Here is a 55,052-nt window from a genome sequence, read left to right as displayed (position 1 = left end):
GGACCGCGCCCTTCTCGCTCGCGCTGGTCTTCGGCGTCGCGGCGCTCGCGGCCTTCCTCGGGGACGTCGCGCTGTACTGGCTCGGGCGGCGCGGCATGCGGTCGAAGAACGGTTCCCGCTGGCTGGAGAACCTCCGCGGCCGCGCCCCCGAGGACCGGCTCGCCCAGGCGCAGGAGAAGCTGAACGAGCACGGGATCGCGGTGCTCACCCTCTCCCGGCTGGTCCCGGCGGGGCGCATTCCGGTGATGCTCGCCTGCCTGCTGGCCCGTATGCCGCTGCGGGAGTTCGCCCGCGGCGACGCCCCGGCCTGCCTCGCCTGGACCGCCACGTACCAGCTGATCGGCATCGTCGGCGGCTCGCTGTTCCCGAAGCCGTGGGAGGGCGTGGTGGCGGCGATCGTACTGACGGTCGTGATCAGCACGGCACCCGGCCTGTGGCGCCGGATGCGCAGGGCCGCCACCTCATGAGCCCCGGTGGGGCGGCTCAGTGCAGTACCCGTGACGCCCCCACCGGCAGGTCCCACAGGTCGTCGCGGGCCCGTCCCGCCTTCTCCCAGGCCGTCCGCACCCGGGACAGCGGTTCCAGGACCGGCTCCGCCGACAGCACGAACGTGGCCCAGTGCATGGGCGCCATCCGCCGTGCGCCCAGGTCGAGCGTCGCGCGGACCGCCTCCTCCGGGTCGCAGTGGACGTCGCTGAGCCACCAGCGCGGGTCGTACGCGCCGATCGGCATGAGGGCCAGGTCGATCCCCGGATAGCGCTGCCCGATCCGCTCGAACCAGTGCCCGTACCCGGTGTCGCCCGCGAAGTAGACCCGCTGCCCGTCGGGCGCCGTCAGCACCCAGCCGCCCCACAGCGAGCGGCACGTGTCGGTCAGGGTGCGCTTGGACCAGTGGTGGGCGGGCACGAAGTCGAACCGGACACCTCTGACCTCGGCGGCCTCCCACCAGTCCAGCTCGGTGACGCACGTGAACCGCCGGCGGCGGAACCACGCGGCGAGCCCGGCCGGTACGAGCACCGGGGTGTCGCGCGGGAGGCGGCGCAGCGTCGGAGCGTCGAGGTGGTCGTAGTGGTTGTGGCTGATGACGACCGCGTCGACGCGCGGCAGGGCGCCCCAGTCGATGCCGACGGGCGTGATCCGCGCGGGAGTTCCGAGGATGCGCCGCGACCAGACGGGGTCGGTCAGGACCGTCAGCCCGCCGATCCGCACCACCCAACTGGCGTGGCCCGCCCAGGAGACGGCGACCGTGCGCGCGTCGACCCGCGGCAGCGGGCCCGGCTCGTACGGCAGCCGGGGGATGTCCTTCAGACCCTCGGGCCCGGGCCGCACCGCGCCCTCGCGGGCGAAGCGGGCCATGGCCTTCAGGCCGGGCAGCGGAGTGGTCAGCCGGTCCGTGAAGGAGCGCGGCCAGATACGGCGCTCACCGAGCGGGCGGGGCGCCGCGAGCGGCGGCGCCACCAGCGGCGCGGGGTCCTGGCTCAGCAGGGGCGTGGACGCGGGCGCACCGGTGTCCCGGTGTGCCGCAACGGTGCTCGTGGTCGACTCGGACTGCTGCGTCATCGAGGAGGCTCCCATCGCTGAGCGTCGTCGCGGAGATCGGCGAAGACCGATCCCACATGGGTCAACGCGCGTTGTACGTGTGGCAGTTCCAGCGGCTCCGGTGAGGTGAGGCACTGCGCCCCTTCCGCGGCGCTCGCGCCGAGGAGGGGTCCGGTGGACAGACGGACGCGGAGCGCCGCCAGGTCGTCCCCGAAGCGGTGGCCGCCCGGCGCGGGCATGCCGAGCCGGGCGGTGAGGAGGTCCTCGAGTTCCTGCGCGTCACCGACGCCGCGCGCGTCGAGCGCGGAGCGAAGCGGCTCCAGGTCGGCGTAGAGGTGGCGGCCGGCCTGCGGGGGCAGGACGAGCGCGCCCGCGGCGACGACGGCCCGGCGCGCGGCGTCGGCCACGCGCGCGTGGAGCGCGTTGCCGGCGGTGAGGCGCTGGGTGACGTCGGCGGGCTCGTCGAGGGCGTACGCGGCCGCTGCGGCGACCGGGTCGGCGATCCGGGCGCCGAGCGCGGTGAGCACGTCCAGGGCGCGGGCGCGCAGTCCGGCGCCGTCGGGGGTGGCCGGGAAGCGGGCGACGGCCGCGGGCCAGCCGGGCGGCAGGAAGGGCCCGGCGAGGTCGGTGACGACGGTGACCCGGTCCGGCAGCATCTCGGCGGGGCTGAGCAGCACGGTGTCGTGCGGCCGGTGCACGGTGTCGCGCCAGGTCTCGTCGCTGACCAGGTGCAACCCCTCCCCGGCGGCGGCCTCGACGGTCTCGTGCACGAGTTCGGGCGGGGCGACGGTGGCGGTGGGGTCGTCGGCGACGGCGAGCACGAGGAGGCGGGGGTCGCCGCCCTCGGCGCGGATCCTGCGGACGGTCTCCAGGAGGGCGTACGGGTCGGGGACGCCGCCGCACTCCATGGGTGTCGGCACATGGAACACGGACCGCCCCAGCGCCCGGACCTGGGGCGCCCACCAGGCCGGGCAGGGCCGTGGGACGAGGACGTCGCCACCGAGCGCGGCCGTGACGGCGACGAAGATCGCGGGGGCGCCGGGGGCGGCGGCGACGTCGTCGGGCTCGGCGGGCAGTCCGCGCCGCGCGAAGTAGCCGCAGGCGGCGTCGAGGAGGGCGGGTAGACGGGAGGGGCCGGAGCCGTCGCGGTCGGCGGCCTCGGCGAGCGCCGCGGACAGGCCCGGCAGGAGGGGCAGCCCCTGCTCGGGGAAGGGCGGTCCGTAACGGACGGGGCCGTGCCCCTCCGGATCCGTCCGCCGCATGCGTGCCTCCGCGCAGTCCCTGGTGCCGACGCCGGTCCCCCGTGTTCCGGCTCGCTGCACGCCCTCGACCCGTGGCCGCCGCCCGCTGTCGTACTCCTGTTCCTCTACGGTGTCGAAGACGCCCTCGGGCTCTGAGTACCCCGGGTTCGGGCCGGTCATGGGCGTCCGGCCGGGTTGCCCGGATCACAGGGTCAGGCGTCGGGATCACGGGTGCGGGTTCAGGCGTGGCCGGAGCGTCCGCGTCCCCAGAGCCGGTGGACCGCGGCACCGAGGGCGCCCGCGATCAGGAGGCCGCCGGCGGCCAGGGTGGGCACGGAGTCGGTGAAGGCGCCGCCTTCCCCGGCGTGCACGCCGTGCTGGGCGCCGACGGGAGGCTGTGCCGCGCTCTGCTTCCCCTGGTCGCCCTGCTGCTTGTCCGTGGCTTGCTTGCCCTGGCTGTCCCCCTGCTGCTTGTCCTGCCCATCGCTCTGCTGCTTGCCCTGCCCATCGCTCTGCTGCTTGCCCTGCCCATCGCTCTGCTGCTTGCCCTGCCCATCGCTCTGCTGCTTGCCCTGCCCATCGCTCTGCTGCTTGCCCTGGCTGTCGCCTTGCTGCTTACCGGACCCCTGGGACTGGCCGTCGCCCTGTTGCTTGCTCTGACCGTCCCCCTGCTGCTTGGACTGGCCGTCACTCTGCTTGCCCTGGCCCTCGCCCTGCTTGCCCTGACCGTCGCCCTGTTGCTTGCTCTGACCGTCGCCCTGCTGCTTCCCGGACCCCTGGGACTGCCCGTCCCCCTGCTGTTTCCCCTGACCCTCCCCTTGCTGCCTGGACTGCCCGTCCCCCTGCTGCTTGTCCTGGCCCTCCCCTTGCTGTCTCCCGGACCCCTGGGACTGCCCGTCCCCCTGCTGTTTCCCCTGGCCCTCCCCTTGCTGTCTCCCGGACCCCTGGGACTGCCCGTCCCCCTGCTGCTTGTCCTGGCCCTCCCCTTGCTGCTTGCCCTGACCCTCCCCCTGCTGCTTACCGGACCCCTGGGACTGCCCGTCCCCCTGCTGCTTGCCCTGACCCTCCCCTTGCTGCTTGGACTGCCCCTCCTCCTGCTGCTTCCCCGACTGCTGCGTCTGCCCCTCCTCCTGCTGCTTGTCGCTCGGCGGGGCGTCACCGTCGTGGTGGTGGTGGTGGTGGCCGTGGCCCTCCCCGTACACGGTGAACGAGACGGTCCACGGCCTTTCACGGCCGCCCCGGCCCCCCGGGCACCGTCCGTCGACGCCCCACGACGCCTCGCGGCCGGCCAGGTCGGCGACGACGTTCACGCTCCCGCCGACCGGGACGCGGGCGGTGCCGCGGTAGCGGACGCCACCCCGGCGCTCGGTCCAGTCATCGTCGTCGTCGCGGTCGACCCGGTGCAGCCGCACCCTGCCGCCCTCGAAGGCCTGGGAGGCGCCCTCGATGGCGTCGGGCAGGCCGGCGCCGACCGCGTCGCAGGACACCGAGACGGTGACCGTGTCTCCGGGCGCGACGGAGCGCGGGGTGACGTCGGCGGACGAATCGGCGGACGCGTTCGGGGCGACGGCGCCCAGGGCGGCACCGGCCACAGCGGCGGCGGACAGGACTCGGGCAGTGCAGCGCATGGGGCGGGCTCCTTCGGCCGGGTCCCTCCATGACAGCCCGGCCGGCCGCGGCCCGCGCGCGGCCGTGCCCCATTCGCGCGACCGGCACCGCCGTGCGGGTGACGGGCAGGCCGCGCACGGAGGGGTCAGCCGGCCAGCGAAAGCAGCTCCCGCTCCAGGCCGCGGCCCCGCTTGTCCACGACGCCGGCGGCGACATCGGCGAGTTTGCGGTTGGCGCCCTGGGAGATGCGGCGCAGTACCTGGAAGGCCGCCTCGGCGTCGCAGCCCAGGACGTGCATCACGATCCCGCACGCCTGGTCGACGACGGGCCGGGAGCGCAGGGCGGCGCCGAGCTGGTCGAGTTCCGTGAGGGCGGCACGGTAGGAGCGGTCGCGCGCCAGACAGCCCACGGCGAGGTCGCCGAGCACCCGGGCGGGGCCGTGCGGGGCGCCCTTCAGGGCCCCGGACCGGAAGCTGTAGAGGCTGAGCGTGACGACCAGCCCCGACCGCCGGAACGGGATCGTGACGCTGGACCGTACGCCGGCGTCGAGGGCGAGCGCGCGGTACTCCGGCCAGCGCTCCTCGCGCAGCAGGTCGAAGGCCTCGACGGGCTCGCCCGACTCCAGGGCCTCGACGATCGGCCCGTCGCCGCTGCGGAGCTGGACGGTGACGAGCGGGGCGAGATCGGGATGGGTGACGGCGGCGGACCGGTCCGTGCCGCCCTCGACACCGCCTTCCACGACCGTGGTGCTGGCGCCGCAGCAGCCGGGGGTGCACCGGGCCACCTGTTCGACGAGGTCCGACAGCCGGCGCCCCGGGAGGGCGGACTCCGGGGATTCGGCCGCCAGGCGGTAACCCCCCGGGTGGTGATCGAGTTGTCCGGTCTCCGGCATTCTTCACCTCCTCCTCGGGCGGCTGCCCGCTCACCCCGGTGAAAAACGGCGTCCGTGACGACGTGGCCGGTTCCGTGCGCGCGTCCTCGGGAAGCAGTCCGTACGGGTTAGGTTCGTCGCATGGCGCAGACGGACGAATTCGGTGAAGAGCTGGCGGATTTCGTCCGCCGGGTGGCGGAACTCAAGGCGGCCCGTGCCATACCCGCGGACGACCTGCCCTCGGTGCTCGACGCGGCGATCTTCGAACTCGACCATGTGGCAGGTCGGTTGTGGCCGTGGTACCAGCGGCTGTCCACGGGCGCCGGGGCCGCCCCGGCCGGTTCCGGTGAGCGCCAGGAGCAGCAGCTGCTGAAGACCCTCTTCCAGCGGCTTCCGGTGCCGGTCGCGCTGGTGGACCGCGAGACGGTGGTGCGGCGGCTGAACTTCGCGGCCATCTCCTTCACCGGGGCCCGCGCGGGCTATGCGACGGGCCGCCCGCTGACCGGGCTTCTGGCGCACGCCGACCGGGCCGCGTTCCGTTCGCAGACGGCCGCGGTGGCACGCGGCGAGGGCGACCGCAGCATGACGGTACGTCTGCCGCAGCATCCGTCGGTGCCGGTACGGGCGACGCTGGTCGCGGTGCGGCCGAGCGGGGAGCCGCGCACGGCGGTCATGGTGGTGCTGCAGCCCGCGGACACCCGGGTGCCGGCCGGCGAGCAAACCCCGCCCGGCGGCGTCCCGGACCTCACCGAGACCACGCGGCACGCGGCGCTGATGGACCTGCTGGACGCGATGACAAGTGCCCTGCTCACCGCGCCGGCCGGGGCCGCCCTGGAGCGGGCGGCCCGGGTGCTGCACGGCCGGTTCGCGGACTGGGTGGTGGCGGACGCGGGAGACGGGCGCCTGACCCGTACGGCGGTACTGGGACCGCCCGGTGAGGACGTGGACGCGCTGGTAGCGCAGGACCCCGCCGCGTGCCCCCTCGTCGTCGAGGCGGCACGCGGCGGGTCCTCGGTCCTGCGGGTGCGGCCGGAGGACCCGGAGGCGTTCGGGCGGGACGCCTCGGGTGCCCCCGTCCTCTTCCGCGCGAACGTGACGTCCCTGCTGTGCGTTCCGCTCACCGACGGGGGCGCCGTGCGGGGGGTGCTCACGCTGTTCCGCAGCGGGGCCCGGCCGGCGTTCTCGATGGCGGAGGCGCAGGCGATGGACATGATGTCCCGTCACACTGCGCTGGCGCTGCGCGCCGTCGGTTAGACGGCGTCCCGCATCACCTGCTCGCGCAGCCGGGAGCAGCAGCGGCTGATCAGGCGGGAGACGTGCATCTGGGAGATGCCGAGCTGCTCGGCGATGCTGCTCTGGGTCATGTCGTCGAAGAAGCGCATGTACAGGATGGCGCGTTCGCGCTCCGGGAGGGCCTTGAGACGGGGCTTGACGGCCTCGCGGTCCACGACGGTGTCGAGCGCGGGGTCGGGCGAGCCGAGCGAGTCGCCCAGCGAGTACCCGTCCTCGCTGCCGGGCAGTTCGGCGTCCAGGGAGAGCGCCGTGAAGCTCTCCAGGGCCTCGAGGCCGGCCAGGACGTCCTCCTCACTCATGTTGGCGTGCTCGGCGATCTCGGCGACGGTGGGCCTGCGGCCCGAGACGGTCTGCGACAGGTCCTGGACGGCGAAGCGGACGCGGTTGCGCAGGTCCTGGACGCGGCGGGGCACGTGCAGGGTCCACATGTGGTCGCGGAAGTGCCGCTTGATCTCACCGGTGACGGTGGGGACGGCATAGCTCTCGAAGGCGTGCCCCCGCTCGGGGTCGTACCGGTCAACGGCCTTGACCAGGCCGAGGAACGCCACCTGGCGCAGGTCCTCGAAGCTCTCCCCGCGGCTGCGGAAGCGGCCCGCGAGCCGTTCGGCCATGGGCAGCCAGGCCTCGACGATCTCGTCGCGGAGCGCGTCGCGCTGGGGGCCCGGGGGGAGCGAAGCGAGCCTGCGGAAGGCCTCCGTGGTGTCGGGGGCGTCGTCGTGGGGGTGGTGCTTCACGCTAGCTCGGTTCTGCATGGTGCGTCGCAACTCCCTTGCTGGTGCCTTGCTGGGTGCCTTGGGTGGACGGTCACCGTGGGAGGGGGCGGGCGAGTGCGACAGGGCACACCGTGGCGTGATCCACCGCTCCCACGGACGTGCCTCCTGTCCGAAGCACTGAGTCGCGCCTGCCCGGGCGCATTCGCCGCAAACACCGGTCTTCAGAAAGTCTTCGGCCCGGTCTCGGCGCGCTGCGGACGACGCATCACGCGGGAGCCTGTCGCCTTCCCGGCGCCCTGGAGGCTCGCACGCCGGCGCCCCGTTCGGCTCGCAGGCGTGCCCCGCCCCCACGCCCCGACACCTCACGGGCGCCCCCGTGGCACGCGGGCTCACCGTTGGGCGGCAGGTTTTCCCCGCATCGCCCGGGTGACTCGACAGGTGCGATCCGTACGCCCCCTCTTCCCATGGGAGGTTCCCGATGGCCACCAAGGTCGCCGACCACGTCCTGGCGCGCTTGCGCGAATGGGGCGTGGAGCAAGTCTTCGGCTACCCCGGCGACGGCATCAACGGGCTGCTCGCGGCCTGGGGCCGCGCCGAGGACCGGCCCCGGTTCCTGCAGGCGCGGCACGAGGAGATGGCCGCGTTCGAGGCGGTCGGCTACGCCAAGTTCAGCGGCCGTCTCGGTGTGTGCGCGGCCACCTCGGGACCCGGCGCGATCCACCTGCTCAACGGCCTGTACGACGCCAAGCTCGACCACGTGCCCGTGCTCGCCTTGGTCGGCCAGACGCACCGCACGGCGATGGGCGGCTCCTACCAGCAGGAAGTCGACCTGCACACCCTCTTCAAGGACGTGGCCTCGGACTTCGTGGAGACCGTGATGGTCCCCGAGCAGCTGCCGAACGTCCTGGACCGCGCGATCCGCACCGCGTACGCGCGCCGCGCCCCCACGGCCCTGATCATCCCCGGTGACGTGCAGGAGCTGGACTACTCCCCGCCGACGCACGAGTTCAAGATGGTCCCCTCGAGCCTCGGCCGCAGCGCCTGGACGGCGGTCCCCTCGCAGGAGTCCCTGGAGAGGGCCGCGGAGGTCCTCAACGCCGGCGACAAGGTGGCCATCCTGATCGGCCAGGGCGCGGCCGGCGCGGTGACCGAGGTGCAGCAGATCGCCGAGCTGCTGGGCGCGGGCGTGGCGAAGGCGCTGCTCGGCAAGGACGTGCTCAGCGACGAGCTGCCGTACGTCACCGGCTCGATCGGTCTGCTGGGCACCCGCCCGTCGTACGAGCTGATGCGCGACTGCGACACCCTGCTCACCATCGGCTCCTCGTTCCCGTACACGCAGTTCATGCCGGACTTCGGCAAGGCTCGGGCCGTGCAGATCGACATCGACCCGCACATGATCGGCATGCGCTACCCGTACGAGGTGAACCTCGTCGGCGACGCCAGGGCGACCCTGCAGCGCCTGATCCCGCTGCTGGACAAGGACCGCGGCCGCGAGTGGTTCGAGACCGTGTGCGCGAACGTGTCCCGCTGGCACGAGGTCATGCAGAAGCGGGCGGAGCTGTCCGCGGACCCGATCAACCCGGAGTACGTGGCCCGCGCCCTGGACCCGATGCTGCCGCAGAACGCGATCGTCACCTCCGACTCCGGTTCGGTGGCGAACTGGTACGCACGGCACCTGACGATGCGGCCCGGTATGCGCGGGTCGCTGTCCGGGACGCTGGCGACGATGGGCAGCGGGGTCCCGTACGCGATCGGCGCGAAGTTCGCCCACCCCGACCGGCCGGTGATCGCGCTGGTCGGTGACGGCGCGATGCAGATGAACGGCCTCGCGGAGATGATCACGGCGGCGAAGTACAAGGACCGCTGGGAGGATCCGCGGCTGGTGGTGGCCGTGTGGAACAACCACGACCTCAACCAGGTGACGTGGGAGATGCGCGCGATGGAGGGCGCCCCGTCGTTCCTGCCGTCACAGGAGATCCCCGACGTGCAGTACGCCGCCTTCGCGCGCTCCCTGGGTCTGACCGGCGTCCGGGTGGAGAAGCCGGAGGACGTGGAGGCGGGCTGGCGCGCGGGGCTGGAGGCGGACGGCCCGGCGGTCGTCGAGTTCCTGACCGACCCGGCGGTGCCGCCGATCCCGCCGCACGCCAGCTGGGAGCAGATGCAGGCCACGGCGGCCTCGATCCTGAAGGGCGACGCGGACCGCGCCGGGATGATCCGCCAGGGGTTCAAGGCGAAGGTGCAGGAGTTCCTGCCCGGACGCGGCGACAAGGAGTCATGAGGAGCCGTCGGGACCCGGACACGGCCGGAAGCGGACCATCGTCTGCCGGACGGCCGTGTCGACCGCCGCCCCTCGGGTACACGCGGGGGCCACGCGACATATGGAGGGACTCATGCAGCGAGGCAGCGACCGGCTGAACGTCCACCGCGACGACGAGATGAAGCACGAACTCCAGGGGCTGCTGCGCTCGGGCCACCCGACGCGGACCGAGGAGTGGCACGACCCCGAGCCGACCGCCGACGACGACCCGGCGGTGTGGGCCGGTCCGGTGATTCCGGGCGGCGCGCGGTCCGTGGCCGATGTGCGCTTCGAGCTGGCACGGATCCTGGGGCGTACGGCGTTCCCGGGCCGCCCGCCCGAGCTGATCGACGCCCTGCGCCGCCACCACGCCCCGGACGCGCTGGTCGCCCCCCTGGAGCGGCTGCCGCGCTCCTCGCGCTACGCCAACGCGCAGGAGCTCGCCGAGGCGATCGTGGGCGGCGAAGGGGCGGGCCGGAGCGCATAGGCGTCCGACGCGCGGGTACTGCGGGCGTCGTCCCGCCGACACACCCACCCCTGCCGGCCGGGGGAAGCAGGAAAGGACAGCAGGCCATGGCTGATTTCGTCAGGGAGGTCATGACGCCGGGCGTCGTGGCTGTCCTCCCGGACGCCTCACTGGTGGAGGCGGCACAGCTGATGCGCGCCGAGGACATCGGGGACGTCCTGGTCGCCGAGGACGGACGCGTCGTCGGTGTGCTCACGGACCGTGACATCGCGCTGCGGGCCGTCGCGGACGGCGCGGACCCGCTGACCGTGAGCGCCCGTGCGGTGTGCACCCCCGACCCGGTGGTGGTCGGTCCCGACGATCCCGTGTCCACGGCCGTGGACCTGATGCGAGGGCACGCCGTCCGCCGGCTGCCGGTCGTCGAGGACGGCCGGCCGGTGGGCATGGTGAGCCTGGGCGACCTGGCCGTCGCGCAGGACCCGACGTCGGCGCTCGCGGACATCAGCCAGGCCGAGCCCGGAGGCGGACGCGGCGGGGTGCCCGCGTGAGCCGCCGGCGCCGGGCCGACCGGGTCAGTGCGTACGGCGCCACCGTGGACGTCGGCGACGCGACGACCCGCTACCTGCTGTACGGGCTGCTGCCGTTCTGGTTCGCGCCGGGCCTGGCCGACTGGCTGATGCACCGGCGCACCGGGATCGAGGACACGTCCGGCACGAAGGAGTCGTTGATCCACGCGCTGATGATGACCGAGGTGGGCGTGCCCATCGCGCTCACGCTGCGCTACGAGGTCAACCCGCTGCTTCTGTGCGCGCAGTTGGCCGGGACCGCGGTGCACGAGGCGACCGCGCTGTGGGACGTGCGCACCGCAGAGGACAGCGACCGTGAGGTCAAGCCGGTGGAGCAGCACATCCACAGCTTCCTGGAGTCGCTGCCGTTCGCGGCGCTCGCCGCGCTCGGGTGTCTGCACGCCGACCAGGTGCGGTCGCTGCTGCGCGGCGGCCGGGGCGACCCGCGCGCCTGGCGGCTGGTGCGGCGGCACCGGCCGCTGCCGCGGGGCTATGTCCTGGGCATCGCGGCGGCGATCGGCGCATGTGTGGCGCTGCCCTACGGCGAGGAACTGCTGCGCTGTGTCCGGGCCGGACGGCGCCGGGCGCGCGGCGGGAAGGCGCAGGAGGAGGCGGGCGACGAGGCCGTGTGGCAGCCGCAGGACCAGGCCTTGTGACAGCACAGGCAGAGGAAGGACTTGAACATCATGCGTATCGCGTTCCTGACCGCGCCCGAGGGCGTGGAGCAGGTGGAACTCACCGAGCCGTGGCAGGCGGTGAAGGACGCCGGCCACCAGCCGGTCCTGGTGTCGACGAAGCCGGGACACGTGCAGGCGTTCAACCACCTGGACAAGGCGGACACCTTCCCGGTGGAGGCGGTGGTCGGTGAGGTGCCGGCCGAGTCCTTCGACGGGCTGGTGCTGCCGGGCGGGGTGGCGAACCCCGACTTCCTGCGGATGGACGAGCAGGCGGTGGCGTTCGTCCGCGCGTTCTTCGACCAGGGGCGGCCGGTCGCGGCGATCTGCCACGGCCCGTGGACGCTGATCGAGGCCGATGTCGTACGAGGCCGCACCCTGACGTCGTGGCCGAGCCTGAAGACGGACATCAGCAACGCGGGCGGCACCTGGGTCGACGAGCAGGTGCACATCGACCGCGACGGCAACCTGCTGATCACCAGCCGGAAGCCGGACGATCTGAAGGCGTTCGACGAGGCGATCGTGACGGAGTTCGCCGGCCAGAACACCTGAACGCTTGAACACCTGAACCGCTGGAACAGTCCATAACCATCGCCCAACCGGCGGAACACCGGAAAGGACCCGCCCCGCAGCCCCGATGGGGGCCGCGGGGCGGGTCCTCGCGCAGGCGGTCAGCGGGTCGGTTCGGCTTCCTGCGGTTCTTCACAGGTGCCGCGCTCCCGGGCGCCGTCACGGGTGCGGCCGGCCGCGGTCGGGCGGCGCGGATGGCGGCGGAGATATTCGCCCTCCAGTTGCGCCATCCGGTCGTTGTGCGCGCGCAGCGCGTCGTTCGAGCCGTAGAGCAGCGTGTCGTGGCGCGTGCGGTGGATCGTCTCCAGCTCCTTCATGAGCTGCTGGTCGGTCAGCCGGCCCGGGTCGACTCCGGTCATTGGTGGTACCCCGCTCGTCGTGTTCGTCGGTGCGGTCCGGGTACCCGCCCGGAAAAGCAATACCCCGAGCGGCATCCGGGAGGGAGCCATGGATCTCGCCTTTCTCCATCCACTGTACGAACATCCCGGCCCCTGGGCCTCCGTATACGTCGACACCTCCCGGCACACGGAGTCCACGCCTCACGAACGCTCCCTGACCGCTCAGTCCCTGTACCGGGAGCTCGTCGAGCAGGGCGCGGACGAGCCGACGTGCCGGGCCGTGCAGTCCGCGGTCGAGGACCTGGCCCACTCACCCGAGCCGAACGGCAGGGCCCTGTTCGCCCGGGCGGGCGAGGTGGTCCTCGATCCGCCGCTCGCCGCGCCGCCGCAGGGGTCCTCCGCGCTGTGGGCCACGCTGCCGCACACGGCGCCGCTGCTGGACCTCGCGAACGAGGAACCGGTGTGCGTGGTGGCGTACATCGACCGCAAGGGCGCCGAGTTCGAGCTGCGGGGGGCCCTGGGCAGCCGGGAGGCCGGGTCGGTGACCGGGAAGCAGCATCCGCTGCACCGTACGAGCAGCGCCGACTGGTCGGTGCGCCACTTCCAGCTGCGCGTGGAGAACACCTGGGAGCACAACGCGGCGGAGATCGCGGACGCGCTCGCCGTGTGCCAGGAGGAGACCGGCGCCGACCTGGTGGTCCTGGTCGGCGAGGAGCGCGAACGGCGCTCGGTGCACGAGCGGCTGCCGCGCCGGCTCCAGGACCAGGTGGCCGAGACGATGCACGGCGCGGGCAGCCGGCTGCTGGACGAGGAGGTGGAGCGGATCCGCACCGAGCATGTGCAGCGCCGCGCCGAGCAGGAGCTGGAGCGCTTCCTGGCCGCCCGGGCGCCGGACGAGGACGGTCGTGCGGGCGCGGTCGAGGGCGTGCCGGCGGTGATCGAAGCGGCACGCGAACACCGTATCGACGAACTCCTGATCAATCCGGACGGCCCGGACACCCGCCGGGAGGTGTGGATCGGCGAGGACCCCGACCAGGTCGCGGTGCGCCGCACGGACCTCAAGGCGGTGGGCGAGCGGCACGCCTGGTCGGCCCGCGCCGACGACGCGCTGCTGCGTTCCGCGGTGGAGACGGGCGCGGCGGCCGTCTCGGTGACGGCCGCCAGGAGCCAGGAGGGCCCGGTGGGCGGAGTGGGCGCGCTGCTGCGCTGGGCGTAGCCGACGCGCCTGGCTCAGGCCCCGTGCGCCGGGCCTGCGCCTAGCGTGCGCGCTCCACTCTGCGCTCGTCCCACACCGGCTCCGAGGTCTCCCGGACCCGGCCGTCCGCGCCGAAAACCAAGTAGCGGTCGAAGGAGCGGGCGAACCAGCGGTCGTGAGTGACGGCGAGGACCGTGCCCTCGAAGCTGTCGAGCCCCTCCTGGAGCGCCTCGGCGGACTCCAGGTCGAGGTTGTCGGTCGGCTCGTCGAGCAGCAGCGCGGTCGCCCCCTCGAGTTCCAGCAGCAGGATCTGGAACCGGGCCTGCTGGCCGCCGGAGAGCCGGTCGAAGTCCTGCTCGGCCTGGCCCGTCAGCTCGTAGCGCCGCAGCCGGGACATGGCGGCGCCGCGGTCCTGGGCGTGCTCCTTCCAGAGGATGTCGAGGAGCGTGCGGCCCTGGAGCTCCGGATGGGCGTGGGTCTGGGCGAAGTGGCCCGGTACGACCCTCGCGCCGAGCTTCCACTGCCCGGTGTGGGCGACGTCGTCACCGGCGAGGAGACGCAGGAAGTGCGACTTGCCGGAGCCGTTGGAGCCGAGGACGGCGACCCGTTCGCCGTAGAAGACCTCGAGGTCGAACGGTTTCATCAGCCCGGTCAGTTCGAGCCCCTGACAGGTCACGGCCCGTACGCCGGTACGGCCGCCCTTGAGCCGCATGGTGATGTTCTGCTCGCGCGGCGGCTCCGGCGGCGGGCCGGCCTCCTCGAACTTCCTCAGCCGGGTCTGGGCGGCCTGGTAACGGGACGCCAGCTCATGGCTGACGGTGGCCGCCTGGCGGAGGTTCAGCACCAGCTTCTTCAACTGGGCGTGCTTCTCGTCCCAGCGGCGGCGCAACTCCTCGAAGCGGGCGAACCGCTCGCGGCGGGCCTCGTGGTACGTGGCGAAGCTGCCGCCGTGCACCCAGGCGTCGGCGCCGGCCGGCCCGGGCTCCACGGTGACGATCTTCTCGGCGGCGCGAGCGAGGAGTTCCCGGTCGTGGGAGACGAACAGGACCGTCTTGCGGGTCTCGGCCAGCCGTTCCTCGAGCCACCGCTTGCCTGGTACGTCGAGGTAGTTGTCGGGCTCGTCGAGGAGCAGGACCTCGTCGCCGCCGCGCAGCAGGGCCTCAAGGACGAGCCGTTTCTGCTCGCCGCCGGAGAGGGTGCGGACCTGGCGCCACTGGGCCCTGTCGTAGGGGACGCCGAGTGCGGCGGTGGCGCAGATGTCCCACAGGGTCTCGGCGTCGTAGCCGCCGGCCTCACCCCAGTCTGCGAGCGCCTGCGCGTAGCGGAGCTGGGCTGCCTCGTCGTCGACGGTCATGATGGCGTGCTCGGCGGCGTCGACGGCGCGGGCCGCTTCGCGGATGCGGGGCGGGGCGACCGAGACGAGGAGGTCGCGTACGGTCGTGTCGTCGCGGACGGAACCGACGAACTGTCGCATGACGCCGAGGCCGCCGGTGACGGTGACCGTGCCGGCGTGGGGTTTCAGCTCGCCGGAGAGCAGGCGCAACAGGGTGGTCTTGCCTGCGCCGTTGGGGCCGACGAGGGCGACGACGGTGCCGTCGCCGACGCGGAAGGACACATCGCCGAGCAGGGTCCTCCCGTCGGGGAGGTGGTACTCGAGGTGCGCGGCTTCAAGGTGTCCCATGGGGCGCATTGTGAGCGCCGCGCCGAGGCCGAGCAAAGGGTTTTCGCCCCCACCGCCCCTACCCGTCCCGTCCCCTGGGGGCTGCGCCCCCAGACCCCCTGTCGGCCTTGACGGCCTCGTCCTCGAACTCCCCGAGCTCTTCGAGCAGGGGGGACCCCAGACGGGCTGAATTGTCAGCCCCTCCGGCGTTTGAGGAGCGGGGGCCCGGGGGCCGCCCCCGAACGGGGTCTGGGGCGGAGCCCCAGCCGGGTCCAGGGGCGGAGCCCCAGCCGGGTCCAGGGGCGGAGCCCCAGCCGGGGTGGAAGGGGCGGACCCCCTGGGGGTGGGACGGGTGAGGGCGGCGGGGGCGAAAAGCGTTCGTCGGGGTACTCGCAGGGCCATGAGCGCTGATGTCGACCTCACCACCCAGCCACCCGGCCCCCACCCCCTCCGCGACCACCTCCTCGGCCTCGACTGCCGGCTGTTCGAGTCCGTCGCCGCCCGCCACTGGCCCGGCGCCGACCGCCTGCTCCCCCGCCTGAGCCGGGCCGCCAACCACGGTGTGCTGTGGTTCGCCACCGCCGCCGCCCTCGCCGCCACCCGCAGCCCCCGGGCCCGCCGCGCGGCCGCCCGCGGTGTCGCCTCCCTCACGCTCGCCTCCGCCACCATCAACACCCTCGGCAAGCGGTCGGTCCGCCGCCCCCGTCCCGTCCTCGATCCGGTCCCGGCCGTGCGCCGCCTCAAGCGGCAGCCGATCACGACCTCCTTCCCGTCCGGTCACTCCGCCTCGGCCGCCGCCTTCGCCACCGGTGTCGCCCTGGAATCGCGTGGCTGGGGTGCCGCCGTCGCGCCGCTCGCCACCGCCGTCGCCGTCTCCCGTGTCTACACCGGCGTCCACTTCCCGAGCGATGTCCTCGCGGGCGCGGCCCTGGGTGTGGGCGCCGCCTACGCCGTACGGGGCCTCGTCCCGACCCGCGATCTGCTGCCGCCGCCCGACCGCCGGCGCTCCCCGAGGCCGCCGCCTCGCCAGAACCCCTCGCGCCCGCGCTCGGCGACGGCACGGGGCTCGTGGTCGTCGTGAACAAGGGCGCGGCGACCTGGGACCGGGTACAGGCGCTCACGGACGCGCTCCCCGGCGCGGAGACCGTGGAGTGCGAACCGCCCGAGGTCCGCACCGAGTTGGAGAAGGCGGCCGCCCGCGCCCGTGTCCTCGGCGTGTGCGGCGGCGACGGCACGGTGAACACGGCGGCCGGCGTGGCCCTGCGCCACGGCCTCCCGCTCGCCGTGCTCCCCGGCGGCACCCTCAACCACTTCGCGCTGGACCTCGGCGTGGAGGACCCCCGTGACCTGGTGGGCGCCCTCACGCGGGGCGACGCCGTCCGGGTCGACGTGGGCCGGTTCACCTCGGGTGAGACCCAGGGCTGCTTCCTCAACACCTGCAGCCTCGGCGTGTACCCGGAGCTGGTGCGCGAGCGGGAACGCTGGTCCCCCCGGATCGGAGGCTGGCCGGCCGGTGTGCTCGCCGCCTGGCGGGTCCTGCGGGCCGACCGCCACCCCCTGGCCGTACGTGTCGGCGACCGAACCCACCCGCTGTGGCTGCTGTTCGCGGGCAACGGCACCTACCACCGCATGGGCCTGGTGCCCGGCCGCCGCCACGACCTGGCCGACGGGCTGCTCGACGTACGGGTGGTGCACGGCGGGCGCCGTCCCGCCGCCCGTCTGCTGGCGGCCGCGTTCGCGGGCCCGCTGTCGCGCTCGCCGTTCCACGCTGCCCTACGGGTCCGGCGACTGCACCTGGACGGAGTCGCCCCCGGCACCCTCCTCGCCTATGACGGCGAGGTCACCGCCGTCCAGGGCGAGGTGACCCTCGAGGCGCTGCCCGAGGCGCTGACCGTCTACCGGCCGCTGCCCGCCGACTGACCCCTGCGTCGCCGGTGTTGAGGGCTCCCGGCGCCTGCCCTCCCCCTGCCACAGCCGCTCGTCCATATAGTAAGACGGCCGTCTCATCATTCGGTTCGATGGCTTACCGTGACACGTACCGCCCGCGGCGACGCCCGGGTCCGTACGAGGGGAAGAGGATCGTCATGCCGAAGGAGACGGCCGTCTACACGCACGGCCACCACGAGTCCGTGCTGCGCTCGCACACCTGGCGGACCGCCGCCAACTCCGCGGCGTACCTCCTCGGCTCGCTGAAGCCGCACATGAGGATCCTGGACATCGGCTGCGGCCCGGGCACCATCACCGCGGACCTGGCGGCCCTGGTCCCCGACGGTCATGTCACCGGCGTCGACCGCGCCCCGGAGATCCTGGACCAGGCCCGGGCGACGGCCGACGCCCGGGGGGTCACCAACGTGGACTTCGCGGTCGCGGACGTACATGCGCTGGACTACCCGGACGACACGTTCTGCGTGGTCCACGCCCACCAGGTGCTCCAGCACGTCGGTGACCCGGTGCAGGCGCTGCGCGAGATGCACCGGGTCACCCGGCCGGGTGGTTTCATCGCCGCGCGCGACGCCGACTACGGGGCGATGACCTGGTACCCGGCGTCCCAGGGCCTGGACGACTGGCTGGACCTGTACGAGCGGGTCGCCCGCGCCAACGGCGGCGAACCCGACGCGGGGCGGCGCCTGAAGTCCTGGGCGCTGCGGGCGGGCATCAGGGATGTCACCGCCACCTCCGGCACCTGGACCTTCGCCACCACCGAGGAGCGGGCCTGGTGGAGAGGACTGTGGGCGGACCGTACGCTCGCCTCGGCGTACGCCGACCGGGCGACGGATGGTGGCCATGCGACCGCGGAAGACCTGAGGGCCGTTTCGGCCGCCTGGCGGGAATGGGGCCGGCACGAGGACGGATGGTTCTCGGTGCTGCACGGAGAAATTCTCTGCCGAAAAGAGGCCTGATTCCCGCCGTTCGGGAAACTTGGATGGCAGGAGGTGTGACTATGGTTCCGATCCTGCTCGTTCTTCTTCTGGCCGTGATTCTCTTCGGCGTCGGATTCGCCGTGAAGGCACTGTGGTGGATCGCCCTGGCGGTGCTGGTCGTCTGGCTCGTGGGCTTCCTGGCCCGCGGCACCACGGCGGCCGGCGGACGGGGCCGATGGTATCGCTGGTGAATCGGCGGTGCCCGGGCGGTGATCCGCCCGGGCACCTGATTCCCGTGATCCTTCGGCGATCACTCCCGCGGCAGCAACGATCCAAGCGGCCCGAGGTCCAGATTCAGGTCCTCGGGCCGCAGTCCGTAGCGCTCCCGGAGCTGAGCCATACGGTCCTCCAGCAGCATCAGGGTGAGCCCGATGCGCTCCTCCTGGTCCTCGGTGAGTTCGCCGGTGTCGAACCTGCGCAGTGCCTGCCGCTCCATGAGCTGGCGCAGCAGCTCCACGACGGTCAGCACGAGCTTGACCAGGTCACGCTCCACGGTGTCGGGTTCCAGGTCGAGTCGGTTGCGTCCGTCACTCATGTCACCGCTCCTCCGGCCAGGGGGCCGGCACCTGGGCGCCGACCGAGCTGATCAGCGCGTTGAGGTCGATGCGGACGAGGTCGACGTCCGCGATGCGCAGGGTGAGGTCGCCGGTGATGACGACGCCGCCGGCCAGCAGCCGGTCGAGCAGGTCCACCAGGGCGACCTGACGGTGCTGAAGTCCGCCGGCGGTCACGGCCCCTCCCGCCCTTCGACGCCGCTGAACGAGTACGCCGCCCAGGGCCCGGTGAGTTCGACCCGCACCCCGGTAATTCCGCTTTTCTCCTGCTCCACTTTTGTCACGAACGCCTCGGACCCGGAACGCGGCACAAGATAAGCCGCGTTGAGCACATTCCGACCGGAAGAACCGGAGAGTGCAGGATTCTGCGGGGCGTGCAGCCGGAAATCCTCGGCGCAGCCGGAAAGATTCTCGTGCAGTCGACGGGCGAACCGTTCGGTGTTCTCCTGCATTTCCTCGTGGGCCTGCCGGCGCACACGGCGCTGGCGCAGGTAGTCGCGGCCGGAGACCGGTTTCCGCGGCGGCTGGGAGGCATTGCCGGCCCCTTCCGCCCCTCCCGGACTTTCCGCTCCTGGCGTCTGTCCCTGCGTCTGTCCTTGCGTTTGGGTCTGTCCTTGCGTGTGTTCCGTCTGTGCGTACACCTTGACGCCCCATTCGACCCGGCCGTCCAGACGGTCGAGGGCGCGGTGGAAGTCGTCCGCCCGCTCCTGGAGCATCGCGCGTACGCCGCTGTCGTCACGGAACACCGTGGCGAGCCGCAGCGGCAGGGGCGTGGTGACGGCGGTGAGCGCGTCCACGACGCCCTGGTGGGCGCGGGCGGTGGCGGCCAGCCAGTCCAGGTCCTCCAGACGGGCGCGCAGCGGCTCCTCCGCGAAGTCCCGTTCCGGGACCGTGCTGACGACGGCGACGAGGCCGTCGTGCGCCAACTGCCTGGGCGGCACGCCCGCGACGCCCACCGGGCCGTCCTCGAGCGCCGCGTGAAAGGGGCGGCAGACGGCGTACACGTACCGCAGTCCGTTCACGACGCCTCCTTCTCGCCGCGCGCGCCTTCCAGTTCGGCCAGCCGGTCGCGCAGTTCGGCGTTCTCCCGGGCCAGTTCGTTCTGGCGGGCGCGGGACGAGAGCGCCGGGTCGGTCTCCCACCAGTCGATGCCCATCTCCTTCGCCCGGTCGACGGAGGCGACGACGAGGCGGAGCTTGATGGTGAGCAGTTCGATGTCGAGCAGGTTGATCCGAATGTCGCCGGCGATCACCACGCCCTTGTCGAGGACGCGTTCGAGAATGTCGGCGAGGTTGGCGCCGCCGCCCTGCCCGTAGGGGTCGGGCAGTCGTCCTGGGGTGGTCATGGGCCGCTCCCCTCCTCGAGTTCCCGGGGCTCGGGCCCGGCCGCGGGGAGCGACCGGGTCCGGCTCCTGGTGACATGGCGGCCCACGGCGAGTGCGACCCGCCTGAGCGCTGGGCTGTTGCCCTCGGCGATGTCGTTGAGCCTGACGCTGAGCGCGCCGACCTTGCGCCCGAGGACGGCCAGCAGGGGCTGGGCGCGCGTCAGCAGATAGGCCCTCACCTCCTGCTCGAGACGCTCGACGCCCGGGTCGCGGCCGGCCGTCGCCGTACGGGTCGGCTCCAGTGTCTTCGTTCTGCTCCTGCGTCCCAGGGCGTAGGCGATGCCCAGGGCGAGGCCGAGTTCCAGTCGGTTCATCGTGTCGTCCCGTCGGCTGTTCCAGGGCCGCGGCCCAGACCGGTCTCCAGCCGGTCCAGGAGCACGTCCTCCAGCCGGTCGAACTCCTCCTCGTCGATCTCCCCCGCGTCCAGTCTCTCCTCCAGCCGTGCGAGTTCGGCGCGTACGGCCGCGGGGTCGTAGTACTGTCGCTCGGCCTCGGCGAGCACCTGTCTCACCGCCCAGAGGCTGCCGCGCACCGGGGCGAACGGCAGCATCAGCACCTCACCGATCAGGCCCATGCGCTCACCCCTGGGCGGCGGCCGTCTGGCTGCCCGCGGGCTCGGACGGCCCTGGCTCGACGAAGCTGTACGGCGGCAGCGGCCCGTTCACGCGCACGTCGAGGTGCGGGTGCGCCTTGCGGAGCTGTTCGACGGCGGCCAGGAACGTGTCGGCCGTGTCACGCGCCACCAGGAACGAGACGTTGGCGAGCCAGCCGGTGGACTCGGGGCCCACGCTGACGGCATCGGCGGCGGACTCCAGGGCGCGCTGGAGCTCCCTGGCGTCCTCGGCCTCGCGGCTCTGCACCGCGGCCGCCACCATCTCGCCGAGCTTGAGCTTCTCCTCGTAACTTCCGCCTCCCGCCTTGCGGTTGGCCTCCGCGAGGGTTCGGACCTCGGGGTTCTCGGCCATCACGCGGTGCAGGACGGCCTCCTCGTCGTGGCTGGCCTTGATGTTGTACTCGACCTTGCCGTCCAGGGTGACGAGCCGCTCCCGGTAGTGGTCGGCGCGCTCTTCGAGGACGCCGGTGACGGCGTCGTCGTCCGGTGCGAGGCTGCCGAACCGCATGGGCAGGATCGGCCCGCCCGCGGCCGCCTCGCTCAGTACGTTCTGGTGGGCGAGCAGGTCACGTCGCTTGGGGCGCAGTCCTTCGGGGGCGTCACTGACGATCGCCGCCAGTTCGCCCCGCTTCAGGATGCGCACCGTCCGGGCCGGATCGCCGACGCCGCCCATGCCGTCGGGGAGCGAGGGGTGGTCGGCCGCGGCGATGCCGTAGACGTACGTGCTCACTCCTGCTCCTCCTTCTCGCGCGAGGCCGTCGACTTACGGCTGCGCCGGCTCGGTTCGGCCTGGGCCTCCTCGCGGGCCTGCCGGAAGGCGTCGGATATGGTCTCGGCGGCGCCGGACAGCGCGCCCTTGGACTTGCCGCGCGCGCCGGACTCGGTCATCTCCCCGACCAGGTCGGGCAGTCCGGGGTTCTTGCGCGGACCGGCCTCCAGGTCGAGCCGGTTGCACGCCTCGGCGAAGCGCAGATAGGTGTCGACGCTGGCGACGACGACCCGTACGTCTATCTTCAGGATCTCGATGCCGACGAGGGAGACGCGCACGAACGCGTCGATGACGAGCCCTCGGTCGAGGACGAGTTCCAGGACGTCGTACAGGCCGCTGGAGCCGCCTCCGGATGTCTGTTGTGCCGGGACAACGGTCATGCCGACCGGCCCTCCTTGTCTGTGTGTCGGTGCGTGCGGCGGGCTAGCTGCCGCCGCCCCTGCGTGTGTCGGCCCTCCCGCGCTCGTAGCGGCGAACCTTCCGGTATCCCGTGAGCTCGCCGTCGGCGGACACGTCCACCGAATAGCTCGCGAGCAGACTCATGGTGTCGGGGACCCGGGCGAGTTCGAGGACCTCGATGTCGAGCGTCCAGCCGTCCTCGGTGGGTTCGAAGGACGACACCGACTCGGCGGCCAGTCCGGTGAGCTCCGTGAACTGGGCGCGCGCATGGCGCAGCACCTCCATGGGGCTCGGCCGGCCGTCCGCCCGGTCGCTGTTCTCGGGGGAGTTCCGTGAATGTGTACGTGATGTGTTCGACATGGCCACCTCCACCACCGGGTGGCCACAAGGGCGTTGGCCAAACCTTCGGATGTCCGAGGGCTTCGGCCGGGCCTCAACCGCGCAGGTCGTCGAGCCGCCGCCGGGCACGTGCGAGGGAACGCCCCCGGGGCGGCACATCCGCCCAGGGGTCGGTGCGGGCCTGGTCCACCGCGTCGGCGACGGTCCAGCGGCGGGCGTTCAGAGCCGGGTCGTCCAGCTGGCCCCAGGACAGCGGCGTGGCGACCGGTGCGCCCGGCAGCGCGCGTACGGTGAAGGGGGCGACCGCGGTCTGCGCGTACGCGTTGCGCTGCACGTCGAGGTAGAGGCGGTCGCCGCGGTCCTTCTTGCGGGCGGCGGTGGTGAGCAGGTCGGGGTGGGCGGCGGCGAGGACGTCGGCGATGTCCCTCGCGAACCGCCGTGCCTCATCGAAGTCTTGGTCGCCGCTGATGGGGACGACGACGTGCAGGCCCCGCGAACCGGTGGTCATCAGGCCGGACGGCAACCGCAGTTCGTCCAGCAGCTCCCCCACCAGCCTGGCGGCTGCGCGCACCTGGCCGAAGTCGCCGTCCGCCGGGTCGAGGTCGAGGACGATCCGGTCGGGCCGCTGCAGCCGGTCGGCGCGGGAGAGCCAGCGGTGCAGGGTGAGGCAGGCCTGGTCGGCGAGGTAGAGGAGGGTGGCGGTGTCGTCGCAGACGGTGTGGCAGACGGTGCCGCCCTCCTTGGGGAGTTCGACGCGCCGGATCCACTCCGGGTAGTGCTCCGGGGTGTTCTTCTGCATGAAGCGGGGCCCGTCCACGCCGTCCGGGTGCCGCTCCAGCATCAGGGGCCGGCCGCGCAGGTGCGGCAGCATGAAGGGGGCGACGGATCGGTAGTACTCCACGAGGTCGGCCTTGGTGTACTCCTTGCCGTCCCCGTCCCCTCCGTCCCTGGCGCCGGGGAAGAGCACCTTGTCCGGCCGGTGCACCTCGACCGTGCGGCGGCCGGCCCGCACGGTCCGCGTGCTGCTCATGTCGCTCCCCCCGCTCACGGCACCACGGCGTGCTCCACCAGCAGCCGGGCCGAGGCGGCGATCGACTCGGCGTCGATGCCGGCGGCGTGCAGCTGCTCCTCGGGGGTCGCCGAGCCCGGCATCGTACGGACGGCGAGGCGCACCAGACGCGGTACGGGCCGCCCGTCGAGGAAGGCGTCGAGGACCGCGTCGCCGAGGCCGCCCTCCTCACGGTGGTCCTCCACGGTGAGCAGGCAGCCGGTGCGGTCGGCGGCCTCGCGCAGGGTCTCGCGGTCGACGGGCTTGACCGAGTAGAGGTCGATGACCCGTACGCGGACGCCCTGGCGGGCGAGGGCGTCGGCGGCCTTCAGCGCCTCGTGGACGGTGCCCCCGGCGGCGACGACGGTGAGTCGGTCCTCGTGGGAGGCGCGCAGCACCTTGCTGCCGCCGATCGGGAACTCCTCGGTGGGCCCGTAGATGACCGGTGTCTTCCCGCGCGAGGTGCGCAGGTAGCGGATGCCCTCACGGCCGGCCATCGAGGCGACGAGCCGGGCGGTCTGGTTGGCGTCGCACGGGTACAGCACGGTCGAGTCGTACACCGAGCGGAACATCGCGAGGTCCTCGAGACCCATCTGCGAGGGACCGTCCTGGCCGATGGCGCAGCCGGCGTGCGAGCCGACGAGGTTGATGCCGGAGCCGCTGATCGACGCCATGCGCACGAAGTCGTGGGCGCGGGTGAGGAACGCGGCGAACGTGGAGGCGTACGGCACCCAGCCGCGCGCGGCCATGCCGACGGCGGCGGCGACCATCTGCTGTTCGGCGATGTAGCACTCGAAGTAGCGCTCGGGGTGCTCCTTGCCGAAGTACTCGGAGCGGGTGGAGTCGCCGACCTCGCCGTCGAGGGCGACGACGTCGCCACGTGCGTTGCCGAGCGCGGCGAGCGCCTGGCCGTAGGCGTCGCGGGTGGGGACCTCGTCCCCCAAGTCGTAGCGCGGCAGCTCCAGGTGGCCGCCCTGCACGGCGTGCAGCATGCGCGCGGCGGGCGGTCCCTGCACCTCGACGCGCAGGTCGCGTACGCCGCCGAGTTCCGCGATCGCCTCGTCGGCGTCCGGCAGCGGCTTGCCGTGCTGGCCCTCGCGGTCCTGGACGGCGGCGACGCCCTTGCCCTTGAGGGTGCGGGCGAGAATGACGGTGGGCTGTCCGGCGGTGGACTCCGCCTCGGCGAAAGCGCGGTCGATCGCCTCGATGTCGTGGCCGTCGACTTCGACGGTGTGCCAGTCGAAGGCCTTGAAGCGGCGTGCGTAGGCGTCCAGGTCGTGGCCGTGGCGGGTGGGTCCGCGCTGGCCGAGCCGGTTGACGTCGACGATCGCGATCAGGTTGTCGAGGTGCTCGTACCCGGCGTGCTCGGCGGCCTCCCACACGGAGCCCTCGGCGAGTTCGCTGTCGCCGCACAGCACCCACACGCGGTAGCCGGTGCGGTCGAGTCGCTGCCCGGCGAGCGCGATGCCCACGCCCACGGGCAGTCCTTGGCCGAGCGAGCCGGTGGCCGTCTCCACCCAGGGCAGCCGGCGCGGCGTGGGGTGCCCCTCCAGACGGCTGCCCAGCTTGCGGAAGGTGAGCAGCTCGGTCTCGTTGATCGCGCCCGCGGCCTTGTAGGCGGCGTACAGAAGCGGTGAGGCGTGCCCCTTGGAGAGGACGAACCGGTCGTTGGCGGGGTGGGCGGGCCGTTCGAAGTCGTAGCGGAGGTGGTGGGCCAGCAGGACGGCCATCAGGTCCGCGGCGGACATCGAGGAGGTGGGGTGCCCGGAGCCGGCCGCCGCGGAGGCGCGGACGCTGTCGACGCGCAGCTGCTGGGCGAGTTCGGTGAGCTGACGTGTGTTCATGTCTGTTCCTCCTTGCCCGGGTTGCCGTTGCCGTTGCCGTTTCCTCCCGGTACTCGGGCCAGTTCCGGCGACGACGACTCCAGCGGCACCGACCAGGAGCGGACCAGCCCCAACTGGACGGCCTGGCGCGGCAGGACGGCGTCCAGCAGCCAGTCGGCGGCGACCCGGATGCGGTTGCTGGGCATCGCGGCGAGGTGGTAGCCGTGCGTGACGGCCGAGGCGACCGGCCCCGACAGCGGCACGCCGAGCGGGCGGCGGCGGCCTGCGGGCCACCGAGGTCCACGACGAAGCCCAGGTCGCTGTGGCGGTAGGCGCGCCGGGAGCCGATGCCGAGGGAGGCGGCGACGTTGCGCGCGCAGACCTTGCCGTGCCGCCAGGCGTGCTGCGCCGTCATCGGCGTGTACTGTCCGGGGTTCTCCAGGTCGGGTACGGCGGCCGCGTCACCGCAGGCGAACACCTCGGGGTGGCCCGGCACCTGGAGGTAGGGGTCGACAAGCAGCCGGCCGCGCTCCAGGGGCTTGCCGAGGCCCTCCACGAACGGGTCGGGGCGTACGCCGACGCACCACACCAGGGTGCGGGTGTCGACGAACTCCCCGTCGGTCAGCAGGACTCCGTCGTGCGTGGCCTCCTTCACGGAGGTTCCCATCCGCACGTCAACGCCGCGCCGCCTGAGGACCCGGTCGGCGGTGCGGGAGAGCCGCTCGTCCATCTCCGGCAGCACGCGCGGGGCGATGTCCAGCAGCATCCAGCGCGGCTCGATGCCCTGGCGCAGCGGCTGCTTGCGCACGAGCGCGTCGGTGTACCGCTTGCCCTGAGCGGCGACCTCGGTTCCGGTGTAGCCGGCGCCGACCACCACGAAGGTGCAGCGCGCGGCGCAGGTCTTCGGGTCGTCGGACGTGGCGGCCAGCTCGATCTGGCGCGTCACGTGGTCGCGCAGGTACAGGGCCTCGGGCATGCCCCTGAAGCCGTGGGCGTGCTCGGAGACGCCGGGGATCGGCAGCAGCTTGTTGACGCTGCCGACGGCGAGGACGAGCCGGTCGTAGCCGAGGGTGCCGCCGTTGCCCTCCGGGTCGGTGTAGTGCACGGTGCGCGCGTCGAGGTCGACACCGTCGGCCTCGCCGAGCACGAGGCGGACATTGCGCAGGGTGCCGGACAGCGAGATGGCGACCCGTCGCGGTTCCAGGATGCCGGTGGCCACCTGTGGCAGCAGGGGCAGGTACAGAAAGTAGTCTGTCGGGTTGAGCAGAGTGATGTGGGCCCGGTGCCGGGTCAGCCGGGCCAGGGTGCGGGCCGTCCGGTACCCGGCGAATCCGGCACCGACGATCAGGATGCGGGGTCGACTCACGATTCGCCTCCGGCGTTCTCGCGCGTACGTCGTCTGCCTGGCGGGTGCACGGATGCGCCACCCGTGCGAGACCTTCCGCGTCCCCCGGGTCAGGGCGCCCAAACGCCGCCGGACGGGCGTTTCGTCCATGTCCGGCACGGTTACCCGGCCGGTGACCGACGCGGTACCCCCTCCCCGGAGGTTCACCCATGACCGAGTACGGCTACTTCCTCTCGTGCGAGGAGTTCGGCCCCGCGGACCTGATCGAACAGGCGAGGATGGCCGAGCAGGCCGGTTTCCAGCGACTGTGGATCTCGGACCACTACCACCCGTGGAACGACGCACAGGGCCAGAGCCCGTTCGTGTGGTCGGTGATCGGTGCCCTCTCGGAGGCGGTGTCGCTGCCCGTCGAGACCGCGGTGACCTGTCCGACCGTGCGGATGCACCCGGCGGTGGTGGCGCAGGCCGCCGCGACCAGCGCGGTGATGACCGGCGGGCGGTTCCGGCTCGGCGTGGGCACGGGTGAGGCGCTGAACGAGCACATCCTCGGCGATCCGTGGCCGCCCACGACCGTGCGCCTGGAGATGCTGGAAGAGGCGATCCAGATCATGCGCCGGCTGTTCACCGGCGAGCAGGTCACCCACTACGGCACCCACTACAAGGTGGAGAACGCCCGTCTGTACACGATCCCCGACGAACCGATCCCGATCGACATCTCCGGTTTCGGGCCCGAGGCGACGGCGCTGGCGGCGCGCATCGGCGACGGCTACATCACGATGATGCCCGAGGAGTCGATGGTGACGCAGTTCCGCAAGGGCGGGGGCGGCACCAAGCCGGTGAGCGGGGGCGCGAAGGTCTGCTATGGGACAGACCGCGAGGAGTGCGTGCGGACGGTCCGCGAGCTGTGGTCCAACGAGCTGCTTCCCGGCGAGATGGGGCAGGTGCTGCCGACGCCGAGGCACTTCGAGCAGCTGATGCCGCTGGTCTCGGAGGACATGGTGCGGGAGAACCGGGTGTGCGGCGACGATGTGGAGGAGCACGTGTCCGCCCTCACCGCGTTCGTGGACGGGGGCTTCGACGTGGTCTACGTCAACCAGATCGGCCCGGACCAGCGCGGCTTCTTCGACTTCTACCGGACGAAAGTGCTGCCGCAGCTGCCGCGGTGACGCGGTGGACGCGAGCGAGCGAACCCCGGGGCTGCACCCCGGGGTTCGCTCGCGTCCATGCGCCCAGCCACGCGCTCAGCCACGGCGGCGCAGGCCGGCCGCCGTGACCGCGGCACCCAGGCCCCCGGCCAGGATGCCCGCACCGATGCGCGTCCGGTTGCGGGACAGCCACTCCTCCACGCTGTCCGGACGGGACTCCGCGTCGAAACGGCCGTGGGCGCCGTAGTCGTGGCCGTGCGGACCGTCCGCCGGCGACCACAGGTTGCCCGCGGTGCCCTGCTGCCCCTCGTCGCGCTGCGAGTCGAACCCGGTACGGGCGAGGTAGCGGTCCAGCAGTCCCGGGATCACGGCGTTGGCGATGAGCGTGGCCGCCGTGGACCCGCCCACCCAGTACTCCCGGCGCCGCGGGTGCCCGGCCGCGTGGACGATCGCGCGCGCGGCGACCTCCGGCTGGTAGACCGGCGCCACCGGCCGCGCCCGGCCCGGAATCCGGCTGAGCACCCAGTCGAACTGCGGGGTGTTGAGCGCCGGCATCTGCACCATCGTCGTACGCACCTTCGAGCCGTCGTGCAGCAGCTCGCAGCGCAGCGACTCGTTGAAGCCCTGGATCGCGTGTTTGGCCCCGCAGTACGCCGACTGCAGCGGGATGCCACGGTAGGCCAGCGCGGAGCCGACCTGGACGATCGTCCCGTGGTCCGCGGGCAGCATGTGCCGCAGCGCGGCCCGGGTGCCGAACACATAGCCCAGGTACGTCACTTCGGTGACCCGGCGGAACTCGTCCGGAGCGACGTCCGTGAACCGCGCGAAGACACCGGCGAACGCGTTGTTGACCCAGACGTCGATCCGTCCGAACTCCTCTACGACCTGCTCCGCCGCGTCCTCGACCGCCCGTGCGTCCGACACGTCGACGGGGACGACGAGCGCCTCACCCCGGCGCGCGCCGCACCTCGTCCGCGGCCGCGGCGAGGCCCTCGCGGCCCCGGGCGAGCAGAGCGACCCGGTCGCCCCGTTTGGCGAAGGCGACGGCCGTGGCTCGGCCCACGCCGCCGCTGGCCCCGGTCACCACGACTGCCCTGCGGTGCTTCGGCAGGGCTCCCGACCATGCCCTGGCCACGGCGGCTCACCGGGCCCGGTGCTGCGGCGCCTGGGGGTCCGTTCCAGGACCCGCGGTGCCCGGCGCGGCCGGATCGGTGACGCCCGGCATGGGCGGGGTGTGCGGCATCGGCGGGTACGGCGTCCCGGGCCCGCCGGCCGGGGCGGCGGGCGGCGTACCGCGGAGGCCGTGGGCGGCGTGGTGCGACGCGGCCCCGTGCCCGCCTGTGCGAGCCGCGCCGCGCAGCAGGTGGGCGGCCACGCCGAGCACCGCCGCCGTGATCAGCGCGGCGGCCCAGCCGGGCAGGGCCAGGGCCAGCGCCAGACCGATGGCGAGCGCCACCCCGGCGCCCGCGTACAGTCCGGTGGCGCCCGAGGCCGCGTAGAGCGCGGCCGTGCGGCGCTGCTTGCGGGTCTGCTCGCGCAACTCGTCGCGCACGGCCTCCCGGGCCACCTGCGCCAGCTCGTCGACCAGATGCTTGTCCAGATGTTCCAGGTGATCCAAGCGGTTCATGTCCGCCGGGTACCCGTGCCCGCGCACGCGTAACGGCAGGTGCGCGCCCGGATCGGTGCGAAACGATCTCCCTTTCGGCCGGCCGCAACTAGGCTCGTGCGCATGGAGATTCTGGGAGCCACGCTGCGTATCTGCGTCGACGACCTGGAGGCTTCGGTCACGTTCTACGAGAGACTGACGGGCGCCCGCGCGCTGCGCTTCGAGCGCGGCGGTGTCTCGGTCGCCGCGGTCGGCTGTTTCCTGCTGATGAGCGGGCCCGAGTCCGAGCTGGAGATCCTGCGCAAGGTGGCGGCGACGATCGCGGTGGAGGACATCGAGGAGGCCCACCGGGTGCTGAGCGACCTCGGCGCGCGTATCATCGCCGGCCCGGTGCCGACCCCGGTCGGCCGCAACCTCATCGCCGTGCATCCGGACGGTTCGGTGTACGAGTACGTGGACCGACGCCGGGCGGAATGACGCACTCCACCGTCGTAAAGGCATCGAAACGGCCGGGAAACAACACGGCGGGACTCTTCCGTGCAACAGCACTGCCCCGCTCGTCGGGGAGGTGACGCGAGCTCGCGGAAGAGGGAAGGTTCATGACGGACATCGTCGACAGGCAGACGCCACCGGACACCACGAGCCGGACGTACAACGGCTGGACGCGGAACGACACGCTCGAGGACTACTCGCTGCGGTACGCGCCGAAGTCCTTCCGCCGCTGGACGCCGTACGTGGTGGCCACCACGGCCCTGGGCGGCATCGCCTACCTCGCGGACTTCGCCATCGGCGGGTCGATCGCGATCTCCAACGGCTTCTCCAGCGCCATGGTGGCGATCCTGGCCGCGGCGGTGGTCATCTTCCTCACCGGCATCCCGGTCTCGTACTACTCGGCGAAGTACTCCATCGACATGGACCTGCTGACCCGGGGCGCGGGGTTCGGCTATCTGGGCTCGACCCTGACCTCGGTCATCTACGCCAGCTTCACCTTCATCTTCTTCGCCCTCGAGGGGTCGATCATGGCGCAGGCCCTGGAACTCGGCCTGCACATACCGCTCGCCGTCGGCTACATCATCTGCTCCCTCATCATCCTGCCGCTGGTGATCTACGGCATGACCGCGCTGTCGAAGATGCAGGTGTGGACCCAGCCGATCTGGCTGGTGCTGATGGTCGCGCCGTTCGTGTCCATCGCGATCCAGGAGCCGGGTAAATTCTCGGAGTTCACCCACTTCGCGGGCGACTCGCCCACCGGGTCGAGCATCAGCATGCTCGGTGTCGGCGCGGGCGCCGGCGTGGCTCTGTCGCTGATCGCGCAGATCGGTGAGCAGGTCGACTATCTGCGCTTCATGCCGGACAAGACGCCCGAGAACGCCAGGCAGTGGTGGGGCGCGGTGCTGTCCGCCGGTCCGGGCTGGGTGGTGCTGGGCGCGGCGAAGCAGATCGGCGGGGCGTTCCTGGCCTTCTACATCGCCGGCAGCGTGGGGCTCGCGAAGGCGAACGAGCCCATCCAGCAGTACGTGCACGGGTTCAGGACGTTCGCGGCGCCGGTCGCCCTCGGGCTGGCGACGTTCTTCGTGATCCTCTCCCAAATCAAGATCAACTCGACGAACGCGTACTCCGGTTCGCTGTCCTGGTCGAACTTCTTCTCCCGGCTGACCCATCGTCACCCCGGGCGCGTCGTCTACATCTTCCTCAACGTCGGCATCGCGCTCGCGCTGATGGAAGGCGGTGTGTTCGGGTTCCTCAACACGGTGCTGGGCTTCTACTCGAACGTCGCCATCGCGTGGATCGGCGCGGTCGTGGCCGACCTGGTGATCAACAAGCCGCTGGGGCTCAGCCCGTCGTACATCGAGTTCAAGCGGGCGCACCTGTACAACTTCAACCCGGTCGGCTTCGGCTCGATGCTGATCGCCTCGGCGGTGTCCATCGCCGCGTACTTCGAGGCGTTCGGCGCCTACGGCAAGGCGTACTCCCCGTTCATCGCCCTGTTCCTGGCCATGGTGCTCTCACCGCTGTTCGCGGTGGCGACCAAGGGCAGGTACTACATCGCCCGCGTCGACGCCCTCGACGAGCCGCTGCTCGACGAGCGGGGGTTGCCCTCGGCGGCGACGCTGACCTGCTCGGTGTGCGCGGACACCTTCGAGCGCCCCGACATGGCGGGCTGCCCGTTCCACTCCGGCGCGGTCTGCTCGCTGTGCTGCAGCCTGGAGAAGGACTGCCACGACGCCTGCAAGAGCGGCCGGCGCAGCGGGCCGGTGAGCGTCGCCACGCCCACCGTACGGTCGGCGGACTGACGGCCGTACGGCGCGCGGGCCGAGGGCGGCCGCACAGGGGCCGCACGGGAGCCGTCACCGCTCGGGCACCGCTCACGTGCGGACCATCTCGGCGGTGATGGCCCAGCGCTCGTGGTCCCGCCAGGCCCCGTCGACGAAGATCATGTCGGGTGAGAAGCCCTCCAGGCGGAAGCCACAGCGTCGGGCCAGGCCGATCGATCCGGTGTTGCGGGGCTGTGCGTTGATCTCCAGCCGGTGCAGCCCCAGCGGCCCGAACGCGTACCGCACCACGAGGTTCAGCGCCTCCGTCATCAGCCCGCGCCCGGCGGCGTGCGCGAAGGCGCCGTAGCCGAGCGCCCCGCTCTGGAAGCCGCCCCGGACGATGTTGTTGATGTTGATGTACCCGGCGATGGCCCCGGTCTCCCTCTCGCACACCAGGAACCCCGCCCTCGTCGGGTCGTCGATCAGCCGCCCCGCGTAGGCGGCGTACGCCTCGGGGGTGGTCGGCGGGAACAACCAGGGGTGGTGCAGTTCCCTGCTCTCCCGCGCCCGGGCGGTGAACTCGGCCGCGTCGTCGCGGGTGAAGGGGCGTATGCCCACGCGGGGGCTCTCGGCGAGGTATTCACGGGTGTCGGACACGGCGACACCGTACGTGATCCGCCGTCACCGGCGTCGGCTGACGAGAAGCGCGCCGCACAGTGCCCCGATCACCCCCGTACCGAGCAGCGCCAGCCACAGCGGCATCGTCACCAGCGGCACGAACAGCCGGATCCGGGTGCGCTGGGTGTTCTCGAAGACGAAGACCAGCACGAGCGCGGCCAGCACCAGGACGGCGACCGTGCGCGGCGTGAGTCCCTGCCGCCCCCGGCGTGTCCCGCCGCTCGTCGTGGCTTCGCGGTGGGTCTTCGGGTTCATGGGCCCAGGATGGACGGCACGGCGCGGCGCCGCCCGGCGGGTGGAGCGGACGGGTGACCCGAGGCGTGCGTTCCCGTCACGCCAGCGCCGGGACCTCCAGTGTGAGCGTCCCGGTGTCCGCGTCCAGTTCCGCGGCCACGCCGAGCGGCATCGTCAGGGCGCCCTCGCCGTGGCCGAACCCGAACCGCTCCACGACCGGTATCCCGAGCCCGCCGAGCCGGTCGGTGAGGACGGCGCGCAACAGCTCGTACGGGCCGCACTCCTCCCAGGAGCCGAGCGCGATCCCCGTGACCCCCTCGAGCCGGCCCGAGCGCAGGAGCTGGGTGAGGAGCCGGTCGACGCGGTAGGCATCCTCGCCGATGTCCTCGAGCAGCAGCAGCCCGCCCGTCTCGCCGGAGCGGGCGTGTGGCGTGCCCAGTTCGGCCGCGATCAGGGCCAGGCATCCGCCGGAGGTGACGCCCCGGGCGCGGCCGGGCACGAGCGCGGTGCCGGAGGAGGTGATGGTCGTCACGGACTCCGGCTCGAAGAGGGTGGCCCGCAGATGGTCCTGCGTGCGCGTGTTCTTGAGGAAGTCGGCGGCCGCCACCATCGGCCCGTGCAGCGTGACCAGGCCGAGGCGGGCCGCGAACGCCTCGTGCAGCGCGGTGATGTCGCTGAAGCCGACCAGCACCTTCGGCCCGGCGGCGCGCAGCGCCTCCCAGTCGAGCAGGTCCATCATGCGCTGCGCCCCGTACCCGCCGCGGGCGCACAGCACCGCGGACACCTCCGGGTCGCACCAGGCGGCCTGGAAGTCGGCGGCGCGGTCGGCGTCCGTGCCCGCGAGGTAGGGGAACTCGGGGTGCCGGTCGAGCACGTGGGGAGCCACGACCGGGTCCAGGTCCCAGCCGCGCAGGATGTCGAGACCGGCGGCGAGCCGCTCCTCGATCACGGGCCCGCTGGGCGCGACGACGGCCACGCGGGCGCCGGGGGCGAGTCTGGGCGGCCTGATCAGGTGGGTCACTCGGTGAGCTCCAGGGTGGGGATGCCGGGCGGGTTCAGCCCGAAGACCTGCGCGTACAGGGACAGCTCGGCCTCCAGGGCACGCACCATGGTCTCAGCCCGCCGAAAGCCGTGCCCCTCGCCCTCGAAGGCGAGGTAGGCGTGCGGGATACGCCGCCCCTGGAGCCGGGCCAGGAACCGCTCGCACTGCGCGGGCGGGCAGATCGGGTCCTCGAGCCCCTGCAGCAGCAGGAAGGGGACGGTGATCCGGTCGGCGTGCTCCACGGGCGACCGCTCGAAGTACCGCCCGGGCACCTCGGCATACGCCCCCACCAGCGTCTCAAGGTACTGCGACTCGAAGTCGTGGGTCCCCCCGGAGCCCCAGCTCGCCAGATCCAGGACCGGGTAGACGATCGTGCCGCAGGCGTACACGTCGGTCGACGTCAGGGACGCGGCCGCCGTCCAGCCGCCGGCGCTGCCGCCGCGCACGGCGAGCCGGTCGCGGTCGGCGGTGCCCTCGTCGGCGAGGGCGAGCGCGACGGCCGCGCAGTCCTCGACGTCGACGACGCCCCACTGTCCGCGCAGCCGGTCGCGGTACGCGCGTCCGTAGCCGGTGGAGCCTCCGTAGTTCACCTCGGCGACGCCGATGCCGCGCGAGGTGAAGTAGGCGATCTCCAGATCGAGGACGAGGGGGGCGCGGCTGGTCGGCCCGCCGTGCGCCCAGACGACGTACGGCGGCGGTGCGCCCTCGGGCGCGGCGTACTCGGGGTGGCGCGGCGGATGGATGTGCGCGTGGACCTCGCGGCCTCCGGGTCCGGTGAAGGTGCGGATCCGGGGCTCGGGGTAGAAGGCGGGGTCGACGGGGTCCTCGTGCGCGGCGCCGATCACGCGGGCGTGGCCGGTGGCGGCGTCCAGTTCGACGACCTCGTACGCGGTGCGCGGGCCGGCGCCGACGGCGACGACGCGGCTGCCGTGCACGGCGAGCGTGGCGGCGAACTCGGTCCAGGGTCCGGCCACGTCGACGACCTCGCCGCCGACCGGGTCGAGGATCCCGAGCCGGCCCGCTCCCCTGCCGTGCACCACGGCGACGGTCCCGTCGTCCAGGGGCGCGAACCACTGCAGTCCGACCTTCCACAGCGGCCCGCCGAACTCCTCCTCGCGGGGGCACAGCGGCGTGCCGTCCCGGTACAGGTTCCACCAGCCGGTGCGGTCGCTCACGTACAGCAGGGAGCCGTCGGGTGCCCACTCGGCCTGGGCGATGGACTCCTCGGGGCCGCCGGCGACCGTACGCGGCTCCCGGAGCGTCCCCTCACCGGTGACCTCGGCGACGAGCAGCTCGGTGCCGTCCCAGGGCATGCGCGGATGGTCCCAGGCGAGCCAGGCCGCGCGGCGCCCGTCCGGCGAGAGACGGGGGCCGGTGACGAACCGGTGGCGCGCGTCGGTGAGTTCGCGGACGCCGTCCCGGTCCTCGGCCGCCGAGCCGTCCAGCGGTACGGCGGCCGGCACCCGCCGCACGTCGGTGGGCCCGTCGCCGGTGAACTCCTCCAGCACACACCACACTTCGCCGCGTTCCAGGTGCAGCCGGGGGTCGACCCAGCGCAGTCCGCCGCCCACCGGCGACAGCGGGGTGAGCGGGCGTGGTCGGCTGTCCGGCGCCGTGGGCTCGTAGGCGTACAGCCGCTGGTCCGCGAAGTGCACGAACACCACCAGCGGCCCCTCCGGGCGCATCGCCCCGGCCCAGGGCCGGCCGCCGTACTCCATGACCCGGCTGCGCACGTTCCACGGCGGGGGCAGGACCGACACCTCCCGGCCGTCCGCCGTGCGCCTGACCAGGGTGCGCCGGCCGCCCTCGGCGGGGCGGGGCTCGGTCCACCACGCCTCCTCGCCCACGAAGCCCACCGCCTCCGGCTGCCCGCCGTGCGCGGCGGCGAGCGCCGCGTCGACGGGCGAGGGCCATGCCCCGTACGGCAGGGTCCGCACCATCTCCCCATCCCTCCTAGGCCGTGCGCAGAAACCGGTCGAGGACGCGGACGCCGAAGTGCAGCGCCTCCACGGGCACGCGTTCGTCGACGCCGTGGAACATCGCCTGGTAGTCGTAGCCCTCGGGGAGCTTCAGCGGCGTGAACCCGTAGCCGGTGATGCCGAGGCGCGAGAACTGCTTGGCGTCCGTGCCGCCCGGCATGCAGTACGGCACGACGTGCCCCCCGGGCGCGAACTCCTCGACGGCGGCCCGCATCCGCGCGAACGTCGGCGAGTCCACGGGCGCCTGGAGGGCGACCTCCCGGTGGTGGAACTCCCAGTCCACGTCCGGCCCGGTGAGTTCGTCCAGCGTCGCACGGAACTCGTCCTCGGTGCCGGGCAGGTAGCGTCCGTCGACGTGGGCGACGGCCTCGCCCGGGATCACGTTGATCTTGTAACCGGCGCTCAGCATGGTCGGGTTGGTGCTGTTGCGGACGGTCGCCTCGACGAGCGCGGCGGCGGGGCCCAGCTTCTTCAGCAGGCCGTCCACGTCGTCGAGGTCGGCCTCGAGGCCGTACAGGGCGGCGAGTTCGGTGAGCGCGGCGCGCACGGTGGGGGTGAGCCGGAGCGGCCATTCGTGGGCGCCGATGCGGGTCACCGCGGCGGCGAGCCTGGTGACCGCGTTGCTGCGGTTGACCTTGGAGCCGTGGCCCGCCCGGCCGCGCGCGGTCAGCTTCAGCCATCCGGTGCCGCGCTCACCGGCCGCGATCGGGTAGATCTGCCGTCCGTCGCCGTCGTGGAAGGTGAACGCCCCCGACTCGCTGACGCCTTCCGTGCATCCCTCGAAGAGGTCCGCGTGCCGGTCCGCGAGGAATCCGGAGCCGTCCTCGGCGCTCGCCTCCTCGTCGGCGGTGAAGGCGATGACGAGGTCGCGCCGGGGCCTGGTGCCCGAGCGCGCCCAGTGCCGTACGACGGCGAGGATCATCGCGTCCATGTTCTTCATGTCGACCGCGCCCCGGCCCCACACCACGCCGTCGCGCACCTCGCCGGAGAACGGGTGCACGCTCCAGTCCGCCGCCTGCGCGGGCACCACGTCGAGATGGCCGTGGACGAGCAGGGCGTCGGCGGACGGGTCGGTGCCCTCGATGCGTGCGACGACGTTCGTCCGGCCCGGGGTGCGCTCCAGGAGCACGGGCTCCAGGCCGGCCTCGGCCAGACGCTCGGCCGCGTACTCGGCGGCGGGCCGCTCACGGCAGTCGCCGCCGCCGCGGTTGGTGGTGTCGATGCGGATGAGGTCGGACGTGAACCGCACGACCTCGTCGAGTGCCTGCTGGTCAGCCATACTGTTCCTCCACCGCGGCCGAGACGATCGTGGTGACCGCCTTGAACGTCCGGATCCCCTCGTACATGGTCGCGCTCGTGTACGCCACCTTCCGCTCGCCGATGCGGTCCACTCCCGGTACGACGGTGGCGGCCATCGCCAGATGCTCGGCGTCGAACTCGAGCGCGATGGTGAACGGCCCCCGTTGCTCGGGCTCGTGACGCCCCGCCAGGGACGCCGCCTCCTTGGCCGCGGCGCGGATGTCGGCCGCGGTCCTGGCCGGGGTGCGGCACACCGCCGCGTACCGTGACACATGGTCCTTGACGGCCACCTTGAGCGCTTCTGGCGCGTACCCGAGCGCGTCCTCGCAGGCCACGTCGTCGCCGGTGACGAGGACGACGGGCACGCCGTACTCGGCCACGACGTGGGCGTTCAGCAGGCCCTCGCTGGCGCGGACGTCGTTGAGCCAGACGCCCGTGATGGAGTTGGCGAGGTAGGTGTGGGCGAGCACGCCCTCCATCCCCGCCCCCGCGTGGTAGCCGACGAACGCGACTCCGTCCACGTCGCCGTACTGCACGCCCTCCACCATGGACAGCGACTTGTGCCGTCCGGTGAGCATCTGCGCCCTCTCATCCAACCGTTCGAGGAGCAGATTGCGCATGGTCCAGTGGGCCTCGTTGATCAGCACGTCGTCGGCACCGCCGTCGAGGAAGCCGAGCACGGCGGCGTTCACGTCGGAGGTGAACATCGCCCGGCACCGCTCCCACTGCGGCGTCCCGGGCAACACGTCGGCCGGCCAGGTCACACCGGTGGCGCCCTCCATGTCGGCGCTGATGAGGATCCTCATGCTCCGTCACGTTACGCGTCGGCGAGGAAGGGGGCCACGAAGGCGAGACGGCCGGCCTCCGCCTTCGGCACCTCGGGGGACGGCGGCCGTCATGCGTGGACGGCCGGCCTCCGCCCGCTCGGCGTGTCGCACCATGACCTCGCCCGGATCGGGGCATCGGTCGGCTCTCACATCCACATATCGTCAATGTGTGTTTCCGGTGCGATAGTTGTGAAGCTTCGGTCGGATGATGCGACCGATGGGCTGAGGATCCTGGGGGGACCTGTGACATTCATTCGCCGTGCCGTTACAGCCGCCGCCGGCGCCGCCGTCGTGCTCGTGGTGACGTCCGCGGGCTTCGCGTTGGCCACCGGCGAGCAGCAGTCGTACATCGCTGCGGACGGCACGATTCAGGGATGCGTGAACTCGAGCGGTCATCTGCGCCTCGCCGAGGAGGGCTCCGCCTGCCGACCCGACGAACGGTCCGTCACCTGGGCGCAGAAGGGCGAGCAGGGGCCCGCCGGACCGAAGGGGGACACCGGGGCACAGGGGCCGGCGGGACCGGCCGGTCAGCAGGGAGAAACCGGGCCGCAGGGTCCGGCCGGACAGGCCGGACAGACAGGTCCGCAGGGACCCGCCGGAGCCCCGGGTCTGGCGGGCGTGCACGTGGTCACCGTGTCGAAGGACGTCGGATCCTTGGACATGGTCGACGTCGACGCCACCTGCCCGGCCGGGGAGATCGCCACCGGGGGCGGCTGGTACCTGCCCGGCACCACCGCCCAGTCGTACGGTTCGGAGTTGCACTCCAACCCGATCCTCTCCGGCACCACGCCTGTCGGCTGGACCGTCGGGTTCCTGAACGGCGGCTACGAGCCGCACTACACGGCCTCCGTCTACGCGATCTGCGCCAAGGCCGGCTGACTGATCGGATCAGCGCAGCGGCGCGTGACCGGGCCCCGACCGGTCACGCGCCGACTCGGCATTCCGCGGCGCCCGCCGCTCAGCGGTAGAGCGCCGGACGCTCGATCAGCTGCACCTCCGTGCGGCGCCCCTCCGCCTGCGCGCGCACGCCCGCCTCGCAGACCGCTGCCGCCGCGTAGCCGTCCCAGACGCTCGGGCCGGTGACCTCGCCGCGCCGGGTGGCGTCGACCCAGGCCTGCACCTCGCGGTCGTAGGCCTCGGCGAAGCGCTCCACGAAGTCCGGGGCGATGGTGCCGCCCCAGCGGCCCGCCATGTTGGTGACCATGGCGTGCCCGTCGCCGATCCGGGCGGTACCCGACTCGCAGACCACCTCGGCCTGCACCTGGTAGCCGAAGCCGCAGTTGACGAAGATCTCGACGTCGACGAGCGCGCCGCCGTCGGTCTCGAAGACGACGAACTGCGGGTCGGACAGCCCGTCGGGCGCGTTGCCCGACGGGGTCGGGCGCAGCACCGTCACCGCCGTGATCTCCTGGCCGAGCAGCCAGCGGGTGACGTCCATCTCGTGCACGACGGAGTCGTTGATGAGCATCGCCTCGGTGAAGCCGGGCGGGCTGCCGGCGTTGCGGTGCCGGTTGTGCAGCATCAGCGGCCGGCCCAGCTGGCCGCTGTCCAGCAGCGCCTTGAGCTTGATGTACTCGGCGTCGTAGCGCCGCATGAAGCCGACCTGGACGCGCCGGTGACCCAGCTTCTGCTCCGCCTGAAGGATGCGCAGCGCGGAGGCCGCGTCCGGGGTGAGGGGCTTCTCGCACAGCACCGGCAGGTCGTGCTCGAAGGCGGTGAGCAGTGCGGCCTCGTGGGCGGGGCCGGGTGAGGCGATCAGTACGGCGTCGACGTCGGCGGCGGCCATCGCGGCGGCCGGTTCGGTGTAGGCGGTGCAGCCCTCGACGCCGGCGGCGACGGACTTGGCCCGCTCCGCGTCGACGTCCACGACGGCGGCCACCCGCGCTCCGCTGATCACCTCGTCGATGCGGCGCACATGGTCGGCGCCCATCCTGCCCGTCCCGATGACGGCGACTCCGAGCGTTCCACGCTGAGTCATGGTGTTGCTGGTCCCTTCGGGGGTCAGGCGCCGCAGGAGCGGAGGAACTTGCGGGTGCGGACGGCGATGGGCAGCGGCTTGTCCGGCTCGCAGGGGTACATGTCCTGCTCGACGATGGCGAACAGGTCGACGCCCAGGCCCTGCGCTGCGGCCAGGACCGGCTCCAGCGCGGGCACGCCGGCCGGGGGCTCGCACATCACGCCGCGCTGCACGGCGGGCCCGAACGGCACCCCGTTGCTCACGACGTCGGCGAGGATCTCCGGGTCGACCTGCTTGAGGTGCAGATAGCCGATGCGCTCGCCGTAGGTCTCGATCAGCTTGACGCTGTCGCCGCCGCAGTAGGCGTAGTGACCGGTGTCCAGGCAGAGGTTGACGAGGTCGGAGTCGGTGGAGTCGAGGAAGCGCTCGACGTGCTCCTCGGTGTCGATGTGGGTGTCGGCGTGCGGGTGGACGACGATGTCGAGGCCGTAGGTCTCCTTGACCTCGTGGCCGAGGCGCTCCATGCCCTTGGTCAGGTGCGCCCACTGTTCGGCGGTGAGCTCGGAGGGCTCGAGGATCTCGGCGGTCTTGTCGTCCCGCCAGAAGGAGGGGATGACCACGAGGTGCTTCGCGCCCATGGCCTGGGTGAGGGCGGCGACCTGGCTGACGTGCTCCCAGGTGGACTCCCACACGGACGGTCCGCGGTGCAGGGAGGTGAAGATCGTGCCTGCCGAGACCTTCAGGCTCCGCTTGTTCACCTCGTCGGTGAGCCGCGCCGGGTCGGTCGGCAGGTACCCGTAGGGGCCGAGCTCGATCCAGGAGTAGCCGGCCTCGGCCACCTCGTCCAGAAAGCGTTCCCAGGGAACCTGCTGCGGGTCGTCGGGGAACCAGACGCCCCAGGAGTCCGGGGCCGAGCCCACCCGGATGCGGTCCAGGGAGGGGACAGTGGTCATGTCAGGAGTTCCCTTCGGGTGATGCCGCCACAGGTGCCTGGAGGTCCTCCGCTTCCGGGAGCCCCTCGACGTCGACGCCGCTGACCTGCGCCAGCTCGTGCTTGAGCGCGGCCAGTTCGGCGCCACCGGCCATGTGGTTGGTGAGTTCCTCGAGGCTGACCTCGCTGCGCGAGGCGGAGAGTTCGAGAGTGCCCAGGCGCAGCACGCTGAAGTGATCGCCGACCATGTAGGCGTGGTGCGGGTTGTGGGTGATGAAGATGACGCCGAGGCCGCGTTCGCGGGCGGCTGCGACGTACTTCAGCACCACACCGGACTGCTTGACGCCGAGTGCGGCGGTGGGCTCGTCCAGGATGAGGACGCGGGCGCCGAAGTAGACGGCGCGGGCGATGGCGACGCACTGGCGCTGACCGCCGGACAGGGTGCCGATGGGCTGCTCGAGGTCGTCCAGGACGATGCCCATGTTCCGCAGCTCTTCGTCCGCGGTCTTCTTCATACGGGCGATGTCGAGGCGGCGGAAGGGCCAGGGGCCCTTGGTCATCTCGGAGCCGAGGAAGAAGTTGCGCCACACCGGCATCAGCGGCACGGTCGCGAGGTCCTGGTAGACGGTGGCGATGCCCTTGTCGAGGGCGTCACGCGGGGTGGTGAACCGCACCGGCTCGCCGTCGACGAGGAACTCGCCCTCGGTGTGCTGGTGCAGCCCGGAGACGATCTTGATGAGGGTGGACTTGCCGGCGCCGTTGTCGCCGAGGACGCAGGTGACCCTGCCGGGGTGGACGGCGAGGTCGACGCCGTGCAGGGCCCGGATGTTGCCGTACGCCTTGCCGGCGCCGCGCAGTTCCACGATGGGTGCCCGGTCCGCCGGGGTGGCCGTGCCGTTGTTCTGGTCGAGGTCAGCGGTCGTCATGGTGGTCACCTCCGGGTCGCGGACTTCTGGACCCACAGATTGATGAGCGTGGCGCCGAGGAGCATCACGCCGAGGAAGGCCTTGAACCAGTCCGGGTTCCAGCCGGCGTAGACGATGCCCTGGCTGACCATGCCGAACATGAAGGCACCGAAGACGGGACCGATCGCCGAACCGTAGCCGCCGGTGAGCAGGCAACCGCCGATGACCGCCGCCGCGATGTAGATGAGCTCCTGGCCGACGCCCTCGCCGGACTGGACGGTGTTGAAGGCGAACAGCTGGTGCATGCCGACGAACCAGGCACCGAAGCCGACCAGCATGAACAGCGAGATCTTGGTGAACTTCACCGGCACACCGACGGCCCGTGCGCTGTCCTTGTTGCCGCCGACCGCGAAGATCCAGTTGCCGTACTTGGTGCGCAGCAGCACCCAGGTCGCCAGGGCTGCGAAGAGCAGCCACCACAGGACGGTGATCTTGAACTGGACGCCGCCGATGGTGAAGCTCGACGAGAAGACCGCCTTGGCCTGGTTGAAGCCGTCCATGTCGCTGATGTCGTCGGTCGCCACGTTGCCGGTGACGAGCTTGGTGACGGCCAGGTTGATGCCCTGCAGGCCGAGGAAGGTGCCGAGGGTGACCAGGAAGCTGGGCAGCCCGGTGCGCACCATCATCCAGCCGTTGAACGCGCCGATCGCGAGCGAGACCACGAGGGCGACGACCACGCCGACCCAGACGTTCATCGTGAGCTGGAAGCTGACCATGGCCGCGGTCAACGCCGAGGTGATCACCGAGACACCGGCCGACAGGTCGAACTCGCCGCCGATCATCAGCAGGGCCACGGGCAGCGCCATGATCCCGATGGTGGACGACTGGTAGAGGACGGTGGCCATGGCGCTGCCCGAGCGGAACGTGGGGGCCATGGCGAAGAAGAAGACGAACACGGCGACGGCGCCGAGGAAGACGCCGACCTCGGGCCGGGCGAGCAGCCGCACCACGAGGGAGCGCTGTACGGTCCGGCCGTCGCGTTCCTTGGGGCCGGAGGCCGGCGGTGAGGTCACCGCCGGCACAGCCTGCTGAGTCATGGGATCACCTCGTGCCGTTGGCGGCGAACGTCGCGATGGTGTCGACGTTGGACTTGTCGACGAAGGCCGGGCCGGTCAGCACCGGCTGCTCACCGCCGCCGCTGTAGTTGCCGTTGTTCTTGTAGAGCCACAGGGAGTCGATCGCCAGGTAGCCCTGCAGGTAGGGCTGCTGGTCGACGGCGAACTGGATGTCGCCCTTCTTGATGGCGTCGGTCAGGTCCTTGTTCAAGTCGAACGTGGCGACCTTCGCCTTGCTGCCGGCGTCGGAGACCGACTGCACCGCGGTCAGCGCGTACGGCGCGCCCAGCGTGGCCACGTAGTCGATGGAGCTGTCCTGCTTGAGCTTCGCGCTGATCGTCGACTTCACGGACGGCATGTCGGTGCCGTTGACGTACAGGATCTGCGTCTTGCCGGTGAACGTCTTCTTCAGTCCGTCGCAGCGCTGGGTGAGGCCGACGTTCCCCTGCTCCTGGATGACGCACACGGTGTTCTTGGCGCCCAGCTCGTTGAGCCGCTTGCCGAACGCCTCGCCCGCGACCGTCTCGTCCTGCCCGAAGAACTCCATCAGGCCCAGCTTCTTCCAGTCGCTCAGACCGGAGTTCAGGCCGACCACGGGTATCTTCGCCTGGGTGGCCTTGCTGATGACGTCCTTCATCGCGTCCGGCTTGGCGAGGGTGACCGCGATGCCGTCGACCTTCTGGTCGATCGCGTTCTGCACCAGGTTGGCCTGGTTGCCCGCGTTGGGGTCGCTGGAGTAGACGAGCTTGATGTTGTCCTTGGCCGCCGCCGCCTCGGCTCCCTTGCGGACGATGTCCCAGAAGGTGTCGCCCGGCGCCTGGTGGGTCACCAGCGCTACCGTCATACGAGGAGTGCTGGCCTTGCCGGCGGAGACGTTGGAGCCGGCGTCCTCCGCCTTCTTCCCGCCCGAGCTGCTGGAGCAGCCGGCGACGAGCAGCGCGGAGGCGGCGGCCAGCGCGAGGACTGGGGCGACTCTGTGGGAGCGGCGAGGGTGAAACGTGCGGTCCATCTTTACCTGCACCTCACTGTGCGACCGGGGGAAGGGGAGGAACGGCGCCGCTCGGGACCCCGGTCGGGGCCCGGACGGACGTCCGGGTCGTCTGCCGGCGAACCGGCGGTTTCGCTGGCACGGGATACAAACCCCTGTCGCACCCACCTGTCAATACTTTGTTAAGACATCATTTCAGAAGCAGGTCCGAATGTAAGTACAAAGCCTTGACAGGAACTCCTCGCGCGGCCTACACCTGTGAGGCATCCGGGGCCGGATGCGCACCTTCCCGGCGCCCGGTCGCCCGCACCCCCGCATGAGGAGCGTCGCACATGCCTGAGCCAGCCGAACATTTCGATCTCATCACCATGGGCCGCATCGGGGTCGATCTCTACCCGCTGCAGACCGGTGTGCCGCTCCCCCAGGTCGAGAGCTTCGGAAAGTTCCTCGGCGGCTCGGCGGCGAACGTCGCGGTGGCCGCGGCGCGTCTCGGCCGCGACACGGCGGTGATCACCCGGACCGGGAACGACCCCTTCGGCACCTATCTGCACCAGCAGCTGAAGGAGTTCGGCGTCGACGACCGGTTCGTCACACCGGTGGACGCCTACCCGACCCCGATCACGTTCTGCGAGATCTTCCCGCCGGACGACTTCCCCCTGTACTTCTACCGCCGCCCCAAGGCCCCCGACCTGGAGATCCACACCGACGAGCTGGACTTCTTCGCCATCCGCTCGGCCCGGATCTTCTGGATCACCGGGACCGGCCTGAGCGAGGAGCCCAGCCGCTCGGCCACACTCGCCGCCCTCAAGGCCCGTGACAAGGCCGGCATCACGGTGTTCGACCTGGACTGGCGCCCCATGTTCTGGCACGACCCCGACACCGCGCGGCCGTACTACCGCGAGGCACTGCGCCACGCCACCGTGGCCGTCGGCAACCTCGACGAGTGCGAGATCGCCACCGGCGTACGCGAACCGCGGGCCTGCGCCGAGGCGCTGCTGGAAGCAGGTGTGGAGCTCGCGGTCGTCAAGCAGGGCCCCAAGGGCGTGCTCGCCGTGCACCGCGACGGGACGACGGCCGAGGTGCCTCCCGTGCCGGTGGAGGTCGTCAACGGACTCGGCGCCGGGGACGCCTTCGGCGGCTCCCTGTGCCACGGGCTGCTCGCCGGCTGGCCGCTGGAGAAGACCATGCGGTACGCCAACGCGGCCGGTGCGCTCGTCGCCTCCCGCCTCGCCTGCTCCTCCGCGATGCCGACCGAGTCGGAGGTCGCCGACCTCGTCGCCCGCGGCTGACCGCCGCCTCGAGGCCTCTCGCACGCGGCCCCACGGCCGCCACCCCTGAACGGAGCCTGTCTTGAGCATCAGCATCCCCGACCTCGCCACGGTGCGCGCCCGGCACCCGGAGGCCATCGCCGAGGCCGCCGCCCGCCGGGTCCGCCGCCCGCTCATCGGCGACAGCGGCCGCCTCATGATCGTGGCCGCCGACCACCCGGCCCGTGGCGCGCTCGGCGTCGGCGATCGCCACCTGGCCATGGCCAACCGCGCCGACCTGCTGGAGCGCCTGTGCATCGCGCTGTCCCGGCCCGGCGTGGACGGGGTGCTGGCCACCGCGGACATCCTTGAGGACCTGCTGCTCCTCGGCGTCCTGGACGACAAGGTCGTGATGGGCTCCATGAACCGCGGCGGCCTCGCGGGCGCGTCCTTCGAGATGGACGACCGCTTCACCGGGCACCGCGCCGAGGACATCGAACGGCTCCGCTTCGACGCGGGCAAGCTGCTGCTGCGCATCGACTACGACGACCCGGGCTCCCTGAAGACCCTGGAGTCCACGGCGAGGGCCGTGGACGACATGGCGGCGCGCCGGCTGCCGCTGTTCGTCGAACCGTTCATATCCCGCCGTGTCGACGGCCGCGTGCGCAACGACCTGAGCGGCCAGGCCGTCACCCGGTCCATCGCCATAGCCTCCGGTCTCGGCGGCACCTCCGCCTACACCTGGCTGAAACTGCCCGTCACCGACGACATCGACGACATGGCCGAGGCACTGGAGGCCTCCACGCTGCCCGCCGTGCTCCTCGGCGGCGAGGTCGGCAAGGACCAGGAGGGCGCCTACGAGAAGTGGCGCAAGGCGCTGCGCCTGCCCACCGTGCAGGGGATGGTCGTCGGCCGGTCCCTGCTGTACCCGGCGGAGGGCAGCGTGGAGACCGCGGTGGACACCGCGGTCGGGCTGCTGTGACACCGCCCCGAGCCCCCCGCCCCGAACGCCACGACGCCACGAACGTCCCGACGCCATGAACGTCCCGAACGCCACGAAGAAGGGCATCATGACCACCGCGCACCACCTCCCCGCGGGCAAGGCCGCAAGCGGCGCCCACGCGGTCGACGTCACCCCCGAGTCGGCCGGCTGGGGCTACTCCAGCCTGAAGGTGCTCGAACTGCCGTCCGGCGGCTGGCACTCCTTCGACACCGGCGACAGCGAGTGGATCGTGCTCCCGCTGTCGGGCTCCTGCACCGTCGCCGTGGGCGGTGACACGTTTCGACTGCACGGCCGCGACAGCGTGTTCAGCGGCGTCAGCGACTTCGCGTACGTGCCGCGCGACGCCCAGGTCTCGATCGCGTCCCGCGACGGAGGCCGCTTCGCGCTGACCGGCGCCCGCTGCGAGCGCCGGCTGCCCGCCCGCTACGCGCCCGCCTCCTCCGTCCCGGTCGAGCTGCGCGGCACCGGCAACTGCTCCCGTCAGGTCAACAACTTCGGCGCGGCCGGCGTGTTCGAGTGCGACAAGCTGATCGCCGTCGAGGTGATCACGCCGGGCGGCAACTGGTCGTCCTTCCCGCCGCACAAGCACGACGAGCACCGGCCCGGCCAGGAGTCGGAGCTGGAGGAGATCTACTACTTCGAGTTCGCCGCCCACGAGGGCACCCCGGGACTCGGCTACCAGCGGGTCTCCCCCTCCGGCCACGGCACCGGCACGGACGTGCTGGCGGAGGTGCGCGACGGTGACGTCGTGCTCATCCCGGACGGCTGGCACGGACCGTCCATGGCCGTGCCCGGCCACGACATGTACTACCTCAACGTCATGGCGGGCCCCGACCCCGACCGCGCCTGGCTGATCTGCGACCACCCCGACCACGCGTGGATCCGCGACACCTGGCCGGCCCAGCCGGTCGACCCCCGTCTCCCCCTCTACACGGCACCGGAGAAGCCCTGATGAGCAGCACTACCCGCCGTCTGACCGTCGCCCAGGCGCTGGTGCGGTTCCTGTCCGCGCAGTACACCGAGCGCGACGGGGTACGCCACCGCCTGATCGCCGGCACCTGGGGCATCTTCGGCCACGGCAACGTCGCCGGCATCGGCCAGGCGCTGCTCGAGGCCGGCGAAGGCACCATGCCCTTCCACCAGGGCCGCAACGAACAGGCCATGGTGCACGCCGCCGTGGGGTACGCCCGCCAGCTCAACCGGCTCTCCGCACAGGCGGTCACCACCTCCATCGGCCCGGGCGCCACCAACCTGGTCACCGGCGCCGCGCTGGCCACGATCAACCGCCTGCCGGTGCTGCTGCTGCCCGGCGACTACTTCGCCACACGCGCCGCCGACCCGCTGCTCCAGCAGCTGGAGCACCCGGTGGAGGCCGATGTGTCGGTCAACGACACGCTGCGCCCGGTCTCCCGCTACTTCGACCGGATCACCCGCCCGGAGATGCTGATCCCGTCCGCCCTGAACGCCATGCGGGTCCTCGCCGACCCGGCGGAGACCGGCGCGGTCACCCTGGCCATGCCGCAGGACGTGCAGGCGGAAGGCTTCGACTGGCCGGAGGAGTTCTTCGCCGAGCGCGTGTGGCACGTACGCCGCCCGGCCCCCGACCCGTTGGAGCTGGCGGAGGGGGTGCGCGCGATCCGTGAAGCCGAGCGCCCGCTGATCGTGGCGGGCGGCGGCGTCCACCACAGCGAGGCCGAGGAAGCCCTCAAGGCGCTGGTCGACGCGACCGGCATCCCGGTCGCCTCCACCCAGGCCGGCAAGGGCTCACTGCGCCACGACCACCCCGCCGACCTGGGCGGGATCGGCCACACCGGCACGGCGGTCTGCGACGACATCGCCCGCACCGCCGATCTGGTCATCGGCGTCGGCACCCGCTACAGCGACTTCACCACCGCGTCGAACACGCTGTTCCAGAACCCCGGTGTGCGGTTCGTGAACCTCAACATCACGGCCTTCGACGCCCACAAGCTTGCGGCGCTCACGCTGGTCGCGGACGCCCGGGCGGGCCTGACCGCGCTCGCCGAGGGCCTGGCGGGCCACCGGGTGAGCGAGGCGTACGAGGCCGAGTACCGAGAGGGCAAGCAGCGCTGGGAGCAGGTCGTCGAGGCGGCCTACCGGGCGGACGACGAGAACTCCGTGCCGACCCAGACCCAGGTCCTCGGTGCCCTGGACGCGGTCGTGGGCGACGACGACGTGGTGATCAACGCGGCCGGCTCGCTCCCCGGCGACCTGCACAAGCTGTGGCGGGCCCGCTCGCCGCGCCAGTACCACCTGGAGTACGGCTACTCCTGCATGGGCTACGAGATCCCGGCCGGCATCGGCGTCCAGCAGGCCGCGCCCGGCACGGCGGTGTGGTCGCTGGTCGGCGACGGCACCTACCTCATGATGCCGACGGAGATCGTCACCGCGGTCCAGGAGGGCCTGCCGGTCAACCTGGTCCTGATCCAGAACCACGGCTACGCCTCCATCGGCGGCCTGTCGGAGGAGACCGGCGGCGAGCGGTTCGGCACCGCCTACCGCTACCGGGCCGCCGACGGCACCTTCACCGGGGCCCCGCTCCCGGTGGACCTGGCCGCCAACGCCGCCAGCCTCGGCATGGACGTGCTGCGCTCCAAGACCGTACGGGAACTGCGCGACGCGCTGGCAGCGGCGCGCGCCTCCGACCGGCCGACCTGCGTGTACGTCGAGACGGACCCGACGCCCACCGCTCCGCCCGCCGAGGCCTGGTGGGACGTGCCCGTCGCCGAGGTCGCCACCCGCGAGGCCGCCGTGTCCGCCCGTCAGCGCTACGACCGGCACGCCGCCGACCGCCGGCGCCACCTCTGACTCCCCCGCTGAACGAAAGGTCCCACACCGCACCATGAAGACCATCACCCACTGGATCGGCGGCAAGCCCGTCGAGGGCACCTCGGGCCGCTTCGGCCCGGTCTACAACCCGGCCACCGGCTCCCAGGAGAAGCAGATCGCGTTCGCCACGCGCGACGAGGTCGACGCCGCGGTCGCCACCGCCAAGGCCGCGTTCGAGAGCTGGGGACAGAGCTCGCTCGCCAAGCGCACGGCGATCCTCTTCAAGTTCCGCGAGCTGCTGGACGCGCACCGCGACGAGATCGCCGAGCTGATCACCGCGGAGCACGGCAAGGTCCACTCCGACGCGCTCGGCGAGGTCGCACGCGGCATGGAGATCGTGGAGCTGGCCTGCGGCATCTCCGAGAAGCTGAAGGGCGAGCTGTCCACCCAGGTCTCCACCAGGGTCGACGTCGCCTCGATCCGCCAGCCGCTCGGCGTGGTCGCCGGCATCACGCCGTTCAACTTCCCGGCGATGGTCCCGATGTGGATGTTCCCGATCGCCATCGCGACCGGCAACACCTTCGTGCTCAAGCCGAGCGAGAAGGACCCGTCGGCCTCCTACCGCCTCGCCGAGCTGCTCGCTGAGGCAGGTCTGCCGGACGGCGTGTTCAACATCGTCCAGGGCGACAAGGTGGCCGTCGACCGGCTCCTGGAGCACCCGGACGTCGCCGCGGTCTCGTTCGTCGGCTCCACCCCGATCGCCAAGTACATCCAGCTCAAGGCGGTCGAGCACGACAAGCGCGTGCAGGCCCTCGGTGGCGCCAAGAACCACATGCTGGTCCTCCCGGACGCGGACCTGGACTTCGCCGCCGACCAGGCGATCAACGCGGCGTACGGCTCGGCCGGCGAGCGCTGCATGGCCGTGTCCGTGGTCGTGGCGGTGGGCGACACCGGTGACGAGCTGGTGGCGAGGATCGCCGAGCGCGCGAAGAACCTGCGCATCGGCCCCGGCAACGACCCGGCCTCGGAGATGGGACCGCTGATCACGCGCGAGCACCGCGACAAGGTGGCGTCGTACGTGACAAGCGCGGCGGAGCAGGGCGCCGAGGTCGTGGTCGACGGCACGGGCTACTCGGTCGAGGGCCACGAGAACGGCTTCTTCATCGGTGTCTCGCTGCTGGACAAGGTGCCGGTGACGGCGGACGCGTACAAGGACGAGATCTTCGGCCCCGTCCTGTGCGTGGTGCGTGCGGAGACGTACGACGACGCGATCAAGCTGGTCAACGGTTCCCGCTGGGGCAACGGCACGGCGATCTTCACCCGGGACGGAGGCGCGGCCCGCCGCTTCCAGCTCGAGGTGCAGGCGGGCATGGTCGGCGTCAACGTGCCGATCCCGGTGCCCGTCGGCTACCACTCCTTCGGCGGCTGGAAGGACTCGCTCTTCGGCGACCTGCACATCTACGGCAACGACGGCGTCGCCTTCTACACCCAGGGCAAGGTGATCACCACGCGCTGGCCCGACCCGGCCGACGGCGGCATCAACCTCGGGTTCCCCAGCAACTCCTGATGAGAGCGGCGGCCGGTGCGGGAGCGGGCGTACGGCCTCCCGCACCGGCCACGCTCTCCCTGATTGTCAGGACAAGATGATGACAAGTGTTCCGGTCAACCAGTCGGCCGCATATTCTCCCCCCGTGACCACTTCCGCACCCGACGCCCTCGATTTCGCCCTGGACCGCAGCAGTCCGGTCCCGCTCTACTACCAGCTCGCGCAACAGCTGGAGGCGGCGATCGAGCACGGGGTGCTGGGCCCGGGCAGCCTGCTGGGCAACGAGATCGAGCTCGCCGGGCGGCTCGGCCTGTCCCGGCCCACGGTGCGCCAGGCCATCCAGTCGCTGGTCGACAAGGGCCTGCTGGTCCGCCGCCGGGGTGTGGGCACGCAGGTGGTGCACAGCCAGGTCAAGCGCCCGCTGGAGCTGAGCAGTCTCTACGACGACCTGGAGTCCGCGGGACAGAAGCCGGCGACCCAGGTGCTGCGCAACGAGGTGGTGCGGGCGTCCGCCGAGGTCGCGGCCGCGCTGGGCATCGCCGAGGGCGGCGACGTGCACCACCTGGAGCGCCTGCGCCTCGCCCACGGAGAGCCGATGGCGTTCCTGTCCAACTACGTGCCGGCGGGCCTGCTGGACCTGGACACCGAACGGCTCCAGGCCACGGGCTTGTACCGGATGCTGCGGGGCGTCGGCATCACCCTGCACAGCGCCCGGCAGACCGTCGGTGCCCGCTGCGCCACCGCAGAGGAGGCCGAGCGGCTGGGCGAGCCGGAGGGCGCGGCCCTGCTGACCATGCAGCGCACGGCGTACGACGACACCGGCCGCGCCGTCGAGTACGGCACCCACATCTACCGCGCCTCGCGCTACTCCTTCGACTTCCAGCTGCTGGTGCGGCCCTGACCGGCGGGGCTCACGCCAGGTCCACCCAGCTGCGCCGCTCGGCCGAGCGGCTCATGGCGTCCAGGGCGGCGGCGCTGCGCACGGCGTCCTCCAGGGTCGGGCCGTGGGCGGTGCCTTCCGCGACGGAGCGCAGGAAGTGGTACGCCTCGATGACCTTGAGGTCGTCGTAGCCCATGCCGTTGGCCGAGCCGGGCTGGAAGGCGCCGTACTCGCCGTGCCCGGGGCCGACGTAGAGGGTGCTGACGGGCTGGTCCTGGTAGGCCGTACCGCGGCTGACGCCGAGTTCGCCCATGCGGCGGAAGTCCCAGAAGAGGGCGCCCTTGGTGCCGTGGACCTCGAAGCCGTAGCTGTTCTGTTCTCCGACCGAGACCCGGCTCGCCTCCAGGACGCCGCGGGCGCCGGAGGCGAAGCGCAGCAGGCAGCCCACGTAGTCCTCGTTCTCCACGGGGCCCGGCTCGCCGCCGGTCGCTCGGGTGTGGCCGGCGGTGGCGCCTGTGGGGCGGGCGCGTTCGGGGATGAAGACGGCCGTGTCGGCGGCCAGTGACTCGATCTCGCCGAGCAGGAAGCGGGCCAGGTCCACGCCGTGCGAGGCGAGGTCGCCGAGGACTCCGCTGCCGCCGCGTTCCCGCTCGTACCGCCAGGTGAGGGCTCCCTCGGGGTGGGCGGCGTAGTCGCTGAAGAGGCGGATGCGGACGTGGGTCACGGTGCCGATCTCACCGGAGGCGATCAGTTCGCGGGCGGTGGCGACGGCGGGCGCGCCCCGGTAGTTGAAGCCGACCGTGCCCTGCACACCGGCCTTGGCGACGGCCCCCGCTACCGCGCGGGCGTCCTCGGCGGTCAGGCCGACCGGCTTCTCGATCCAGATGTGCTTGCCCGCCTCGGCCATGGCGACGCCGATCTCACGGTGCAGGAAGTTGGGGGCGGCGATGCTCACCGCCCGCACCCGTGGATCGGCGGCGATCTCACGCCAGTCTTGGACCGCGGTGGCGAAGCCGTACTGAGCGGCGGCCTCCTCCGCCCGGCCTGGAACCTCGTCGGCGACGGCGACCAGTTCGGGGCGCAGGGGCAGCTGCGGGAAGTGGTGCGGCAGGCGGACGTACGCCTGGGTGTGCACCCGCCCCATCCAGCCGAATCCCACGACGGCGACGCCGAGCGTACTGACCATGACTGCCCCTCTTTGGACCGTTCCAGAACGTGCGCGGCTTAGACTGAAGGGCATACCCCCACTTGTCAATCCCTTTGACAAGCGCGTCCGCCGTATGGAACGGTCCACACATGAGACCGCCGACGATCCGCGACGTGGCCGAACGGGCCGGAGTGTCGAAGTCGCTGGTCTCCCTGGTGTTGCGCGGCTCCGACCAGGTGCGCCCGGAGAAGCGGCGGGCGGTGCTGGCCGCCGTCGAGGAGCTGGGGTACCGGCCCAACGCCGCCGCACGCAGCCTCAGCGAGCGCCGCACCCGCACGGTCGGCGTCCTGCTCAACGACATGCGCAACCCATGGTTCGTGGAGCTGCTCGACGGCCTGAACTCCCGGCTGCACGACGCCGGTCTGCGCATGCTGCTGGCCGACGGCCACCTCAACCGGCGCCTCGGCGAGGACCTGACCCGCACCTTCACGGATCTACGGGTCGACGGGCTGATCGCGGTCGGCACCCTGCCGCCCTCCGAGGCACTGCGCCAGGCCGCCGCCCGGGTCCCCACCGTCGTCGCCGGGGCCCGCGAGCCGGAACTGCCCGCCGTCGACATCGTCGCGAACGACGACGAGCACGGCGCCCGCCTCGCCACCGAGCACCTCATCGGCCTCGGCCACCGTCGCATCGCCCACATCGCCGGGCAGGGAGTGGTCGGCGCACTGCGCCGGCGCAGTTTCGAGACCGTGATGCGGGAGCACGGCCTCGAGGACTCGGCCAGCGTGGAACAGGGCGACCTCACGGAGGAGGGCGGCTATCGGGCCGCGGTCCGCCTGCTCAGCGCCCGCCAACGGCCCACGGCCGTCTTCGCCTTCAACGACATCGCCTGTGTCGGCGCCCTCTCGGCGGCGGAGGAGCTGGGGCTGCGGGTGCCACGCGACCTGTCCCTCGTCGGCTACGACAACACGTACCTCTCGCGGCTGCGGCACCTGTGGCTCACCACGGTGGACAACGGAAGCCACGACGTGGGCCGCCGCGCCGCCGGGCGCCTCCTGGACCGCATCGCCGACCCTGCCCGCCCGGCGGAACTCGTCCTCACGACACCGGCGCTGGAGGTGAGGGGGACGACGAGCGGGCCATCGGCCTGACCCATGGCTTCCGGACCGCGGCGGCCGGTCAGCGTCGCACAGCGCGCGGCAGCGTCAGTTCGAACCAGACCGTCTTTCCGGCGTTCGTCCGGCTGGTCCCCCACTCGCGGGCCAGCGTGCTCACCACGCGCAGGCCGCGGCCGGACTCGTCACCGGGTCCGGCGCTGAGCAGCGTGGGCAGGGTGTGGTCGTCGTCGTCCACCTCGCACAGCAGGGTGTCGCCGCGCACGAGCCGCACTTCGACCGGGCGGCCGTGGGAGTGCCGCACGGCGTTGGTGACCAGTTCGCTGACCATCAACTCGGCGTTGTGGGCGAGCGCGCCGAGCCCCCACTCGTGGAGTTGTTCACGGACCACCGCGCGGGCCCGGCCCACCTCGACGGGATCCAGGGAGAACCGCCATACGGCGACGTCCTCGGGTTCGATGCCGGCCAGCCGGGCCATGAGCAGCGCCACGTCGTCCTTGCGGCCGCCGCACGTGTTGAGGGCGCGGATGATCGTGTCGCAGGCGTCGTCCATGGAGGCCGCCGGGTGCGCGGCGGACTCGCACAGCGTGGCGAGCCCGACACCGATGTCCTCGCCGCGCACCTCGACCAGTCCGTCGGTGCACATCACCAGCCGGTCGCCGGGCGACACCGGCACCCGTACCGACTCGAACGGCACCCCGCCGACGCCGATCGGCGCACCCGTGGGCAGGTCGAGCAGTTCACTGCGCCCGTCCTCCGCGCGGACGATCACCGGTGGGATGTGGCCGGCGTTGGCGAGGTGCAGTTCGCTCGCGATCGGGTCGTAGACGGCGTACAGGCAGGTCGCGAGGTAGCTGTCGCCGAGCCGCTGGGCGAGGTCGTCGAGGTTGCGCAGCAGCTGGGCGGGCGGCAGGTCGAGCGCGGCCATGGTCTGCACGGCCGTACGCAACTGGCCCATCATGGCTGCGGAGTTGAGCCCGTGGCCCATGACGTCGCCGACGACGAGGGCGGTGCGGGCGCCGGGCAGTTTCACGGAGTCGAACCAGTCGCCGCCGACGCGTCCGAGCAGGGTGCCCGGGAGGTAGCGGGTGGCGATGTCGCAGCCCGTCATGCGCGGTGCGATGTGCGGCAGCATGCTGTCCTGAAGCGTCTCCGCGACGTTCTCCTGGTACGTGTACATGCGCGCGTTGTCCAGCACGAGGGCCGCACGGGCGGCGAGTTCGGCACCCGTGACACGGTCCATGTCGTTGAACTCGGGACGCTCCGGATGGCGCATCAGCGCCATGAAGCCGAGGACCACCTGGCGTGCTTTCAGGGGCACGATCAGCATGGAGCGGTGGGTGATGAGAGGCCGGATGTCACGCTTGTCGAACTGGGAGGCGATGGCGTGCCCCATCTCCTCGCTGATGCGCGGGATGACGACGGGCTGTCCGGTGGTCATGCACTGGAAGAAGGGCGTCTGAGCCGGGAACGGCATGGCCTCGCCGACCGGCACGACGTCTTCCCAGCGGCCCGGCTCGTCGGTGTGTTCGAGGGCGACCCGGTGCCACATGGTGGTGGTGTCGGGCACGCCGTCGGGGAACCCCTCGCCGGCGACGACCTGTTCGCGCAGATACGTGCAGGCCACGTCCGTGAAGCGGGGCACCACGGCCTTGCTGACCTCGATGATGGTCTGCGCCAGGTCCAGGGAGGTGCCGATCTTGCCGCTGACCTCGTTGAGGAACTCCAGCCGCTCGCGCACCGCGGCGTACTCGAGGTCCTCGCCCTCGTCCTGCACGTCCTGCGGCACCGGCCGTCCGGCCGCCACGGCGCGCGCCGCACGCTCCCGGCGCGCCCTGCGCTCCGAGCGCCGGGGCACGCCCCAGTCGGGGGTGACGGGCACCCGGTCGTTCTGGCTGAACTCCAGGATCGGATAGCCCAGTTCGAGGACCTGCGAGACGATGCGGGCGCTGTCGCCCACGCTCATGCTGGGCAGGATCTCCGGCAGCCTGCGGGCGAGTTCCTCCGCGCCGGGGAAGTCGGTGTGCAGGGCGAAAGCGGGCGCGATGCGCTCGACCGCCATGCCGTCGTCCTGGTGGTGCAGCGCGCCCGCGTCTGCGGCCAGCACCAGCAGCCGTTCCGGGCCCGGACCCACCAGGGGG

At 72.1% G+C, this 55,052-nt stretch carries 52 protein-coding genes and 4 pseudogenes (2 of these 56 running past the window's edge); 22 read left to right on the top strand and 34 right to left on the bottom strand.

Annotated elements, in window-relative coordinates; translation table 11 throughout:
- Positions 1–467, top strand: partial view of a DedA family protein gene (locus N8I84_RS32515; RefSeq protein ID WP_263232976.1) — the 3' portion only. It extends 157 nt beyond the left edge of the window; the window shows 467 of its 624 coding nt (coding positions 158–624); the start codon falls outside the window, past its left edge; its stop codon occupies positions 465–467.
- A 16-nt stretch (positions 468–483) separates the two neighbouring features.
- Here the strand turns inward: N8I84_RS32515 and N8I84_RS32510 are convergent, their stop codons facing one another.
- From N8I84_RS32510 to N8I84_RS32495, 4 genes are all read right to left on the bottom strand, one after another.
- Positions 484–1,560 carry an MBL fold metallo-hydrolase gene (locus N8I84_RS32510; protein WP_263232975.1) on the bottom strand — a complete coding sequence of 359 codons (1,077 nt, stop codon included), beginning with the start codon at positions 1,558–1,560 and terminating at the stop codon, positions 484–486.
- Complete coding sequence (locus N8I84_RS32505) at positions 1,557–2,801, bottom strand: aminotransferase class I/II-fold pyridoxal phosphate-dependent enzyme (RefSeq protein ID WP_263234952.1); 1,245 nt, start codon at positions 2,799–2,801, stop codon at positions 1,557–1,559. Before N8I84_RS32505 ends, N8I84_RS32510 begins: the two co-directional genes overlap by 4 nt.
- A 218-nt stretch (positions 2,802–3,019) precedes the next feature.
- On the bottom strand, positions 3,020–4,408 hold the full coding sequence (locus N8I84_RS32500) for a hypothetical protein (protein WP_263235073.1): 1,389 nt from the start codon (positions 4,406–4,408) through the stop codon (positions 3,020–3,022).
- 125 nt (positions 4,409–4,533) lie between these two features.
- Positions 4,534–5,280, bottom strand: a complete 747-nt coding sequence (locus N8I84_RS32495) for an ANTAR domain-containing response regulator (protein WP_263232974.1) — start codon at positions 5,278–5,280, stop codon at positions 4,534–4,536.
- Between the two features lie 120 nt (positions 5,281–5,400).
- On the opposite strand from N8I84_RS32495, the gene N8I84_RS32490 reads away from it, so the two are divergent.
- The gene (locus N8I84_RS32490) at positions 5,401–6,513 is read left to right on the top strand and encodes a GAF domain-containing protein (protein WP_263232973.1); all 1,113 of its coding nucleotides are present in this window, start codon (positions 5,401–5,403) and stop codon (positions 6,511–6,513) included.
- On the opposite strand, the gene N8I84_RS32485 is transcribed toward N8I84_RS32490, so the two are convergent.
- On the bottom strand, positions 6,510–7,304 hold the full coding sequence (locus tag N8I84_RS32485; protein ID WP_200417971.1) for an RNA polymerase sigma factor SigF: 795 nt from the start codon (positions 7,302–7,304) through the stop codon (positions 6,510–6,512). The two genes, N8I84_RS32490 and N8I84_RS32485, sit on opposite strands and share 4 nt — an antisense overlap.
- A gap of 439 nt (positions 7,305–7,743) precedes the next feature.
- On the opposite strand from N8I84_RS32485, the gene N8I84_RS32480 reads away from it, so the two are divergent.
- The 5 genes from N8I84_RS32480 to N8I84_RS32460 all read left to right on the top strand — a co-directional run bounded on the left by N8I84_RS32480 (position 7,744) and on the right by N8I84_RS32460 (position 11,819).
- Positions 7,744–9,543: a thiamine pyrophosphate-requiring protein gene (locus N8I84_RS32480; protein WP_263232972.1), complete on the top strand. Its 1,800-nt coding sequence runs from the start codon at positions 7,744–7,746 to the stop codon at positions 9,541–9,543.
- A gap of 112 nt (positions 9,544–9,655) precedes the next feature.
- Positions 9,656–10,048 (top strand): DUF2795 domain-containing protein, encoded by a 393-nt coding sequence (locus N8I84_RS32475; RefSeq protein WP_103843324.1) that lies wholly within the window; start codon positions 9,656–9,658, stop codon positions 10,046–10,048.
- Positions 10,049–10,134: 86 nt separating this feature from the next.
- Positions 10,135–10,575, top strand: a complete 441-nt coding sequence (locus N8I84_RS32470) for a CBS domain-containing protein (RefSeq protein ID WP_200417973.1) — start codon at positions 10,135–10,137, stop codon at positions 10,573–10,575.
- Positions 10,572–11,249: a diguanylate cyclase gene (locus tag N8I84_RS32465; RefSeq protein ID WP_263232971.1), complete on the top strand. Its 678-nt coding sequence runs from the start codon at positions 10,572–10,574 to the stop codon at positions 11,247–11,249. Before N8I84_RS32470 ends, N8I84_RS32465 begins: the two co-directional genes overlap by 4 nt.
- Positions 11,250–11,279: 30 nt before the next feature.
- Positions 11,280–11,819: a type 1 glutamine amidotransferase domain-containing protein gene (locus N8I84_RS32460; protein ID WP_263232970.1), complete on the top strand. Its 540-nt coding sequence runs from the start codon at positions 11,280–11,282 to the stop codon at positions 11,817–11,819.
- Positions 11,820–11,938: 119 nt separating this feature from the next.
- Here N8I84_RS32460 and N8I84_RS32455 read toward each other — a convergent pair.
- Positions 11,939–12,305: pseudogene (locus tag N8I84_RS32455) on the bottom strand (DUF6158 family protein).
- Here N8I84_RS32455 and N8I84_RS32450 point away from each other — a divergent pair.
- A complete protein-coding gene (locus N8I84_RS32450) occupies positions 12,285–13,391 on the top strand; it encodes a baeRF2 domain-containing protein (protein ID WP_263232968.1) in 1,107 nt (368 codons plus the stop codon). The pseudogene N8I84_RS32455 and the gene N8I84_RS32450 sit on opposite strands and share 21 nt — an antisense overlap.
- A gap of 40 nt (positions 13,392–13,431) precedes the next feature.
- Here the strand turns inward: N8I84_RS32450 and N8I84_RS32445 are convergent, their stop codons facing one another.
- The gene (locus tag N8I84_RS32445) at positions 13,432–15,051 is read right to left on the bottom strand and encodes an ABC-F family ATP-binding cassette domain-containing protein (protein ID WP_263232967.1); all 1,620 of its coding nucleotides are present in this window, start codon (positions 15,049–15,051) and stop codon (positions 13,432–13,434) included.
- A gap of 379 nt (positions 15,052–15,430) precedes the next feature.
- Between N8I84_RS32445 and N8I84_RS32440 the strand changes: the two are divergent.
- The 3 genes and pseudogenes from N8I84_RS32440 (at position 15,431) to N8I84_RS32430 (ending at position 18,142) form a co-directional block, all read left to right on the top strand.
- Positions 15,431–16,950, top strand: a pseudogene (locus N8I84_RS32440) (phosphatase PAP2 family protein).
- A 164-nt stretch (positions 16,951–17,114) separates the two neighbouring features.
- Positions 17,115–17,930 (top strand): class I SAM-dependent methyltransferase, encoded by an 816-nt coding sequence (locus tag N8I84_RS32435; RefSeq protein ID WP_263232966.1) that lies wholly within the window; start codon positions 17,115–17,117, stop codon positions 17,928–17,930.
- 41 nt (positions 17,931–17,971) lie between these two features.
- Positions 17,972–18,142: a hydrophobic protein gene (locus tag N8I84_RS32430; RefSeq protein ID WP_200417980.1), complete on the top strand. Its 171-nt coding sequence runs from the start codon at positions 17,972–17,974 to the stop codon at positions 18,140–18,142.
- A gap of 59 nt (positions 18,143–18,201) precedes the next feature.
- On the opposite strand, the gene N8I84_RS32425 is transcribed toward N8I84_RS32430, so the two are convergent.
- The 12 genes and pseudogenes from N8I84_RS32425 to N8I84_RS32370 form a co-directional block, all read right to left on the bottom strand.
- The gene (locus tag N8I84_RS32425; protein WP_200417981.1) at positions 18,202–18,486 is read right to left on the bottom strand and encodes a gas vesicle protein K; all 285 of its coding nucleotides are present in this window, start codon (positions 18,484–18,486) and stop codon (positions 18,202–18,204) included.
- A gap of 1 nt (position 18,487) precedes the next feature.
- Positions 18,488–18,682 (bottom strand): gas vesicle protein, encoded by a 195-nt coding sequence (locus N8I84_RS32420; RefSeq protein ID WP_103843333.1) that lies wholly within the window; start codon positions 18,680–18,682, stop codon positions 18,488–18,490.
- Positions 18,679–19,527 carry a GvpL/GvpF family gas vesicle protein gene (locus N8I84_RS32415; RefSeq protein ID WP_263232964.1) on the bottom strand — a complete coding sequence of 283 codons (849 nt, stop codon included), beginning with the start codon at positions 19,525–19,527 and terminating at the stop codon, positions 18,679–18,681. The genes N8I84_RS32420 and N8I84_RS32415 overlap by 4 nt, the downstream gene beginning before the upstream one ends.
- Positions 19,524–19,850 (bottom strand): gas vesicle protein, encoded by a 327-nt coding sequence (locus N8I84_RS32410; RefSeq protein ID WP_263232963.1) that lies wholly within the window; start codon positions 19,848–19,850, stop codon positions 19,524–19,526. Before N8I84_RS32410 ends, N8I84_RS32415 begins: the two co-directional genes overlap by 4 nt.
- Positions 19,847–20,203, bottom strand: a complete 357-nt coding sequence (locus tag N8I84_RS32405) for a hypothetical protein (RefSeq protein WP_263232962.1) — start codon at positions 20,201–20,203, stop codon at positions 19,847–19,849. The genes N8I84_RS32410 and N8I84_RS32405 overlap by 4 nt, the downstream gene beginning before the upstream one ends.
- On the bottom strand, positions 20,200–20,463 hold the full coding sequence (locus N8I84_RS32400; protein ID WP_263232961.1) for a gas vesicle protein GvpG: 264 nt from the start codon (positions 20,461–20,463) through the stop codon (positions 20,200–20,202). Before N8I84_RS32400 ends, N8I84_RS32405 begins: the two co-directional genes overlap by 4 nt.
- Before the next feature lie 4 nt (positions 20,464–20,467).
- Positions 20,468–21,232, bottom strand: a complete 765-nt coding sequence (locus tag N8I84_RS32395; RefSeq protein WP_263232960.1) for a GvpL/GvpF family gas vesicle protein — start codon at positions 21,230–21,232, stop codon at positions 20,468–20,470.
- A complete protein-coding gene (locus tag N8I84_RS32390; protein WP_263232959.1) occupies positions 21,229–21,651 on the bottom strand; it encodes a gas vesicle structural protein GvpA in 423 nt (140 codons plus the stop codon). Before N8I84_RS32390 ends, N8I84_RS32395 begins: the two co-directional genes overlap by 4 nt.
- A 43-nt stretch (positions 21,652–21,694) precedes the next feature.
- Positions 21,695–22,030, bottom strand: a complete 336-nt coding sequence (locus N8I84_RS32385) for a gas vesicle protein GvpO (RefSeq protein ID WP_263232958.1) — start codon at positions 22,028–22,030, stop codon at positions 21,695–21,697.
- A gap of 73 nt (positions 22,031–22,103) precedes the next feature.
- The gene (gene ligD, locus N8I84_RS32380) at positions 22,104–23,039 is read right to left on the bottom strand and encodes a non-homologous end-joining DNA ligase (protein WP_263232956.1); all 936 of its coding nucleotides are present in this window, start codon (positions 23,037–23,039) and stop codon (positions 22,104–22,106) included.
- Between the two features lie 14 nt (positions 23,040–23,053).
- Positions 23,054–24,901, bottom strand: a complete 1,848-nt coding sequence (locus tag N8I84_RS32375) for a transketolase (protein ID WP_263232955.1) — start codon at positions 24,899–24,901, stop codon at positions 23,054–23,056.
- A pseudogene (locus tag N8I84_RS32370) lies at positions 24,898–26,246 on the bottom strand (NAD(P)/FAD-dependent oxidoreductase). Before N8I84_RS32370 ends, N8I84_RS32375 begins: the two are co-directional and overlap by 4 nt.
- Positions 26,247–26,434: 188 nt before the next feature.
- Here N8I84_RS32370 and N8I84_RS32365 point away from each other — a divergent pair.
- Positions 26,435–27,391, top strand: coding sequence for an LLM class F420-dependent oxidoreductase (locus N8I84_RS32365; protein ID WP_263232953.1), 957 nt, complete (start codon positions 26,435–26,437; stop codon positions 27,389–27,391).
- Positions 27,392–27,466: 75 nt separating this feature from the next.
- Here N8I84_RS32365 and N8I84_RS32360 read toward each other — a convergent pair.
- Positions 27,467–28,457, bottom strand: a pseudogene (locus tag N8I84_RS32360) (SDR family oxidoreductase).
- A 54-nt stretch (positions 28,458–28,511) separates the two neighbouring features.
- On the bottom strand, positions 28,512–28,997 hold the full coding sequence (locus N8I84_RS32355; RefSeq protein ID WP_263232952.1) for a phage holin family protein: 486 nt from the start codon (positions 28,995–28,997) through the stop codon (positions 28,512–28,514).
- A gap of 102 nt (positions 28,998–29,099) precedes the next feature.
- Here N8I84_RS32355 and N8I84_RS32350 point away from each other — a divergent pair, with 102 nt between their 5' ends.
- On the top strand, positions 29,100–29,453 hold the full coding sequence (locus N8I84_RS32350; RefSeq protein WP_263232950.1) for a VOC family protein: 354 nt from the start codon (positions 29,100–29,102) through the stop codon (positions 29,451–29,453).
- A gap of 122 nt (positions 29,454–29,575) precedes the next feature.
- Positions 29,576–31,270 (top strand): purine-cytosine permease family protein, encoded by a 1,695-nt coding sequence (locus tag N8I84_RS32345; protein WP_263232948.1) that lies wholly within the window; start codon positions 29,576–29,578, stop codon positions 31,268–31,270.
- A gap of 72 nt (positions 31,271–31,342) precedes the next feature.
- On the opposite strand, the gene N8I84_RS32340 is transcribed toward N8I84_RS32345, so the two are convergent.
- The 6 genes from N8I84_RS32340 to N8I84_RS32315 all read right to left on the bottom strand — a co-directional run bounded on the left by N8I84_RS32340 (position 31,343) and on the right by N8I84_RS32315 (position 37,269).
- Entirely contained in the window at positions 31,343–31,888 is a 546-nt protein-coding gene (locus N8I84_RS32340; RefSeq protein WP_263232946.1) for a GNAT family N-acetyltransferase, read from the bottom strand.
- A 24-nt stretch (positions 31,889–31,912) separates the two neighbouring features.
- Complete coding sequence (locus tag N8I84_RS32335) at positions 31,913–32,164, bottom strand: LapA family protein (RefSeq protein ID WP_263232945.1); 252 nt, start codon at positions 32,162–32,164, stop codon at positions 31,913–31,915.
- A gap of 76 nt (positions 32,165–32,240) precedes the next feature.
- Positions 32,241–33,164, bottom strand: coding sequence for a S66 peptidase family protein (locus tag N8I84_RS32330; RefSeq protein ID WP_263232944.1), 924 nt, complete (start codon positions 33,162–33,164; stop codon positions 32,241–32,243).
- Entirely contained in the window at positions 33,161–35,125 is a 1,965-nt protein-coding gene (locus N8I84_RS32325) for a prolyl oligopeptidase family serine peptidase (protein WP_263232943.1), read from the bottom strand. Before N8I84_RS32325 ends, N8I84_RS32330 begins: the two co-directional genes overlap by 4 nt.
- 13 nt (positions 35,126–35,138) lie before the next feature.
- The gene (locus N8I84_RS32320; protein WP_263232942.1) at positions 35,139–36,443 is read right to left on the bottom strand and encodes a M20/M25/M40 family metallo-hydrolase; all 1,305 of its coding nucleotides are present in this window, start codon (positions 36,441–36,443) and stop codon (positions 35,139–35,141) included.
- The gene (locus tag N8I84_RS32315; RefSeq protein ID WP_263232940.1) at positions 36,436–37,269 is read right to left on the bottom strand and encodes a M55 family metallopeptidase; all 834 of its coding nucleotides are present in this window, start codon (positions 37,267–37,269) and stop codon (positions 36,436–36,438) included. Before N8I84_RS32315 ends, N8I84_RS32320 begins: the two co-directional genes overlap by 8 nt.
- A 264-nt stretch (positions 37,270–37,533) precedes the next feature.
- Here N8I84_RS32315 and N8I84_RS32310 point away from each other — a divergent pair, with 264 nt between their 5' ends.
- On the top strand, positions 37,534–38,169 hold the full coding sequence (locus N8I84_RS32310; protein WP_263232939.1) for a collagen-like protein: 636 nt from the start codon (positions 37,534–37,536) through the stop codon (positions 38,167–38,169).
- A gap of 79 nt (positions 38,170–38,248) precedes the next feature.
- On the opposite strand, the gene N8I84_RS32305 is transcribed toward N8I84_RS32310, so the two are convergent.
- Genes N8I84_RS32305 through N8I84_RS32285 form a run of 5 tightly spaced genes read right to left on the bottom strand, consistent with a single transcriptional unit; the run spans position 38,249 to position 43,207 of the window.
- The gene (locus tag N8I84_RS32305; protein ID WP_263232937.1) at positions 38,249–39,268 is read right to left on the bottom strand and encodes a Gfo/Idh/MocA family protein; all 1,020 of its coding nucleotides are present in this window, start codon (positions 39,266–39,268) and stop codon (positions 38,249–38,251) included.
- Between the two features lie 23 nt (positions 39,269–39,291).
- A complete protein-coding gene (locus N8I84_RS32300; protein ID WP_263232935.1) occupies positions 39,292–40,200 on the bottom strand; it encodes a sugar phosphate isomerase/epimerase family protein in 909 nt (302 codons plus the stop codon).
- 1 nt (position 40,201) lies between these two features.
- Positions 40,202–41,104 carry an ATP-binding cassette domain-containing protein gene (locus N8I84_RS32295; RefSeq protein ID WP_263232934.1) on the bottom strand — a complete coding sequence of 301 codons (903 nt, stop codon included), beginning with the start codon at positions 41,102–41,104 and terminating at the stop codon, positions 40,202–40,204.
- 5 nt (positions 41,105–41,109) lie between these two features.
- Positions 41,110–42,180: an ABC transporter permease gene (locus tag N8I84_RS32290; RefSeq protein ID WP_263232933.1), complete on the bottom strand. Its 1,071-nt coding sequence runs from the start codon at positions 42,178–42,180 to the stop codon at positions 41,110–41,112.
- A 4-nt stretch (positions 42,181–42,184) separates the two neighbouring features.
- Complete coding sequence (locus N8I84_RS32285) at positions 42,185–43,207, bottom strand: sugar ABC transporter substrate-binding protein (RefSeq protein WP_263232932.1); 1,023 nt, start codon at positions 43,205–43,207, stop codon at positions 42,185–42,187.
- 311 nt (positions 43,208–43,518) lie between these two features.
- On the opposite strand from N8I84_RS32285, the gene iolC reads away from it, so the two are divergent.
- From iolC to N8I84_RS32255, 6 genes are all read left to right on the top strand, one after another.
- Entirely contained in the window at positions 43,519–44,475 is a 957-nt protein-coding gene (iolC, locus tag N8I84_RS32280) for a 5-dehydro-2-deoxygluconokinase (RefSeq protein WP_263232931.1), read from the top strand.
- Between the two features lie 61 nt (positions 44,476–44,536).
- Positions 44,537–45,415 carry a Cgl0159 family (beta/alpha)8-fold protein gene (locus N8I84_RS32275; protein WP_263232930.1) on the top strand — a complete coding sequence of 293 codons (879 nt, stop codon included), beginning with the start codon at positions 44,537–44,539 and terminating at the stop codon, positions 45,413–45,415.
- Between the two features lie 88 nt (positions 45,416–45,503).
- Positions 45,504–46,388, top strand: coding sequence for a 5-deoxy-glucuronate isomerase (gene iolB, locus N8I84_RS32270; RefSeq protein WP_263234951.1), 885 nt, complete (start codon positions 45,504–45,506; stop codon positions 46,386–46,388).
- Positions 46,388–48,262, top strand: coding sequence for a 3D-(3,5/4)-trihydroxycyclohexane-1,2-dione acylhydrolase (decyclizing) (gene iolD, locus N8I84_RS32265; RefSeq protein ID WP_263232929.1), 1,875 nt, complete (start codon positions 46,388–46,390; stop codon positions 48,260–48,262). Before iolB ends, iolD begins: the two co-directional genes overlap by 1 nt.
- Positions 48,263–48,296: 34 nt before the next feature.
- Entirely contained in the window at positions 48,297–49,790 is a 1,494-nt protein-coding gene (locus tag N8I84_RS32260) for a CoA-acylating methylmalonate-semialdehyde dehydrogenase (protein WP_263232927.1), read from the top strand.
- A gap of 79 nt (positions 49,791–49,869) precedes the next feature.
- The gene (locus N8I84_RS32255) at positions 49,870–50,670 is read left to right on the top strand and encodes a GntR family transcriptional regulator (RefSeq protein WP_390899068.1); all 801 of its coding nucleotides are present in this window, start codon (positions 49,870–49,872) and stop codon (positions 50,668–50,670) included.
- A 10-nt stretch (positions 50,671–50,680) separates the two neighbouring features.
- On the opposite strand, the gene N8I84_RS32250 is transcribed toward N8I84_RS32255, so the two are convergent.
- Positions 50,681–51,835: a Gfo/Idh/MocA family protein gene (locus tag N8I84_RS32250; protein ID WP_263232924.1), complete on the bottom strand. Its 1,155-nt coding sequence runs from the start codon at positions 51,833–51,835 to the stop codon at positions 50,681–50,683.
- Between the two features lie 110 nt (positions 51,836–51,945).
- Between N8I84_RS32250 and N8I84_RS32245 the strand changes: the two genes are divergently transcribed.
- On the top strand, positions 51,946–52,947 hold the full coding sequence (locus N8I84_RS32245) for a LacI family DNA-binding transcriptional regulator (protein ID WP_263232923.1): 1,002 nt from the start codon (positions 51,946–51,948) through the stop codon (positions 52,945–52,947).
- Between the two features lie 28 nt (positions 52,948–52,975).
- Here the strand turns inward: N8I84_RS32245 and N8I84_RS32240 are convergent, their stop codons facing one another.
- On the bottom strand, positions 52,976–55,052 hold the 3' portion of the coding sequence (locus N8I84_RS32240) for an ATP-binding SpoIIE family protein phosphatase (protein WP_263232922.1). The gene runs 374 nt beyond the window's last position; 2,077 of the gene's 2,451 nt are visible here — the last part of the coding sequence; the start codon falls outside the window, past its right edge; it ends in the stop codon at positions 52,976–52,978.

Source organism: Streptomyces cynarae, from assembly GCF_025642135.1.
GTDB classification, from domain to species: Bacteria; Actinomycetota; Actinomycetes; order Streptomycetales; family Streptomycetaceae; genus Streptomyces; species Streptomyces cynarae.
This window is presented reverse-complemented; position numbering and strand designations above follow the sequence as displayed.

Coding starts and splice junctions, on each gene's coding strand:
- N8I84_RS32320 (WP_263232942.1), bottom strand. CDS start 36,443: ATGGCTGACCAGCAGGCACTCGACGAGGTCGTGCGGTTCACGTCCGAC.
- iolC (WP_263232931.1), top strand. CDS start 43,519: ATGCCTGAGCCAGCCGAACATTTCGATCTCATCACCATGGGCCGCATC.
- N8I84_RS32500 (WP_263235073.1), bottom strand. CDS start 4,408: ATGCGCTGCACTGCCCGAGTCCTGTCCGCCGCCGCTGTGGCCGGTGCC.
- N8I84_RS32430 (WP_200417980.1), top strand. CDS start 17,972: ATGGTTCCGATCCTGCTCGTTCTTCTTCTGGCCGTGATTCTCTTCGGC.
- N8I84_RS32450 (WP_263232968.1), top strand. CDS start 12,285: ATGGATCTCGCCTTTCTCCATCCACTGTACGAACATCCCGGCCCCTGG.
- N8I84_RS32345 (WP_263232948.1), top strand. CDS start 29,576: ATGACGGACATCGTCGACAGGCAGACGCCACCGGACACCACGAGCCGG.
- N8I84_RS32490 (WP_263232973.1), top strand. CDS start 5,401: ATGGCGCAGACGGACGAATTCGGTGAAGAGCTGGCGGATTTCGTCCGC.
- N8I84_RS32475 (WP_103843324.1), top strand. CDS start 9,656: ATGCAGCGAGGCAGCGACCGGCTGAACGTCCACCGCGACGACGAGATG.
- N8I84_RS32390 (WP_263232959.1), bottom strand. CDS start 21,651: ATGACCGTTGTCCCGGCACAACAGACATCCGGAGGCGGCTCCAGCGGC.
- N8I84_RS32355 (WP_263232952.1), bottom strand. CDS start 28,997: ATGAACCGCTTGGATCACCTGGAACATCTGGACAAGCATCTGGTCGAC.
- N8I84_RS32350 (WP_263232950.1), top strand. CDS start 29,100: ATGGAGATTCTGGGAGCCACGCTGCGTATCTGCGTCGACGACCTGGAG.
- N8I84_RS32460 (WP_263232970.1), top strand. CDS start 11,280: ATGCGTATCGCGTTCCTGACCGCGCCCGAGGGCGTGGAGCAGGTGGAA.
- N8I84_RS32485 (WP_200417971.1), bottom strand. CDS start 7,304: ATGCAGAACCGAGCTAGCGTGAAGCACCACCCCCACGACGACGCCCCC.
- N8I84_RS32260 (WP_263232927.1), top strand. CDS start 48,297: ATGAAGACCATCACCCACTGGATCGGCGGCAAGCCCGTCGAGGGCACC.
- N8I84_RS32305 (WP_263232937.1), bottom strand. CDS start 39,268: ATGACTCAGCGTGGAACGCTCGGAGTCGCCGTCATCGGGACGGGCAGG.
- N8I84_RS32315 (WP_263232940.1), bottom strand. CDS start 37,269: ATGAGGATCCTCATCAGCGCCGACATGGAGGGCGCCACCGGTGTGACC.
- N8I84_RS32300 (WP_263232935.1), bottom strand. CDS start 40,200: ATGACCACTGTCCCCTCCCTGGACCGCATCCGGGTGGGCTCGGCCCCG.
- N8I84_RS32495 (WP_263232974.1), bottom strand. CDS start 5,280: ATGCCGGAGACCGGACAACTCGATCACCACCCGGGGGGTTACCGCCTG.
- iolB (WP_263234951.1), top strand. CDS start 45,504: ATGACCACCGCGCACCACCTCCCCGCGGGCAAGGCCGCAAGCGGCGCC.
- N8I84_RS32410 (WP_263232963.1), bottom strand. CDS start 19,850: ATGACCACCCCAGGACGACTGCCCGACCCCTACGGGCAGGGCGGCGGC.
- N8I84_RS32250 (WP_263232924.1), bottom strand. CDS start 51,835: ATGGTCAGTACGCTCGGCGTCGCCGTCGTGGGATTCGGCTGGATGGGG.
- N8I84_RS32435 (WP_263232966.1), top strand. CDS start 17,115: ATGCCGAAGGAGACGGCCGTCTACACGCACGGCCACCACGAGTCCGTG.
- N8I84_RS32325 (WP_263232943.1), bottom strand. CDS start 35,125: ATGGTGCGGACCCTGCCGTACGGGGCATGGCCCTCGCCCGTCGACGCG.
- N8I84_RS32400 (WP_263232961.1), bottom strand. CDS start 20,463: ATGGGCCTGATCGGTGAGGTGCTGATGCTGCCGTTCGCCCCGGTGCGC.
- ligD (WP_263232956.1), bottom strand. CDS start 23,039: ATGAGCAGCACGCGGACCGTGCGGGCCGGCCGCCGCACGGTCGAGGTG.
- N8I84_RS32385 (WP_263232958.1), bottom strand. CDS start 22,030: ATGTCGAACACATCACGTACACATTCACGGAACTCCCCCGAGAACAGC.
- iolD (WP_263232929.1), top strand. CDS start 46,388: ATGAGCAGCACTACCCGCCGTCTGACCGTCGCCCAGGCGCTGGTGCGG.
- N8I84_RS32510 (WP_263232975.1), bottom strand. CDS start 1,560: ATGACGCAGCAGTCCGAGTCGACCACGAGCACCGTTGCGGCACACCGG.
- N8I84_RS32290 (WP_263232933.1), bottom strand. CDS start 42,180: ATGACTCAGCAGGCTGTGCCGGCGGTGACCTCACCGCCGGCCTCCGGC.
- N8I84_RS32255 (WP_390899068.1), top strand. CDS start 49,870: ATGACAAGTGTTCCGGTCAACCAGTCGGCCGCATATTCTCCCCCCGTG.
- N8I84_RS32285 (WP_263232932.1), bottom strand. CDS start 43,207: ATGGACCGCACGTTTCACCCTCGCCGCTCCCACAGAGTCGCCCCAGTC.
- N8I84_RS32445 (WP_263232967.1), bottom strand. CDS start 15,051: ATGGGACACCTTGAAGCCGCGCACCTCGAGTACCACCTCCCCGACGGG.
- N8I84_RS32365 (WP_263232953.1), top strand. CDS start 26,435: ATGACCGAGTACGGCTACTTCCTCTCGTGCGAGGAGTTCGGCCCCGCG.
- N8I84_RS32375 (WP_263232955.1), bottom strand. CDS start 24,901: ATGAACACACGTCAGCTCACCGAACTCGCCCAGCAGCTGCGCGTCGAC.
- N8I84_RS32335 (WP_263232945.1), bottom strand. CDS start 32,164: ATGAACCCGAAGACCCACCGCGAAGCCACGACGAGCGGCGGGACACGC.
- N8I84_RS32245 (WP_263232923.1), top strand. CDS start 51,946: ATGAGACCGCCGACGATCCGCGACGTGGCCGAACGGGCCGGAGTGTCG.
- N8I84_RS32295 (WP_263232934.1), bottom strand. CDS start 41,104: ATGACGACCGCTGACCTCGACCAGAACAACGGCACGGCCACCCCGGCG.
- N8I84_RS32505 (WP_263234952.1), bottom strand. CDS start 2,801: ATGCGGCGGACGGATCCGGAGGGGCACGGCCCCGTCCGTTACGGACCG.
- N8I84_RS32480 (WP_263232972.1), top strand. CDS start 7,744: ATGGCCACCAAGGTCGCCGACCACGTCCTGGCGCGCTTGCGCGAATGG.
- N8I84_RS32425 (WP_200417981.1), bottom strand. CDS start 18,486: ATGAGTGACGGACGCAACCGACTCGACCTGGAACCCGACACCGTGGAG.
- N8I84_RS32405 (WP_263232962.1), bottom strand. CDS start 20,203: ATGAACCGACTGGAACTCGGCCTCGCCCTGGGCATCGCCTACGCCCTG.
- N8I84_RS32470 (WP_200417973.1), top strand. CDS start 10,135: ATGGCTGATTTCGTCAGGGAGGTCATGACGCCGGGCGTCGTGGCTGTC.